The organism is Ruminococcus sp. AM42-11 (assembly GCF_003480145.1).
GTDB lineage: Bacteria > Bacillota > Clostridia > Lachnospirales > Lachnospiraceae > Blautia_A > Blautia_A faecis.
Genome location: NZ_QUIO01000012.1, coordinates 1 through 57671, shown reverse-complemented (window position 1 = coordinate 57671; position 57671 = coordinate 1). Strand labels below are relative to the sequence as shown.

At 43.1% G+C, this 57671-nt stretch carries 43 protein-coding genes and 7 pseudogenes (1 of these 50 running past the window's edge); 5 read left to right on the top strand and 45 right to left on the bottom strand.

The window, feature by feature from the left end:
- Both DW904_RS08980 and DW904_RS08975 read left to right on the top strand, forming a co-directional pair.
- Positions 1-515, top strand: a pseudogene (locus DW904_RS08980) (heavy metal translocating P-type ATPase); it begins 2169 nt to the left of the window's first position.
- Between the two features lie 341 nt (positions 516-856).
- Positions 857-2440 carry a glucose-6-phosphate isomerase gene (locus tag DW904_RS08975; RefSeq protein ID WP_118579504.1) on the top strand — a complete coding sequence of 528 codons (1584 nt, stop codon included), beginning with the start codon at positions 857-859 and terminating at the stop codon, positions 2438-2440.
- A 192-nt stretch (positions 2441-2632) separates the two neighbouring features.
- Here DW904_RS08975 and DW904_RS08970 read toward each other — a convergent pair whose 3' ends face one another.
- From DW904_RS08970 to DW904_RS25285, 22 genes and pseudogenes are all read right to left on the bottom strand, one after another.
- Complete coding sequence (locus DW904_RS08970) at positions 2633-3007, bottom strand: hypothetical protein (RefSeq protein WP_118579501.1); 375 nt, start codon at positions 3005-3007, stop codon at positions 2633-2635.
- A gap of 274 nt (positions 3008-3281) precedes the next feature.
- Positions 3282-3473 (bottom strand): bacteriocin, encoded by a 192-nt coding sequence (locus DW904_RS08965; protein ID WP_118579498.1) that lies wholly within the window; start codon positions 3471-3473, stop codon positions 3282-3284.
- A 27-nt stretch (positions 3474-3500) separates the two neighbouring features.
- Positions 3501-3839 (bottom strand): hypothetical protein, encoded by a 339-nt coding sequence (locus DW904_RS08960; RefSeq protein ID WP_118579495.1) that lies wholly within the window; start codon positions 3837-3839, stop codon positions 3501-3503.
- A 442-nt stretch (positions 3840-4281) separates the two neighbouring features.
- Positions 4282-6135 carry a hypothetical protein gene (locus tag DW904_RS08955; protein WP_243110355.1) on the bottom strand — a complete coding sequence of 618 codons (1854 nt, stop codon included), beginning with the start codon at positions 6133-6135 and terminating at the stop codon, positions 4282-4284.
- A gap of 5 nt (positions 6136-6140) precedes the next feature.
- On the bottom strand, positions 6141-6632 hold the full coding sequence (locus DW904_RS08950) for a sigma-70 family RNA polymerase sigma factor (RefSeq protein WP_118579492.1): 492 nt from the start codon (positions 6630-6632) through the stop codon (positions 6141-6143).
- Positions 6633-6809: 177 nt separating this feature from the next.
- Positions 6810-7112, bottom strand: a complete 303-nt coding sequence (locus DW904_RS08945) for a type II toxin-antitoxin system RelE/ParE family toxin (RefSeq protein ID WP_118579489.1) — start codon at positions 7110-7112, stop codon at positions 6810-6812.
- Positions 7105-7368: a type II toxin-antitoxin system prevent-host-death family antitoxin gene (locus DW904_RS08940; RefSeq protein ID WP_118579486.1), complete on the bottom strand. Its 264-nt coding sequence runs from the start codon at positions 7366-7368 to the stop codon at positions 7105-7107. The genes DW904_RS08945 and DW904_RS08940 overlap by 8 nt, the downstream gene beginning before the upstream one ends.
- A 363-nt stretch (positions 7369-7731) precedes the next feature.
- The gene (locus DW904_RS08930; RefSeq protein ID WP_118579480.1) at positions 7732-8661 is read right to left on the bottom strand and encodes a hypothetical protein; all 930 of its coding nucleotides are present in this window, start codon (positions 8659-8661) and stop codon (positions 7732-7734) included.
- Between the two features lie 94 nt (positions 8662-8755).
- Positions 8756-10315, bottom strand: a complete 1560-nt coding sequence (locus tag DW904_RS08925) for a HAMP domain-containing sensor histidine kinase (protein WP_118579477.1) — start codon at positions 10313-10315, stop codon at positions 8756-8758.
- The gene (locus DW904_RS08920; RefSeq protein WP_118579474.1) at positions 10299-10982 is read right to left on the bottom strand and encodes a response regulator transcription factor; all 684 of its coding nucleotides are present in this window, start codon (positions 10980-10982) and stop codon (positions 10299-10301) included. Before DW904_RS08920 ends, DW904_RS08925 begins: the two co-directional genes overlap by 17 nt.
- 117 nt (positions 10983-11099) lie before the next feature.
- On the bottom strand, positions 11100-11450 hold the full coding sequence (locus tag DW904_RS08915) for a DUF6075 family protein (protein ID WP_118579471.1): 351 nt from the start codon (positions 11448-11450) through the stop codon (positions 11100-11102).
- A gap of 339 nt (positions 11451-11789) precedes the next feature.
- Positions 11790-12726, bottom strand: a pseudogene (gene tsf / locus DW904_RS08910) (translation elongation factor Ts).
- A 108-nt stretch (positions 12727-12834) separates the two neighbouring features.
- Positions 12835-13575 carry a 30S ribosomal protein S2 gene (gene rpsB, locus DW904_RS08905; RefSeq protein WP_118579468.1) on the bottom strand — a complete coding sequence of 247 codons (741 nt, stop codon included), beginning with the start codon at positions 13573-13575 and terminating at the stop codon, positions 12835-12837.
- Positions 13576-13817: 242 nt separating this feature from the next.
- A complete protein-coding gene (locus tag DW904_RS08900; protein ID WP_118579465.1) occupies positions 13818-14642 on the bottom strand; it encodes a pseudouridine synthase in 825 nt (274 codons plus the stop codon).
- 22 nt (positions 14643-14664) lie between these two features.
- The gene (locus DW904_RS08895; RefSeq protein ID WP_118579462.1) at positions 14665-16839 is read right to left on the bottom strand and encodes a DUF6449 domain-containing protein; all 2175 of its coding nucleotides are present in this window, start codon (positions 16837-16839) and stop codon (positions 14665-14667) included.
- The gene (locus DW904_RS08890; RefSeq protein WP_118579459.1) at positions 16817-17716 is read right to left on the bottom strand and encodes an ABC transporter ATP-binding protein; all 900 of its coding nucleotides are present in this window, start codon (positions 17714-17716) and stop codon (positions 16817-16819) included. The genes DW904_RS08895 and DW904_RS08890 overlap by 23 nt, the downstream gene beginning before the upstream one ends.
- Positions 17713-18084 carry a GntR family transcriptional regulator gene (locus DW904_RS08885; protein ID WP_118579456.1) on the bottom strand — a complete coding sequence of 124 codons (372 nt, stop codon included), beginning with the start codon at positions 18082-18084 and terminating at the stop codon, positions 17713-17715. Before DW904_RS08885 ends, DW904_RS08890 begins: the two co-directional genes overlap by 4 nt.
- Positions 18085-18287: 203 nt before the next feature.
- The gene (locus DW904_RS08880) at positions 18288-19103 is read right to left on the bottom strand and encodes a CPBP family intramembrane glutamic endopeptidase (RefSeq protein ID WP_118579453.1); all 816 of its coding nucleotides are present in this window, start codon (positions 19101-19103) and stop codon (positions 18288-18290) included.
- 20 nt (positions 19104-19123) lie between these two features.
- A complete protein-coding gene (locus DW904_RS08875; RefSeq protein WP_118579450.1) occupies positions 19124-19771 on the bottom strand; it encodes an HAD-IA family hydrolase in 648 nt (215 codons plus the stop codon).
- Positions 19772-20089: 318 nt separating this feature from the next.
- Positions 20090-21364: a hypothetical protein gene (locus DW904_RS08870; RefSeq protein ID WP_118579447.1), complete on the bottom strand. Its 1275-nt coding sequence runs from the start codon at positions 21362-21364 to the stop codon at positions 20090-20092.
- Positions 21361-22659, bottom strand: coding sequence for a serine/threonine-protein kinase (locus DW904_RS08865; protein WP_147422305.1), 1299 nt, complete (start codon positions 22657-22659; stop codon positions 21361-21363). The genes DW904_RS08870 and DW904_RS08865 overlap by 4 nt, the downstream gene beginning before the upstream one ends.
- Before the next feature lie 58 nt (positions 22660-22717).
- Positions 22718-22837, bottom strand: a pseudogene (locus tag DW904_RS25285) (DUF6783 domain-containing protein); the annotation flags it as partial.
- Between DW904_RS25285 and DW904_RS25280 the strand changes: the two are divergent.
- Positions 22787-22924 (top strand): annotated as a pseudogene (locus tag DW904_RS25280) (DUF6783 domain-containing protein). The pseudogenes DW904_RS25285 and DW904_RS25280 sit on opposite strands and share 51 nt — an antisense overlap.
- Positions 22925-23131: 207 nt before the next feature.
- Here the strand turns inward: DW904_RS25280 and DW904_RS25275 are convergent.
- From DW904_RS25275 to DW904_RS08820, 8 genes and pseudogenes are all read right to left on the bottom strand, one after another.
- Positions 23132-26476: an ABC transporter ATP-binding protein gene (locus DW904_RS25275; RefSeq protein WP_347562074.1), complete on the bottom strand. Its 3345-nt coding sequence runs from the start codon at positions 26474-26476 to the stop codon at positions 23132-23134.
- Complete coding sequence (locus DW904_RS25270) at positions 26473-26853, bottom strand: hypothetical protein (protein ID WP_347562073.1); 381 nt, start codon at positions 26851-26853, stop codon at positions 26473-26475. Before DW904_RS25270 ends, DW904_RS25275 begins: the two co-directional genes overlap by 4 nt.
- 224 nt (positions 26854-27077) lie before the next feature.
- Positions 27078-28844, bottom strand: coding sequence for an arginine--tRNA ligase (argS, locus tag DW904_RS08845; RefSeq protein WP_118579438.1), 1767 nt, complete (start codon positions 28842-28844; stop codon positions 27078-27080).
- A gap of 172 nt (positions 28845-29016) precedes the next feature.
- Positions 29017-29885, bottom strand: a pseudogene (locus DW904_RS08840) (DegV family protein).
- A gap of 366 nt (positions 29886-30251) precedes the next feature.
- Positions 30252-31172, bottom strand: coding sequence for an ABC transporter permease (locus tag DW904_RS08835; RefSeq protein ID WP_147422304.1), 921 nt, complete (start codon positions 31170-31172; stop codon positions 30252-30254).
- Between the two features lie 49 nt (positions 31173-31221).
- Positions 31222-32628, bottom strand: a complete 1407-nt coding sequence (locus DW904_RS08830; protein WP_118579432.1) for a biotin/lipoyl-binding protein — start codon at positions 32626-32628, stop codon at positions 31222-31224.
- Between the two features lie 132 nt (positions 32629-32760).
- Positions 32761-33516, bottom strand: coding sequence for a carbohydrate ABC transporter permease (locus tag DW904_RS08825; RefSeq protein ID WP_243110354.1), 756 nt, complete (start codon positions 33514-33516; stop codon positions 32761-32763).
- A gap of 86 nt (positions 33517-33602) precedes the next feature.
- A complete protein-coding gene (locus DW904_RS08820) occupies positions 33603-34448 on the bottom strand; it encodes a sugar ABC transporter permease (RefSeq protein WP_118579426.1) in 846 nt (281 codons plus the stop codon).
- 219 nt (positions 34449-34667) lie between these two features.
- Here DW904_RS08820 and DW904_RS08815 point away from each other — a divergent pair, with 219 nt between their 5' ends.
- Complete coding sequence (locus DW904_RS08815) at positions 34668-35345, top strand: response regulator transcription factor (RefSeq protein WP_118579423.1); 678 nt, start codon at positions 34668-34670, stop codon at positions 35343-35345.
- Between the two features lie 14 nt (positions 35346-35359).
- Here the strand turns inward: DW904_RS08815 and DW904_RS08810 are convergent, their stop codons facing one another.
- From DW904_RS08810 to DW904_RS08785, 6 genes and pseudogenes are all read right to left on the bottom strand, one after another.
- Complete coding sequence (locus tag DW904_RS08810) at positions 35360-36661, bottom strand: HAMP domain-containing sensor histidine kinase (protein ID WP_118579420.1); 1302 nt, start codon at positions 36659-36661, stop codon at positions 35360-35362.
- A gap of 12 nt (positions 36662-36673) precedes the next feature.
- A complete protein-coding gene (locus tag DW904_RS08805; protein ID WP_118579417.1) occupies positions 36674-39016 on the bottom strand; it encodes an ABC transporter substrate-binding protein in 2343 nt (780 codons plus the stop codon).
- A 311-nt stretch (positions 39017-39327) separates the two neighbouring features.
- Complete coding sequence (locus tag DW904_RS08800; RefSeq protein WP_118579414.1) at positions 39328-40599, bottom strand: ABC transporter permease; 1272 nt, start codon at positions 40597-40599, stop codon at positions 39328-39330.
- A gap of 11 nt (positions 40600-40610) precedes the next feature.
- A complete protein-coding gene (locus DW904_RS08795; RefSeq protein ID WP_118579411.1) occupies positions 40611-42707 on the bottom strand; it encodes an efflux RND transporter periplasmic adaptor subunit in 2097 nt (698 codons plus the stop codon).
- A gap of 4 nt (positions 42708-42711) precedes the next feature.
- Positions 42712-43382 (bottom strand): annotated as a pseudogene (locus DW904_RS08790) (ABC transporter ATP-binding protein).
- Positions 43379-44893, bottom strand: coding sequence for an efflux RND transporter periplasmic adaptor subunit (locus DW904_RS08785; protein ID WP_118579408.1), 1515 nt, complete (start codon positions 44891-44893; stop codon positions 43379-43381). The pseudogene DW904_RS08790 and the gene DW904_RS08785 overlap by 4 nt, the downstream one beginning before the upstream one ends.
- 282 nt (positions 44894-45175) lie before the next feature.
- On the opposite strand from DW904_RS08785, the gene DW904_RS08780 reads away from it, so the two are divergent.
- Positions 45176-46306, top strand: coding sequence for a hypothetical protein (locus DW904_RS08780; protein WP_118579405.1), 1131 nt, complete (start codon positions 45176-45178; stop codon positions 46304-46306).
- A gap of 197 nt (positions 46307-46503) precedes the next feature.
- Here DW904_RS08780 and aspS read toward each other — a convergent pair whose 3' ends face one another.
- The 9 genes and pseudogenes from aspS to recJ all read right to left on the bottom strand — a co-directional run bounded on the left by aspS (position 46504) and on the right by recJ (position 57421).
- A complete protein-coding gene (gene aspS, locus DW904_RS08775; protein WP_118579402.1) occupies positions 46504-48309 on the bottom strand; it encodes an aspartate--tRNA ligase in 1806 nt (601 codons plus the stop codon).
- A 135-nt stretch (positions 48310-48444) separates the two neighbouring features.
- On the bottom strand, positions 48445-49695 hold the full coding sequence (hisS, locus tag DW904_RS08770; RefSeq protein WP_118579399.1) for a histidine--tRNA ligase: 1251 nt from the start codon (positions 49693-49695) through the stop codon (positions 48445-48447).
- A 9-nt stretch (positions 49696-49704) separates the two neighbouring features.
- Positions 49705-50280, bottom strand: a complete 576-nt coding sequence (locus DW904_RS08765) for an HD domain-containing phosphohydrolase (RefSeq protein WP_118579396.1) — start codon at positions 50278-50280, stop codon at positions 49705-49707.
- Positions 50281-50296: 16 nt separating this feature from the next.
- Complete coding sequence (gene hemZ, locus DW904_RS08760) at positions 50297-51478, bottom strand: coproporphyrinogen dehydrogenase HemZ (RefSeq protein WP_243110353.1); 1182 nt, start codon at positions 51476-51478, stop codon at positions 50297-50299.
- Positions 51475-51804 carry a hypothetical protein gene (locus DW904_RS23785; protein WP_243110352.1) on the bottom strand — a complete coding sequence of 110 codons (330 nt, stop codon included), beginning with the start codon at positions 51802-51804 and terminating at the stop codon, positions 51475-51477. Before DW904_RS23785 ends, hemZ begins: the two co-directional genes overlap by 4 nt.
- A pseudogene (locus DW904_RS08755) lies at positions 51797-52401 on the bottom strand (MBL fold metallo-hydrolase). Before DW904_RS08755 ends, DW904_RS23785 begins: the two are co-directional and overlap by 8 nt.
- Before the next feature lie 157 nt (positions 52402-52558).
- Entirely contained in the window at positions 52559-54838 is a 2280-nt protein-coding gene (locus tag DW904_RS08750) for a bifunctional (p)ppGpp synthetase/guanosine-3',5'-bis(diphosphate) 3'-pyrophosphohydrolase (protein WP_334285091.1), read from the bottom strand.
- Positions 54839-54979: 141 nt separating this feature from the next.
- Positions 54980-55504 (bottom strand): adenine phosphoribosyltransferase, encoded by a 525-nt coding sequence (locus DW904_RS08745; RefSeq protein ID WP_118579390.1) that lies wholly within the window; start codon positions 55502-55504, stop codon positions 54980-54982.
- Between the two features lie 204 nt (positions 55505-55708).
- Positions 55709-57421: a single-stranded-DNA-specific exonuclease RecJ gene (gene recJ / locus DW904_RS08740; protein WP_118579387.1), complete on the bottom strand. Its 1713-nt coding sequence runs from the start codon at positions 57419-57421 to the stop codon at positions 55709-55711.
- Between the last annotated feature and the right edge of the window lie 250 nt (positions 57422-57671).

Genomic DNA, 57671 nt, shown 5'->3' with positions numbered 1-57671 from the left:
TGTTCGGCGCTGCTGCCATGAGCCTTTCCAGCTTCTGTGTAGTTACCAACGCGTTGAGGCTAAACCTGTTTAAAATTCATGACGCAGTTAAAGATAAAAAAGTCAAGAATCCGGTTTCCATAGAATCCAATTCTGGAAATATTGCTGATTTCTCTGAAGCATCATCTGCTGTTTTCTCAAAATCATTCAATGCAGATAAAACTTCAGATGCAGAACAAACGATTAATAACAGCTGCAAGCTTTTGAACGAATGCAGCGATATTAATAACAATACTAACAAAAAGGAGAATAATACCATGGTAAAAGTGACAGTTAATGTAACAGGAATGATGTGCGGACATTGCGAAGCACACGTAAACAAAGCAATCCAGGAAGCATTTGGGGTACAGGATGTTGTATCCTCCCATGATGCCGGAACTACTATTTTCTCAGCACCAGAGAAAGTGGACGAGGACAAAATCCGCCAGGTAATCAAAGACGCTGGCTATGAAGTAACCGGAATTACACAGGAGTAATCCATCCCTCACATTCAACTTGACCAATGCAGAAACCTATTGCAAAGGTCCGTTCAAACAGCCGACAGAAACATTTTTCAGCTTCTGTCGGCTGTTTTTTTACTTCTATCCCCTCTTTTTCTCCAGCTTTTATGTTCTTTTTTTCATATCAGCCCCATTCTTTCTTATATTAATGTTAATTTTTCAAGAATCTTCATCCTTGCATTGAAATTCTATAAATTTTTCAGTATAATGATTTCGATACGGGTCTCACAGTGAGACTCCTTTGAGAGCATAATCCGTTGCTGAACAAGCTTTGAACAGCAACTATAGTCTCAACCATTTAAAGGAGGAATTATATTATGGCAACATGGAAAAATCTTGACACACTTGATTCTTTTGGCAAACTGAAAGAGCTTAAGAATCACGTAGACATTGCGGCAGCTCTGTCTGGTGAAGAAGGTGGCAAGCGTGTAGCTGATTATAGTACACCAATGGCAGCTGGTCTTTCTTACAACTATGCAGCCAAAGAAGTAGACGAAACCGTTTTATCCGCACTTGCGAAACTGGCTGACGAGGCACAGCTGATCGACAAATTTCAGGAATTATATAATGGTGCAGTGATCAACACCGGAGAGAACCGTATGGTTCTTCATCACCTTGCACGTAAGCAGCTTGGTAACCCGGTTGTTGTAGATGGTGTAGACAAACGTGAATTCTACGTTGCCCAGCAGAAAAAAGCTGCTGATTTTGCAAATAAGGTTCATGCTGGTGAGATCACCAACGAAGCTGGTGAGAAATTCACCACAGTCGTTCAGATTGGTATCGGCGGAAGTGACCTTGGTCCCCGTGCTCTTTACATCGCACTGGAGAACTGGGCGAAGGCCAATAACACATTCAAGATGGAAGCGAAGTTCATCAGCAACGTTGACCCGGATGATGCAGCTGCAGTACTTGCTTCTGTAGACCTTGCACACTCCTTATTCATCGTTGTATCCAAATCCGGTACAACCCTTGAGACACTGACCAACGAAGCATTTGTAAAGGATGCCCTGACAAAAGCAGGTCTGAATCCTTCCAAACACATGCTTGCCGTTACAAGTGAGACTTCCCCTCTTGCAAAGAGTGAAGATTATCTTACCGCCATCTTCATGGATGACTACATCGGAGGCCGTTACTCTTCTGTTTCCGGCGTAGGCGGAGCAATCCTTTCCCTGGCATTCGGACCGGAAGTATTTGCTCAGCTCCTTGAAGGTGCTGCAGCTGAGGATCAGCTTGCAACAAACCGTGACCTTATGAAGAACCCAGATATGCTGGATGCCCTGATCGGTATCTATGAGAGAAATGTGCAGGGATATCCTTCCACAGCTGTTCTTCCATATTCACAGGCATTAAGCCGCTTCCCGGCACACCTTCAGCAGTGTGACATGGAGTCCAATGGTAAAACCGTAAACCGTTTCGGCGAGCCGGTTAACTACGTAACAGGTCCGGTTATCTTCGGAGAGCCAGGAACCAACGGTCAGCATTCCTTCTATCAGTTATTGCATCAGGGCTCTGACATTGTCCCGCTTCAGTTCATCGGCTTTAAGAACAGCCAGCTTGGCGTAGATGTTGACATTGAGAACAGCACCAGCCAGCAGAAGCTCTGCGCTAACGTGGCAGCTCAGATTGTTGCATTTGCCTGCGGTAAAGAGGATGAGAACCTGAACAAGAACTTCAAGGGTAAACGTCCGTCCAGCATTATCATCGGTCAGCAGCTTACCCCTGCTTCCCTTGGTGCATTGCTTGCTCACTTTGAGAACAAGATCATGTTCCAGGGCTTCGTATGGAATCTGAACAGCTTCGACCAGGAAGGCGTTCAGCTTGGTAAAGTTCTTGCGAAACGTGTACTTGCACACAATACAGACGGTGCTCTTAAGGTATTCAGCGATCTTCTGAACATCTGATCTTTCAAACAGGATCTAAAGCGTGTCTAAAAAATTTACGGCAGCCCGGAAAGTACCGGGCTGCCGTTTTTTTTGCCACATACTATAAAAACAGACCGCAGAAATCCTGTATTTTCATAATCCTCTGCGATCTGATTTCCATATTGACTTGTCTTGCAAAGAACCTTTTTCAAACCATTAATATACTGACACTCAGGCAACCTGCACGCCCCAGATTTTCTTTGTTTCCAGGCCTCTGCCAGGCTTTCCTGTTACACAGATGCTCTTATTTCTCCAGTTTCCAACACCATTATCCGAGAAACAGATTCCAGCACCATCTGCAGTCTTTTTCACCTGAATCTTCATTTCCAGATTCCGTACCTTGCCATACATCAAACTGGTCTTTACAAGCTCATCCAGATCTTTTTCCAGCTGTGCTTTATCCATATACACGCTAATCTTTTCCTCCGCCAGCTCTTCTTCCAGCCATTCCTGACCTGGTGTAAAGTATTTCTGTCTTGCCTTTACAAATTCATCTATAAAACTGTTAAGCTCCACTTTCTCATTTCTCTGTAATATCTTTCTCATAAAAGAAGCCTCCTTGCCTTAAAAAGCGTTACTGTTCGGTTACTTCGCAGCAACTCAAAAATATCATTCTTTTTTCCTTTTCTGAAAGATATTATAGCTGTCTATGTTAAATTCTGTGTATTGCCAATGTTAAACATATTTAAAATAATTATAACGATTGTAAAGAGCAATATTAAAGTATCTTTTTTATAAAAAATCCGCAGTCCGTTATCATCAATACGAACTGCGGATTTTTCACCAAAAGGCTGCGAGCCAGGGACTTTGGGGATGCGCTTTAAATTTTCCAGTACCCTGTACCACAAACAGCGCATTCAACCAGAGAACCGTCTTCTCTACTGAAAATTGTTTTCGCTTCTGTACTCCCACATTGTGGACAGCAGTTTCGCGCATTCTCCTCGCATCCTCCACCGGACACATTGTCCAACTCATCATCTGAAAGCTCTCTTTTTGTTATTTCGTCTTCCATCAAAAATATCCCTCCATCCAAAATCAATTAATTCTGTGTTTTGGTGGAAGTAGGATCCCAATAGGTTGCACCGCAGCAGGCGCAGGTTACATAAGTGCAGCCATAAAGCGGCTCTCTGGAAGAAGCCTCCGTACTTCCGCATTTCGGGCAGCTGTATCCTACGTCGCAGGAATCACCGCCTGTTACATTGTCCAGCTCATCATCTGAAAGTTCCTGGGTTACCGGATGTAATCTGGCATACATTTCTTCTGCCTGTGCAGCATCAAGCTCCATGCCGTTTTCCTTCGCCAGTTTCTGAAGTTCTTCCACAGATCCGGTTCCCTTTGCAGCTTTTAAAACTTCCTTTGTCATTTTGTTCTCTGCCATAGTCAAATCCTCCTTAAAATTATATTAGATTTACAGCCACCTTTTCCCCGGCAGGTCCACTCCATATGTATCTGCGGTCTGCATCATGCCTGAAAAAATGTGCTCTAAATTTCCATTAAATATCAGTACCCGGATTATAAGCAATTTCCGTATAATTCTCATATTCCTGCAATGCACTGACAGTTTTCTCATAATATCCCTGTCCGAAAAACACACATTTGGAGGGATCTGCCCCCAGTTTGTCCCCGGTCAGCACAATAAAACTTAAGTTAATGGATTATTTACCCATCTGCTTTGCAAAGTATTTGTGAACAGGCTTTATTTATATGGATTTGCGCGGTTCTGCTCATAAAGCTTACGCAAATTTGACGCAACTTACTGAATAAACTGGGGGTTCTGAACTTATTCTAATTCGGAATGGATCCGGCTCTTTTTTTCATACCTACCAGCCAAACGCATCACGAATCAGTGCCCCCGTTTCCCCGTCTATGTAAAACAGTTCCTGTTCGTCCGGGGAATCTTTCCACTGGTAAGGGCAGCGAAAGCTCCAGACAGGTCTGTATGTGATTCCGTCTGCGGTTTCATCAATATAGTATTCCAAACATATTTTTGTAACTGGAATCGTGGTGGATTCTGTTTCCTCCGCAGTGTCCTGTTCCGTGAAGAGACCAATTTTGCCTTCTTTTACATATTGTTCCACTGACTTCATAATTTCTTCCATTGGAAGCATAGTAACTGTTTCTTCCACTTTCAACTGAAGCGGAATCGGTATGTTGAAATAACAGTCTTCAGGCGCAGGGCCAAAGCCTGCAGTTCCCAGATAACCATGCTGAGAAAGCCCGCCCACCGGGATCCCATTCAACAGAATCTCTGTATCGTAATAATCATATCCCTCCGTCATGTTGCTGATTGATTTTCTTACAGAAGTTCCCGTTAAATTAGCTTTGGAAAGCAGCTGATTTATAATATTTAATTCCCCTTCCGTATTGTTTTCTAAAGCTCCCAGGTCTTTTTCACTTAATCCGTCACACTGTATTCTTCCGTCTGAAATGAATAACTGCAATCCTTTCTCTTTATTTTCCCAGCCCGTTTCATCTGTCTCAGATTTTTCCCAGCCATCTTCCCCGCCAAACCAGGAGCAGATTTCTTCCTCTGATACGCTGCGTTTTTCCAGAATTCCTTTCGAAACATCGGTGGTACTTCCGGTAATATCAGCCTCTATCGTAAGAGTTCCGGATTTTCCCGGCAAAGAAGCTGTTACATGGCTTTCCTTTACCTGTAATACTGCTGTTTCTGGATCATATTTCTCATTTGCTTCCGTAGCATCTGAAGGATTTTTTGAATCTGTTGTTTCCTGTGTACTCTCTTCCATGGAATCCGAAATGGGTTCTACGCCAGTATCTTCCGCCTGCAGCTTTCCTTCTTTTCTGTATTTTTCTATAATATCCCGTACTTCATCATTTAACGGAAGGGTTACTGTAAGGGTCTGCGGCGTATATCCTCTGTAAGCATCCTCCGCAGGCAGTGCATAAGCCAACATTCCTTCTGAATCTGTAAAAGAACCAGTTTTAAAAATCTTTCTGAAAGCTTCATCATCTTTCCAGGTGTAATAGATCCTGCCGTTATAATCCGGATATGCCTGAATGGTCATGGAAACCTCTACCTGGGAATCTTCATTTAATATTTTCTCTGTCAAAGCATCATCATACAGGGTAATATGTCCATAATAGAGATCTTCCCCGTCTATCTTATTCAAAGTTGCAAGTGCATCTTCTCCATTCACTGTCGCATGGTCACGGCAGCTGAGCGTATAATTCTCCACCGCCCCGGAAGGATCTCCAAGAAAGCTGAAACCGCTGCCATCAAAATACGCTTCTGTAACAGACAGCATAGACTGGTTCCAATCCCTCTCCTTTGGCGTTATATGATAAGAAGTCACATCTTCCACATTTTCTGCAGTTGAATCAGGTTCTGTGACAACCATTTGAACAGCTTCCTGTTCTATAACCCCCTGCTGCTCCAGTTCTTTGTGAAGCCATCCAAGTTTTGTTGCAAGTACGCCGGTACTGACGCCTAATACAGCAGCCACAGGAAGAAGAATCCGGATTATTTTTTTCTTATTCCCTGAATTTTTTGATCTTCCTTTATCTGATTTTACAATTAGATTCTTCGTGCTGCTCATTCTCTCATCTGGAGAATCCAAAATTCCCTTCAGAACATCTTCCATAGCTTTATCAATATTGTCCGGTATCACAGTTTCTTCTTTTAAAATTTTTCTGATTTCTTTTTCATCCATAGTCTTCACCTCCTGATCACCTTTTTTAATTTTGCTCTTGCCCGGGAAAGTTTGGTTGATACGGTGTTGCTGTTCATTTCAAGAAGATTACCAATTTCCTTTACGGAAAATTCATCAAAATAATAGAGTTCCACGATTTTCCGGCTTTCTTCATCCAGACATAAAAGCAATTGTTTCCATTCGCAAAGGTCCAGATTTTCACAATGTACACCTTCTGAGAAATTATCCAGTTCCGTGTCATGGTTCTTTTGACGGAGAATGTCTTTGCATTCATTTATCAGAATCCGCATCAGCCAGGTTTTAAAATATTTCACTTCCCTTAATCCCTGTATCTTTTCATAACAGGACAGGATCGTATTTTGCAGTGCATCTGCAATGTCCTGTTCGTTCCGAAGATAAACCCAGGCAGCTTTATACATGCTCTGCTTATTTATCCGGATCAGCTGAACGAACGCTTCTTTATCTCCATTTTTAGCAGCTGTTACAAAAGCCTCCATTTTATTCCCCCTTTTTGTTTTTATAACTATTAGACTTAAAATATGGGAATTTGCTTTCAAAAATTTTTTATTTTTACAAAACAAGACACAGGCAATCGAAACTCGACTGTCTGTGTCCTTTTTATATCTGACTATCATTCTGAAATGTTATTTTGTACAGCAGTTCAACCCTTTCGTTTACATCTGCCTTCCCTGATATTGCACTGTCAATACAAATACTTTTTTCTTGTTTTCATCAACTTTAAAAATAGCAATATAATTGTCAATGATCAGCTGTTTATATTCTTTTCCGGCATAGCGGCCTACCAGACGGTCCTGGTGCGATTTTGGAAACAGTTCCAGCTTTTTTATTGCCTGCCAAATCCGATCCGTCTGTTCTTTTGCAGTTTCAGGTGACAATCTTTCAAGTGCAATATAAGCATAAATATCATGAATATCCCGGTACGCTCTTGGATACAGCATTACCTCATATTTATCCATAATATTTCTTGTTGAGCTGTTCCATTGCACTTTCTAATGAAATCGGCTCTGCTCCTTCTGTGACTTCCTGTTCTGCTTCATAAATTGCCTGATCGATCTTGTTTGTCTGGGCAAAACGTTCATACAGCTCTGAACTCATTACAACTAAGTCACTATATCCATTTTTCGTAATAAATATTGGTTCCTGCTTTTTATGTGCCAGTTCCGATATTTCACTGGTTTTTCTTAAATCTCTAATCGGCATAATTGTTGGCATAATGAACACCTCGCTTTCTGGTGCTATAATTGTATCATAATTATGAGTCGGTGTAAATTCTTATTCTAGAATTTTTGAAAATTATGTATGAACTTCCAGAAATTTTCCGCCTAAAACTCGCACCACAGCCGCAGCTGTGGTGCATTCTTGTCTATTATTTTTTATAACCTTACGACAACTAAAATCTATTCTTAGATCTCGAAATTTTAAATTTTCCGTTTTAGTATTCTGAATCTGAAAAGACTTTACACCTATGCCTAAACATGACACAATCCAGTCAATCATGTTCTCTTCATGATCCTCAAATGTCAAAATCAACATTTTCCCAATATGCTTCACCTCGCAAACGTTTATATCTAATTTCTAATTCAAATGCGCTATACGTGCCATAACTTCTTCCATTGTAATCTGTCTCACAGTTTTAATCCTGCCATCATCTTCCCGTTTCACTATCAGATATATCTTATTATCTTTTGCCTCCTTGCTTCCATTCTGGTAAAAACTTCCATCCTCGTCCATTAGTAAATGAACTTCTTTTCCATGCCACATCCAGCTACCTGTCGCAGAATCGAGGTCTATGCCATTCTGCTTATATTCCTGAATCTTTATTTCTGAATTAAGATTATCTCCTACTACACAGGTACCCTCTGCTGTTTCCACTGCATTTTCAACTGTATCCTTCTGTTCCGCATAATTTGACACCACATCTTCTGTCACTACTGCTGTTTCCGTCGCTGACCCATCATTGGCTTCCGTTACTGTTTCCTCATCGTAAGCAAACATATGAATACTACTTCCCGTTTCTGTATCCACAGCTTCTTGTACATAAGATGATTCTTTTCCAGCCGCTGCTTCCAACGCTTCCATTTCCTTTGTCCGCTGGTCATATTCTTCCTGTGTAGCAATCCGAACGCCCGTTAATCTGTAATCGTCTTCCCTTACCGTATAGACATCAATTTCACCTTCCGGCATCTGGATCGACTTATAAGTATCCTCAAGCTGTCGGTCAATCAGCCATCTTACGGTTTTCCCCTGATAATACAGTGTATCACTGTCTGCATCATAAGTAACACCGTAGCATTCAAGATAAGCAAGTTCATTACGCATTTCTTCCTTATGCCAGTCGGATAATTTTTCCTTTTCTTCCTCTGTCAGATTGGAAGATGAAGAATCTTCGGAGATAAATACCTTTCCTCCCATATCATATCCGTAAGTCATTGCCTGCACACTGTAACCGCATACTGCCACAGATAAGGTAGTTCCCATTAATAAAGCTGCAATTTTTCTTTTCATTGTACATCCAACTCCTTTACATTTTTTATTATGTCCATACCATACCATTGAATTTTGTAATGTAATTGGAGTTTATATGTGATTCGTGTGTGATTTATAGAGAAAAGGAAAAACAAACCCCATCACATGTATTACCCATACGATAGCTTGCTCCATGCTGGTCCAAGATCATTTTTACAATATAAAGACCCAATCCGCTTCCACCGGTCTGGCGGTTACGGGACTGTTCCACACGATAAAATGCTTCAAACAAATGGACTAATGCTTCTTCCGGAATAAACACCCCGGTATTTTCAATCTGGCAATATACCGTCTCGGTATCTGTTCCCGGTTTCAGCAAAACTCTGATATGATTTTCTTTTTCTTCCGGCGTATAACGGATGGCATTAAGCAGAAGGTTAGAAAAAACTTTGTCCATCATCACCGGATTCACATCTGCATACAAATGTTCTGGAATCTCCACTTGCAGTTCCAGTTTTTTATTTTCTATCAGTTCAGCCATATCAGCAATCTGCAAGCGGAGCTGTTCTGCTATATCGGTCTTTTGTGTAATAAATTTGTTATTCTCGATCCGTGAAACAGTCAGAAGTTCCTTTACCATGTCTTCCATTTTTTCTGTGGTTTCCAGTGACCGCTGCAAATAGTAATTTCTGTCCCTGTATTCCCCTACTCCCTGCAGCATTCCGGACAAGTGCCCTTTCAATATTGTAATCGGTGTTTTCAGTTCATGGGACACTGCTGAAAAAAATGCAATTCTCTTTTTCTCTATCTTGCGTTCCATTTCGATATCTGACTTAAGCTTTTCATTTGCACTCTTCAGTTCTTCCAATGCTCGTGAGAGGTTTTTGGAAAGCTCATTCAGGCTTTCCCCTAATACTCCTACTTCATCTGTTCTTTTCCCCTGATAGGAACTGTCAAAATCAAGCGCAGCCATATTTTGAGCCAGTTGACTTAACCTAACGATCGGAAATGTCAAATAAAGGGATGCCCCCAGTGCAAACAATATGGAAACTACAATAGCGATTCCAAGGATATACGGCAGTATCTGATATAATATTTCAAGAGCCTGATTGACTGGCTGCATTCCCCCAGAAACAATCATTGTATATGTTTCTCCACCCACTGTAACGCTGTACCGTTTCACTGCTGAATTATCTCCGACTTCTGCAATTCCATCAGCCTGTTGGACGACATCCTCTGTTACGACGTCCGCCTGGCCGATTACTCCCTCTTCATAGGCCGCATTTTCTTCCTGTACGATAGTGGTTTGCTCTGCGCTATTTTCGTGTGTCAATATCATATCACCCATATAACCCTGCTCTACCACACCATTATCCAATACATCTTCTGTCACGGCTGTACTCTCAGCCGGCCATATCCTATTTCCCTGTTCATCCAAAATCACGACTGAAACTTTCGAACCTGCTTCAAACAATTCAATGGCATAAGAAGCTTCATTAATCGTTTCATAAGAATGAATGGTTTCAATCATTTCCTGTGAAACCGAATCAACATCCTTCTGTAGCTGTTTACTATAATAGGTTGGAAGGAATCCTACAATTACCGCATATGTAATTCCACTGGATACTGCCAGTAAGACAGCAATCAGTGTGCAAATTTTTATGGTCAGACTGTTTTTAATTCTCTTTATCAATCCGGTATCCCACCCCTCTTATTGTACTAATCAGATTTACTCCCAGCTTTTTGCGGATGTTCTTAATATGTGTATCCACAATTCGCTCTTCCCCATAATAATCTTCTCCCCATACCATATTTAGAAGTTTCTGGCGTGTCAAAACGATTCCTTTGTTAATCAGCAGAACATATAGCATTTCAAATTCTTTCTGTGTTAATTCAACCTCTATCTGTTCTCCCTTTTCTGCTTTACAAATATAAACATGATGCCCCTTCACATCCACGCTTAACGTTTTATAAGAAATCACCTGCAATTCATCTTCTCTTTGTGTCCTTCTCAAGATTGCTGCAATTTTTCTCAATAAAATGGGTATAGAAAACGGCTTGGTGACATAATCATCTGCATTCATATCAAAGCCTTTGATCTGATACGCTTCTTCATCTAATGCCGTAAGCATGATAATTGGTACATTCGATTCTCTACGGATTAATTCACATACTCCAAAACCGTCTATCTTTGGCATCATAACATCCAACAGCACAAGATCAAACTCGCCATTGTGAAATTTTGCAATCCCATCCACACCATCATACGCCAGTGTAACTGCATATCCTTGATCCATCAAATAGTTTTCTAATATTTTCTGAATGTCATCCTCATCTTCAACAACCAATATTCGATACATAAAATCACTCCCCACAATTTCTTTTTAATATTTCCTGTAATTATACATTAGATATATGGAGTTACGATGGAGTTAATAAAAAATATAGAATTATTTTCACACATAAAATCTATATCATTATAATAAAACCATTTTCTTTTCATGGCAATGCGTTTTAATCATTCCGATGTTACAACATAATTGGCTAAGTAATCGGAACACTACTCCAAGATTGATAGTGGTAGTGGTCTTTCCTCCACCTTCCTGCAGACATTCTGGCTTCACACTGCCATTTTTAAAATCATAAATTTTGTTAACGTGTTTTCGTGTATCTCTGTCAATTCCAAGACAATATACCAATGCTTCATGATATACGTCTTTCCATCTGCATTTAGGCAGATATTCCAAATAGAATTCCTTATGTTCTTTGCTCATAAAAGTTATTGTGCGAGCATCCTCGCCAGCTGCGCCTATCGCTGTACTTGCCATATTGATTTCCTCCTTATGCAATTAGTTTTTAAGTTTATAATTTGATTTTTGAAAATTATGGCGATCTGATGAAACCGCTGATAATTTGAGTAACTTCGCTGAAGATTGCAAGCCTTTGCTTTTACTCAGTTTTTCCTTACTCAATACTCAATTTTTGGAGATTCTTGGTGATTTCCAGCGATGCTTGGCGGTATTTAGGACTTTTTTAGAAAAATATAGAAAAAAGCCCCGAAAACCTTATAATCACTGTGAAACGTAGTGTTTATAAGGCTTTCAGGGCCTTTAAATACTTAAATTCAGACTTATTAAAATAATAGAAAGAAAACTTAAGTTAATGGATTATTTACCCATCTGCTTTGCAACTTCCTCAGCAAAGTTCTCTTCTTTCTTCTCGATTCCGTCTCCGGTCTCGTAACGAACGAAGCCTTTGATTGTGATCTTAGCGCCGTTCTCTTTAGCAACCTGTGCTACGTAGTTCCAACGGACTGTTTTCCATCTTCTGCTTTTACGTAAATTTGGTCAAGAAGGCAGATCTCTTTAAGCTCTTTCTTGATACGTCCTGTGATCATTCCCTGAATAACCTTCTCCGGTTTCTGGGATTCCTTAGGATCGTTCTGAATCTGAGCCATAAGGATTTCTTTCTCATGCTCGATATACTCAGCGCTTACTTCGCTGTCGCTTGTGTAAAGAGGTTTCAGAGCTGCTACCTGCATTGCAACGTTCTTAGCCATTTCTTTAACAGCGTCGTTTACAACGTCTGTCTCAACGTCAACAAGAACGCCGATTTTTCCACCCATATGTGTGTAGGAAGCAACGAAACCGTTCTCCTCTTTCATCTGAGCGAATCTACGGATGTTCATGTTCTCGCCGATAACTGCGATCTGAGCTGCAAGAGCTTCTTTTACAGTCTTAGTGGTATCAAGTGCCCATGCCTCTGCAAGAAAAGCATCGATATCAGCTGCTGTAGTTGTCAGAGCCTGAGCTGCAACATCTGCAACATACTGCTGGAATTTCTCGTTCTTAGCAACGAAGTCTGTCTCGGAGTTAACCTCAACAACAACTGCGTTCTTAGCGTCGTCAGCAACAAGTGTCTTGCAAAGACCCTCTGCTGCAACACGGTTTGCTTTCTTCTGAGCGGTAGCAAGACCTTTCTCACGAGGAACTCTACTGCTTTATCCATATCGCCTTCTGTAGCTGTAAGAGCTTTCTTACAGTCCATCATACCAGCGCCGGTCATCTCTCTTAACTCTTTTACCTGTGCTGCTGTAATAGCCATTTTCATTTCCTCCTGATTGATAGTGTGTTGTAAGGACCTGTCCGTCAGCTGTGGATATGCCTATGCAGGCATAGCTCATTCACAGCTGCCGTCCAGAATTTTCACAAATTATTCCTCTGTAGCGAACTCTTCAGACTCAGCCTGGATTTCTCCCTCAGCGTCTGTCTGTCCCTGGTTTGCTTCGATAACTGCGTCAGCCATCTTGGAAACGATCAGTTTTACAGCACGGATAGCGTCATCGTTACCCGGGATTACGTAATCCAGTTCTTCTGGGTCACAGTTAGTATCACAGATTCCGATAAGCGGAATTCCCAGTGTATGAGCTTCCTGAATACAGATCTTTTCCTTCTTAGGATCTACTACGAAGATAGCATCTGGAAGTCTCTTCATTTCTTTGATACCGCCAAGGTTCTTCTGAAGTTTATCTAATTCTTTTCTTAAAGCGATAACTTCTTTCTTAGGCAGAACATCGAATGTTCCATCAGACTCCATGGTCTCGATTTCTTTCAGTTTCGCAATACGGCTCTGGATAGTCTTGAAGTTGGTAAGCATACCGCCTAACCATCTCTCATTTACATAGAACTGTCCGCAACGCTCAGCCTCTGTCTTGATAGCGTCCTGAGCCTGTTTCTTAGTACCAACGAAAAGGATATTTCCGCCGTTAGCAACGATATCAGCGATTGCATTATAAGCATCGTCAACCATTCCTACAGACTGCTGTAAGTCGATGATGTAGATACCATTTCTCTCTGTGTAGATGTATGGAGCCATTTTAGGGTTCCATCTTCTTGTCTGATGTCCGAAATGAACACCTGCCTCTAAAAGCTGTTTCATTGAAATAACGCTCATGTCTTTTTCTCCTTTTGGTTAAATTCTTCCGCATGGTCCTTTTCCTCTCGGACCCAGCCTCACACCGCAGGGCACCATCCTGGGAATCTCCATGCGTGTTTGATGGTTTGCAACTTTTGCATTATAACATGACAAAACCCTCCGTGTAAAGAGGTTTTTGCAAATTTCTCCGCTATTTTAGGGATTTTTTATTCTTTTAACAAGGATTCTCAGATTTCTGTAAAATAGCCATTCTGTACAGGTTATCTGCCATCTTTCAGTGCAGCCAGCTCTTCCTCCGTCAGTTCCCGGGCCTGTCCTTTCGCCAGATTTTCCGGCAAAGTCAGAGAACCCATGGAAATTCTTTTCAGATAAATTACCTTCTTTCCAACAGCTTCCATCATTCGCTTCACCTGATGAAAACGACCTTCGTGGATGGTAAGAAGGATTTCGGAACGCCAGATGCTGCCCTCCGGATCTGCCTTATGTCCTGCAGCATTTGAATTGGCCATCACTGCTCCTGATTCACCTTCGACATTTTTACGGTCAGCATCCTCTTTCCATGTTCTGAGAATCTCCAGCTTCCCCGGCAAGGTCGGCTCCTCATCTCCAATATCCACACCTAGCCGGATCTTCTCTATATCCTCCGGCACCACTTTTCCTTCCGTCACCGCGAAATACGTCTTATCCACATGTTTCTTCGGGGAAAGCAGTCTGTGGGCAAGCTGTCCATCATCTGTAATAAGAAGCAAGCCTTCCGTATCCTTATCAAGACGTCCTACCGGAAAAAGATTCCGTCTGCCATCCTTTGGCACCAGATCCAGAACTGTCTTTTCCCTGGTATCTTCTGTGGCACTTACATATCCGGCAGGCTTGTGCAAAAGATAGTACACAAACTCTGCCCTTGCTCCAATATGCTCTCCGTCAAATTCTACCACATCCGTCTCCGGATCTATTTTCAGTTCCGGCTTTTTCGCCTTCTCACCATTTACCTGAACCAATCCCTTCTGGATCAGCTTCTTCACTTCCGTTCTCGTACCTGCTCCTGAATCCGCCAGAAATCTGTCCAGTCTCACTGCTTTTCCCATTCTTTATAGTAGCTCTCCTTCTTTATTCCTTTTCAAAAACCTCAAAGGATAATGCCCGCTGTGAATCCTCTTTCATAAATTCCGGAACATCCTTCGCCATTATGGACCACGCTGCCTCTGATTCCACTCCGTCAATCACAACCTTCAGTCTGGCCCATTTATCAGCTTCCCTTTTTTCCCAGAATGGCACCATCTGGTAACATCTCAGAACCTTTTTCAGTTCTTCCAGCTGTTCCGGCTGATCGTAAACCACAGGAGAAGAATATTCATTGTGCTCCTCATTCATATAATATTCCACTTCCACAGCGCTCAGCTTCACATCCTCCATAGAGACAGGATACCCTGTTTCCTTCAAAATTTCAACTGTCCTTTTGAACTGCGGGAATACATAAAAGCATGCGGAAAAATAATAGTCTCCGGTTCTGCCAGGCACCATGGCATCAACAGATTCTGCAGATGGTACTCCGGAATACTCAATGTTCAGGCTTGCACATGGCTCTCCGGTCAGCACTTCCGGATCCGCCTCCTCTACATCCTGACGAAATGCATCCACCAACAGCTGTCTCTTTGCCTTATTGTCCTGGAAAAGGGAAATAGATTCTCCTGTAATAAAATCACAGCGCACCTCATCCACATATTTATCATCCAGCTTTAAAATGGAATAGCGCTCAGACTTTAAGGTTCCCTCCGCATATCCCTCTTTATACAAGTTCTTCTGATTCTCTGTGCTGACCATATAAGAGCGATAAACAGTTTTTCCGGATTTCAGGTCATAACGCATCTGAAGTCTTGATGTATCGTTAGAAGAATCCCATATATCGCCGTTCCACAGCGCTCTGTTGTCACTATCTTCTGAAAGGGATCGGCATATAACCTTGTTTTCCTTCACAATCTGCTCCACACATGCATAAATATCAGGACTAATGCCCAGATTATTGCCCAGAAGATCTCCATTCCTATAATATCCGGAATCCTGTGTGGAAATCTTGCCATCTTCATTTATTTCAACGCTATAAGTATTCTCCCATCCACCGCCATCCGTAAATTCAGCTGCAATATTTTCGATTTTATCATAAGAAGGGATATAGTTGTCGTATCCAGTCAGGTCAAATAAGAACATACAGGCCCCAAATGCTACACAGGCCCCGCTTACCACAAACTGTATTTTATTGGAGAAAAATTTTCGGAAATCCCTGTAATAAATAATTCCCATGATTCCACCTGAAAGAAGGGTTCCAAAAATCAATCCGAAAATCCACCATACAATTCTGGAATTGTCACTTGGAAGCATATAGAAAATAAGTCCGATTCCAAGTCCTCCGGGAACCACAATCATAAATCTTATGATTGTGCCAACCCATGGAAAAACAAAGGCCATACCGGTTCTTTCGGATTTTCTGTTTACAAATGCATAATATCCAAGAACGCCAAAAGCGATTGTCACCAGAAGCACAATTCCCAGAATGCCACCATAATTTCCTTCTGCATATTTTCCCACAAAGGTGTAGGCAAGGATGACTGGTGACGCCATTTCTCTCAAGCCTTTTATAAAGCCATAGACACCTACACTGCTGGTATAATAAAAGACTTTTTCGTAAAACTGCAGAGTAACAGAAAGCACCGGTCCATAAGCAGCCACTGCAATAAGCAGAAGAGCTCCCATAAGCAGATGGCCGGTAATGCAGATTACAAACACAACCGAAAAATACAAAAGCAGATATAAAAGCAAATGAAATACCATCATCAAAAATGCCAGTTTCATAAGATGAAGGCTGAAAAATCCCCTCATTGCCCCGATGCAGACGGAGAAAAATTCCATTGCCAGATATGGAAGCAAATAATACAAAAGGGACTGCAAAGTCTTATGCCAGAACATTCTGCTTCGTTTCACCGGAAGACTGTGATAGAAATCAATTTTCCGCGGTGAATAAAGATACCAGAACTGGCTGATTCCGTTAAACAATGCTGCAGTTGCCGCAACTGCAAGTCCGGTGAGCATAAATCCATCCTGCCACAGATTTGCATAAAGTGCATTGATCTCACTGGTGGTGTATCCCATTCCAAACCAGTTTCCCAGCATGATCAGCTCTGCCACCGGAAATGCCAGAAGAAATCCGATGGTCACAAAAGCCGGAATCCACATCATGCCTTTTGATGACACCTTCATATATCTGCTAGAATAAATTTTTGATTTCATAGCCTGCCACCTCCGTTTCACTGATAAAAATTTCCTCCAGGGTCAGAGGAAGCACCTCCATAAAGAGAGGATTTTTGGCCTGGATCTTCTCTATGATCTCACTTCTGGTTCCCCGGGCTGTTATCATAAGAAGAGACCCCTGATGCTGCACCTTCAAAACCTGAAGTTCCTTTTCCAGTTCTTTTTCCTGCTGTCTTCCGCTAAGCACACACTGTATCTTGTGAATGTGAAATTTCATGTCTTCCAGATCTTTGGAAAGAAGAATCCCCCCTTTATGCAAAAGCCCGACATGGTCGCAGATATCTTCCAGTTCGCGCAGATTGTGAGACGCGATCACAGGAGTAAATTCCCGGTTCATAATCTCCGACGCAAACAAGCTCTTTACTGCCTGACGCATTACCGGATCAAGTCCATCAAAGGTCTCATCGCAAAACAGATATTTCGTTGCCGCGCACACACCGATGATTACCAGAATCTGTTTTTTCATACCTTTGGAAAAAGTTGCAATTCTGCGATTTTCTTCCAGATGGAATTGTTCCATCAGTTCATGAAAAAACCTGGTTCGAAACTGAGGATAGAAGTTCCGGTAAAAGCGCACCAGATCCATTGCTGTATAATTTGCCGGAAAATAACTGTCATCTGAGATATAGAAAAACAGTTTCTTTGCTTCTTCATTTTCATACACTGGCATACTGTCAATCTGGATTTCCCCTTCATCTGGCCTTATAATTCCAGCCATCATCCGAAGCAGGGTGCTTTTCCCGGCGCCGTTACTGCCCACAAGACCAAACACTTCCCGCACTCCAACATCCAGAGTTGCTTTATTGACCGCTTTGACAGTGCCAAACGCCTTACTGCATTCTTTGACTTCTATCATGGCTTCTCCTCCTTGTAACACTCCCCGATAATATAGATCAGCTCTTCCTCATTCATTCCCATAGCCTTTCCCTTCTGAATCATGGCTTTTAGTTCTTTTGTATAGGAAGCTTTGCTAAGCTTACGCACTTCTTCACTGTCTGCGATAAAATTTCCTGTTCCTTTAACCGGGTAGATCAGTCCCTCCTGTTCCAGCTGCATGTAGGCTCGCTGGATGGTGTTGGGGTTGATCGATAATTCCATGGCCAGCTGCCGCACAGAGGGCATTCTGGAGCCTGGCTCCAGTACTCCCTTCAGGATCAGGTTCCGGAATTTCTCCTCCACCTGCTCGTACAGTGGCCTTCTGTCCTGATAATCTAAAACGATCATAGACAGGCCTCCTCCTTTCTAAGTGTATTAATACGTTTAATACACTTAAGATAGCATATGTGTACTTTAAATTCAAGACGGGAAATTCTTAAATGTTTATAAAGTGGAATGCGCCAACAAAAAACCTTCTCACAATCTCCCCTGTTTTTCCAGGATTTTGTAAGAAGGTCTTCTATTTTTCTTAATATATTTCTGATTATGCTTTATATCAGCCTCGTACATCCTCGTTTCTGATAATTCTTATAGCATCTCCAGATACCATAAGTTCCTGCAAAAACAAGAAACAGATTCAGTGCAATTACGGATGTGGCTCCTGTATGATCCAGCATGTACAGCATCACATCACTGACCAGCAGGCTCCAGATATTTGCCCCCATATGAAGAAATACACTGGCAAACAGATTTCCTCTCCATTCCAGGATCAATGCGAAAAGCAATCCCATAATAGTTGCATACACTCCCTGGAGCAGATTCATATGGTAAATTCCAAATGTCAGTCCTGAAAACAGTGCAGCTGTGATCACGCGCATATTATCTCTCATACGAAGAAATACCAGCCAGCGGAAAATAACCTCTTCTGCAAAAGGTGCTGCAATCCCCATCCAGAAAATCAGACTCCAGATACTTTTCCCCTCGGAAATCAAGGACTGAGTTTCCTGATAAGCTTCCGGATTCAAATATTGCTGAAAAAGCCCTACCAGAATGTTTCCATATTGACCAAGAAATGCGCCAATTATAAGAAACCCCAGAATTTCAGGAACAGGAAGGTGACGATCAGCTGCAGGATATAATATCCCGGTTTCTTTTCTTCTTGAAAAATCGCCCCGATACAACAATATGCAGGGAACTGCAGCCAAAATCCCTGTCAGACCAGTCAGCATAAGCACATGCTGGTAATATGCACTCATATCTGCGCCAGTCCGCTGCACCAGAAAATACAGTCCCAGATAGGAGACAAGCTGGGAAAGCACAAAATGGATTCCCACCGGATACAGACACTTCCATGCCAAAACCGGCATTTTCTGTTTTCTTCTGGGGCTCAGGCGAAAAAATCCAGTATTTCCTCTGCCGAATTCACAATTTTAAAGGGATGGGCATTTTTCAGTTCTTCTTCGGTTCCGTAACCATAAGAAACTGCAATGCATTCCAATCCGGCGCGTCTTGCCCCAAATACATCATGCTCTTTATCCCCCACCATGATCACCTGGTCACGGTGTTCCGAAAGTCCCAGCCGCTTCAGAGTTTCCTCGATCACCTCTGTCTTATTGGTTCGTCTACCCTCAGGCTCACTTCCAACCATCTCGTCAAAATAAGAATCAATATGGAAATATTCCGCAACGATCTTCACGAAATTCTCTGGTTTGGAAGACGCAATGGCAAGCTTGTATCCTCTTTGTTTCAGTCCAGATAACATTTCCGGAATGCCAGGATACAGTTCATTCTCATAAATCCCCACTGGTGCGTATCGTTCTCTGTAAATCTCAACTGCCTTTCTTGCTGTTTCTTCGTCAATTCCCGCATATTCCTGAAACTGCTCCAAAAGGGGCGGTCCCACAAAAATGCGCAGCTTCTGAAGATCTGGTTCTGGTTTTCCTACCTTCTCCAGAGCATATTGTACGGATTTGGTGATTCCCTCCCCGGAATCGGTGAGAGTTCCGTCCAGATCAAATAAAATAGCTTTGTACATCTGTGTTTTGCCTCCTGTACCGTCATGTAATTTTTGTCGTTGATTTTTCAAGTCTTTCGCTATATGGGTGTTAATTATAACATCATTTCTTTATAACGTCCAGATGGCAAAATCTTAGTTGAGGGTTACCATTCACTCCGTGTTACTGTTCACTCCGTTCACAGTAATGCGCTTCGCGATGCACAGAAATCATGCATTCGCATGATTTCGCGCCGCAATTCTCGGGTTTTCTGTGAACTTTGTTCACAAAAAACGCCTCGCGGAACGTTACCAGTGAACAGTAACCACTCCGTGACCAGTAACAGTTGATGCACACTTTCAAAACTCCCATATAGGCATATGCACAATTCTTCTCCCATCTATTACAGCAATCACCTTCACAGTATTTTCCTTCGCTGTAATCGGCTGGTCAAATATAAGGATATCCCCCTCCTGGTGCCAGAAAATCTCATCACCATTTAAGTTCAAAGACAGAATTGTAACATCCTGCTCACCGGTAGTTCTTATAACTTGTATTTCAGGATATTCATTTACAGGGACTGTTTCTTCGTGTACAAAACGTATTGTGCTATTTTTATTATCATTTATGTTATTGTTTTTATTTGTGTTTTCATTTTTTTCTCTATTTTCATCATTTTTGTTATAGAATCCAAGTCCATGAGATGTCTTTGCCATTCCTACTGCTGTAAAAACCGTGCCGGCTCCTGTGAGCTTCAAGTACTCACTGGTATTTTCTTTTTTGGAACATTCCGTAATTTTTGCTTTGGCCCTATTCTCTTTTTTCCGATCAGTATTCTTTGTTTCTCTGGCAGTAATCCTGCTTTCACTTATATTTTCATCTGCTGCGGTATCTTCTGACTTTTCTTCTTTGCTTTTTGAGCTATCCTTCTTTACACGGGGAGTGTTTTTTGTAGTATTGCTTTTAGACTCAGTTCCATTGGCACTGTTGTCTGCATTTATATTCGTTTTCTTATTCTCTGCGTTTTTGTTTGCCGGTGAGGCTGCCGTGACACTGTTTTCTTTCTTTATTTCTTTCCTATTTTCTTTTGGTCTTCTCTCAGAACCCGCAGCTTGAGGTTTTTCCCAGCCCTCCTTATCACCTGTGTTGTCACCGTTCTCTGTTTTCGACAAGCCAGCTCCTGCGTTGCTATTATTGCTATTATTGTTGTTACTGTTATTATTCCCGCTGTTGTTATCGTTACTGCTGCCGCTATTATGACTGTTATTATTACCGTCATTTTCTATGTCATTACTGCTAATACCGCCATTCGCGCTGTCATTATTGCTGTTGTTATTACTCGCATTACCATTACTGCTCCCATTTTCTTTCTGCTCTGGCTCCGTAGTTTCCTGATTTCCTTCAGCCTCCTCCCAATTATCAAATATACCTTCATCAGCACCAATATCGATATCAAATCCTCCAAATTCCCCACCATAAGTGTAAAGTATACCAACTTTGGTAATAAGTAAAATCACTGTCACCATCAGATAAATTCCAGGTTTCCGAAAGTTATTCCAGATGCTGTGCGAATATATACCTTTTCGATTTGAATTTTTCGCAATTTTTCTCCTTATGCTTCTCCATCTTTTCATTTTCCCTCACCTGTTTCACTTTCCATCTGTTTTTCCCAGATTTCAACGCTCTTACAATCCGTCCCATCTGCCTTACTGCTTCTGTATAAAACATAAAGTCTCCTGCTGGAATTCTTCTGACCTCTTCGCAAAAGGAACAGTCCATATTTCCCATACCCTTCTGCAAATTCCGGCGCATACAAAAGCAGCTGCTCATAATACACGGCGGCCCGTTCCCACTCTTTCTGAAGTTCCGCATTTACCGCCAATAATAAAAGCAATTTTCTCTGCTCTTCATCTTTCGTATATTCTTTTTGCAGTTTTTGCAAAGCACTTTCTGCATGCTCGCATTTTTTAAGAAGAAATTTATCTGCTTCTTTGTCTGTACTTTTTTTATCCGCTTCTGCTGCAAATTTCTTTGACAACGAAAAAGACTCATTTTCCTCTATCTCGTAATATCCTTTCGTTACTTCTGCCAATGCACTTTCGAAAGCTGCCTGCTGCTCTGATTCTGCAAGAAATACACCTGCAGCCAGCAAAATCCCCGTAGTTCCAATCACCACCGCTGCATTTTTTCTGGCAAGCCCTTTTCTTTTTCCTATACCAGAAAGCATTTTTCTTGCCTGTGCCGCATTTTCAAATCGTCTTTTCCCCTGAGGCCGGGTACATTTATAGAGAAACAAAGCAAACCCAGGAACTTTCCACAAAACAGATAACCAGTTTTTTCCTGCCAGCGCCTGTAATGTTTTTCCCAAAGCATAAAGATCACTGGAGCTGTTTACTTTTCCCTCATATTGTTCTGGAGCTGCAAAGCCTTCTGTTCCCATACAGATCCGCTGATTTTCTCCAAATCCAAACACCGCGCTCCCAAAATCCACCAGATACAATTTGCCCGAATCTGAAAGCATAAGATTATCCGGTTTCAAGTCCCCATAATATACCGGCGGCTTTTGCCCATGAAGATATTCCAGAACTGCAAGCACAGTGTCTCCGTGGGAAAGAAGCTCATCCACTGCAAAAACATGTCCCTCCTTTAACATCTGTCCAAGGGACTTTCCACGAATATATTCCATGATCAGATAACAATGATCCCCATTTTCCACATAATCTACCATCCGTGGAATGGATGGATGTTCCAGAAGCCGCAGCAGTCTGGCTTCACGCTTTTTCTCAAGGGGAAGTTCTTTTACTGCCCAGTAATTTCCAAGCTCCATATCCCTGGCAAGGTACAAATGCCCTTCCCCGCCTGCGCCCACCTGCTCCAGGATACAGTAACGCATTTTCAAGATCATACCTGTAAGATTGATGATAATCACCTCTTTTTCATAAAAACATGTAACTATTTTCAATAACAAAAATGAGACAAAACACGCTTCAAGGTCTGACGCAAGCACAGGCTTTAGAGCGTGTTTGAAAAAGGCTTTCTGCAAGATGTGCGTCACAATTTGTGGGAGATTTCGCCCGGATGAGGGCGCCGTAGTGGGCTACGGCAACTGAATTCGGGTGAAATCTCCCGCAAAGTGGGGCGTGCAGATTGCGGGAATGATTTTTCAAACAGGCTCTAGCTCGTTGTCTGCATAAATTAAGTGAATACTGTCGGCGATCTCCGGCAAATGATAAATATAAATAAGATAAAAAATTAGTGATTATGAAATGTCCGCTATTCCGAAGCGCGATTGAAAAAGCTTCGAATCAGACATTTAAGAATGTAATTAGAATTATAACATTTAAAGTCCACTGTGAAAAGCACTTTATAAAAATTTTATAAGTGCTTTTCACAATCTCAGATTAAATCTGAATCGTCCTTCCCAGTTCTGCGGACGTTCTGTGTGAAATGGAAATAACGGTACGATCCTTTGCCACACGTTTCAATGCGGCCAGAACAGCCTTCTCTGTCTCCGCATCCAGGTTTGCAGTGATCTCATCCAGAAGAAGCAGTTTGGGCTCTGCCACTGCTGCCCTGGCAATGGATAGCAGCTGCCACTGTCCCTGGGAAAAAATCTCCGGGGTGCAATAAGTATCGTAACCATTTTCCAGACTCTCAATCGCCTCTTTTAAACCTGTAAGCTCTGCAACAGCCTTTACCTGACGCTCAGAGATCCGGTCATCATATAATGTAATCTGGTCGCGTACGGTTCCCGGCACCATGTGAAAAGTCTGCTCTACGTATCCAAAGAGTTTCCGTCGTTCTCCAGCCCTCACAGCCGTTGCCGGAATGCCGTGGAGCAGTACCTGTCCCTGATCCGGCTCATAAAGTCCAAGAAGCAGCTTCAATATCGTACTCTTTCCTGCACCAGTTCGTCCGAGTAGAGTCACCTGATCGGTATCCATCACCTTGAAATTCAGATGTTCCAGCACCACATGCTCATCATAGCCGAAGGTTACATTCCGGAATTCTACAAACGGAAAACTATTACTGCCAGAAGCTCCCAGTCTGTGCCTTTCTTCCATATCAGCCATCGCTTCCTTTCGGCTAATCTTTTCATTTCTGTTTTCTTCTATTTTTGTTGCCGGATTATTCCAGGTTTTCTCGGTATCTCCATTCTCCTGTGCGCCATTTTCTTTCTCCTCCAGCCCAAAGAATTCATTAATCCTATGGATTCCAGCTACCGCGGACTGGATGGTCTGAATCTCCATTCCAAGACTTTCCACCGGCGAAAAAATCTGTGAAATATAGTTGATCACAGCCACTGCAGTTCCCGCAGACATTCCAAAAAACGTGAGCACCATCTTATTTCCAGATGCTGAAAGCAGCATCACAGCTGCAACCACGACTGCATTTAAAATCAAGATCACCGGTGAATATACTGCATCATAAAAATTGGTTCTCTCCATTGCCTGGTAACTTTCACCGATGTAAGTGTCGTAACGCTCTTCCATATATTTTTCCCTGCCAAGGCAATGGATGGTACGGATATTATGAAGGGTTTCCGGCACATGTCCAGAGGCTCTTCCCACAGCCTTACGGTTTTCGATCTGGGCTGCCAGCATGTTTTTCTGCACATGTCTGGTAAACCAGAAAAGAAATGGCAGTATTACAAGAAGCACCACAGCGAGACCCTTATTTTCAAACCAGATCACCACCAGAATACTGATAATCTTGCAGGCGTCAGCAAACATACTGATGATCCCTGAGGTAAAAAGATTTTCCACAGTATCTACATCACCAACAAAGCGTGAAGCCAGAGTTCCAGGTTCCAGCCCTGTCAGTTTGTCAGAAGTAAGGCATATGAATTTTTCCATAAGGCTGCTTCTAAGTGCATGTGTGATTTTCTGCCCAAATACGGTAAGCAGACCTTCCCTGGCAGATTCCATGAATCCGGTAAGTGCAAGCATTGCAAAATAAAGGAAAATCACCCAGAATGTCACGGCTTTTCCCGCTGTGACTGTATCTACGATTTTTGCCAGGATCAGCGGCGGGATAAGAGCCGTTACCACTGCGCCTGCTACAGCAAAGACAATACCCATAGACAGCCATTTCTGCTGCAGAACTGTTTTCCAGATCACACCTTTTACCTGTCTTTTTTTCGCTTTTGCAATTTTCCCTTTTCCCTTGTTTTCTACCGGAAAAACATTTGCATCTGACCTTCTGCTCTTTTCCAAAATCATATTTTCTTCTGATTTCACGTTGTTCTTATTTCTGTCTTCACTCTCTGCACCTCCTTCCTCAGTAAATAATTTCTTATACTCCGGTACCTTCACAAGTAATTCTTCATGCGTACCCACCACTGTTTTTCCATCTTCCATCCAGATGATCTGATTCATCTGCGGAAACAGATACAGACGGTGGGAAATCAGCAGCACAATATTCTCTTTCGCCTGTGCTTTCAAATTGGCAAAAATCTGTCTCTCGGTGCTCTTATCCAAAGCCGAAAAAGGATCATCCAGAACCAGAACTGGCTTTTTGTGGCAAAGAGTTCTTGCAAGAGCCAGACGTTTTCCCTGTCCGCCCGAAAGACGTACGCCACCATTTCCTACCAGAGTCTGTAAACCATCATCCATCTCATTTACTTCTTCTGCCATGCAAACCATTTTCAGGAAATCCTCTGTCTTTTTCTGTTCACCCATAAGCACATTGTTTTCCACGCTGTCGTTAAACAGCTCCGGATCATGACCAAGATAGCCTATGATATCCGTCTGCCAGGATGGGGGCATATTCTGAAGTTCTTTGCCATCCACAAGAATCTGACCTTCATATGGATACTCGCACAAAAATACTTTTCCCAAAGTAGACTTTCCGCAGGCCACTGGTCCGGTGATTCCGATCATCTGCCCTTTTTCAGCCTTGAAGGAAATATCCTTCAGAATCTGTTTCCCGTCCGGATAAGCAAAATTCAGATGACGGACCTGTAATTGTTTTACGCTCCTGCAGCGGATTTCTGACTGGGCTATCTCTAGCTGAGATAGCTCTTTCTGCGACAAGGTTTCTTCTGCCTGTTTAGCAGACATATTTTCCTGCCTTTCCACTTTCCCATTTTCCAGAATTCCAGACACATTTTTCTCACTCTTTGGGATTTCTTCCTGCTTTGTCAAAAGCGGCTTAATACGCTTCCAGGAAACCTGCGCCTTATGCACTGCATTAAACAGCTTCGCTGCACTGGATGACTTCACAGACAGCTTCACAAAACATGCCAGGAAAGTAGTAAAAGATGCAATCGTCCATGTGCTCCAGCCTGTTCCCAGAACATTTTTCTGTCCAAAATACAGGATAAACAGTACCCCGGTCATGGAAATGATCCGGTACAAAGGCGGCATGATGGAATTCCAGATATTCGCTTTTACTGCTGACTTTTCATAAGCGGTAAGATTTTCTTCATATGCCTTGCGGCGATCCTCTTCACATCCAAAAACACGGTATGTAACAGCATTTTCCGCCCGATCCAGAGTCGCTGTACTTAAATGTCCAGACTGCTCTTTGTATGCAGTTCCGGTTATCTGGATCATTTTTTTCATTTTTTCCGCCGTCATATAAGAAACCGGCGGGAAAATCATGCAAAGCAAGGCAAGCCTGAAATCATACCACAAAAGCATTCCTGCATAAGCAGCCAGGGCAACTCCTGTATCAAAAATCTCCGTAGTGAATTTGCGCATTCCCTCTACGCAGTCATCCACATCCAGTATTGCCTTGGTCATAATGCTTCCCTCCCCCTCTTCCCGAGGCTTGCACGACTTTTCCGCACCAGACTGGCATACAGGATTTCTTTCATTCTGCGATTTACATTGTTGGCAAAACGCCGCACATAAAACCTCTTGATATATCTGGCAGTCTGGACAATTGCAATGGCGGTCACATAGCCCAGCACCAGAACCAGCATATCTGAAAACTGGTCAGCCCCTTTCAGGATATCCACCAGGCAGCCGGTCATTTTCCCCTCAAACCAGGGACCTGCCAGAAGGCCGATATTATAGATCAAACCGGATATAGTCACTGCCAGAAGCACTTTCCATTCTTTCTGAAAATAGGAAAACACCCTGTCCGGCAGAAAATTTGTATGATGTTTCGCTTTCATCTGACATTTCCTTTCTGCCTTAAAGCATAACGATACAAAAATGAGACAAAACACACTATGTAAGCTTTACCTCTTATCGCAGCAGCCGTCAGCGTCTCATGCAGGCATGAACCTGGTCACGTCGCTTGCGTAAAGAAAAAAGGAGCCGCTCACTTCCAGCTTTTCCAGAAAGTGCCGCAGCTCCATACCACAGACCATGCCCTCATAATCTGCTTATTATTTTATTACATCTTATCCGGTGCCTCGAATCCAAGAAGATCAATACTTGTCTCAAGCACTCTCTTGGTCAGCTGCAGAAGACGGATATAGGATTCCTTCTGCGCCTGATTCTCTTCGCTGAGGATCTTGGTCTCATGATAAAAGCTGTTGAATGCATTGGAAACCTCATAAATATATGCACAGATTTTATGCGGAGCTTTTTCCTCAAATGCACTCTCGATCATACTTCCAAATCCACTGAGCTGAAGCATCAGGTTCTTCTCGCTGCCGTTAGATGCCGGAAGGATCTCACCTGCTTCAAGATTTCCGCCTGCTTCCACATAACGGTTCAGGATGGATTTGATACGAACGATTGTATAAAGGATGTACGGACCTGTATTTCCCTCGAAAGAGGTGAAGCGGTCTACATCAAAAATATAATCCTTGGTAGCCTGATTGGAAAGATCGCCATATTTAATTGCTGCCAGACCTACAATCTTAGCAGTATCTCTTGCATCTTTATCACGGACACTTCTGTTCTCTACGATCTTTGTGAACATTTCCTCATCAATATCGGCAATCAGGTTCTCAAGGCGCATAACACCGCCCTCTCTTGTTTTGAACGGTTTGCCATCTTTTCCATTCATAGTACCGAAGCCAAGGAAGGAAAGCCTTGTGTCTTCTTTCACAAGACCGGTCTTTCTTGCGCAGCGGAAGACCTGAATAAAATGAAGCTCCTGACGTTTGTCAACAACGTAAAGGATCTCATCTGGCTGGAACAGCTTCATACGCTCTACAATTGTGGCAAGGTCTGTAGTAGTATAAAGAGATGCTCCATCTGATTTCAGAAGCATACATGGCGGGATTTCCTTGGTATCGGTCTCCTCTTTAACGTCTACAACAAGCGCTCCCTGATCCTCATATGCAAAGCCTTTTTCCTTCATCATCTCTACCATGTCCGGAATGTAAGGCTGCGCATCAGACTCTTTTTTCCACAGATCAAAGGATACGTTCAGATTCGCATAGTTTCTCTTAAGGTCTGTAACAGAAACACTCATAATGTGGTTCCAGAGAGCCATGTACCCCGGCTTACCCTGCTGAAGAAGATGAGTTGCCTCCAGTGCTTCCTGACGGTATGCCTCATCCTCCTTGGATTTGCCGCTTGCACATGGATAAATCTCCTCAAGCTCACTGATAGTAAAAGGTGCCTCTGCAGGATATTCACCTGTATAGCTGTCATCAAAATATACAAGCTCCGGCTGTCTGTGCTTCAGCTCTGTAATGATCAGTCCCATCTGAAGTCCCCAGTCACCAAGATGAACATCACCGATCACCTTATGGCCTACGAAACGACCGATTCTCTTAATACTTTCACCAATAATTGCAGAACGGAGATGACCTACATGAAGAGGTTTGGCAACATTCGGTCCGCCGTAATCGATTACGATGGTCTTCGGCTCTTTGGCTGTGTCTGCACCAAGCTTCTCATCCTTCTCCATCTCTTTCAGATAATCTGCAAGAAACTCTTCGCTGACTTTCAGGTTGATAAATCCGGGCTTTACCATTTCTTTCATGGAAAATACTTTGGAATCTGCCAGATTGCCCACTACGTCATCTGCGATCATAAATGGTGCTTTCTTATAAGCCTTAGCTCCCGCCATAGCACCATTGCACTGGTATTCGCAAAGGTCAGGACGGTTGGAAACGCCTACTTTACCGTAGGATGAATCGTATCCTGCTTTTTCAAATGCTGCAGAAAGCTCTTCTGCCATGTAGTCTGTAAGTTTTTTCATAAATCCTCCTAAATTTTCTTCTCAGAGAGAATACTTCTGTTTTCTTCTGAATTCGTTCCGAAAATATATATTCTATTTCGGAATCTTTTCTAAAAAAATCAATTCTTTTCAATTACTATCTATAGGTGACATCCAAAACTAATGTTTATAAACTATAGCCATTTCTTAGCTTCTATGCAGTCACTTTCTTAGAACATGCGATTGCAAGAGAACCATATCCAATATGGCATGCCACACTAAGTGACAGCGGATCCATATGGATTTCCATACCAGGAAAGGTTTCCTGCATCTCCTGCTTCCACTCTTCTGCCTCTTCCGGATTACCTGTGTAAGCAGCCTGAAGACACATTTCTCCATTCTGGACAAACGGTGCAAAGCGTCCCTCAAAATCTGCCTTCATAGCCTTCAGCATAGTACGTCTGGCCTGCTTCTTGCCTCTTACCTTGGCAAAAGCATCCAGCTTCTCACCCTGGAGCTGCAGCACCGGCTTCAGATTCAAAACGGTACCTATTGCAGCTGCAGCAGGTGTGATCCTGCCGCCCTTTTTCAGATATTTCAGGGTTTCCAAGGTAATATAAATACTGGAATTAAATTTCTCTTCTTCCAGGATCTTCTTAATTTCAGCTCCGCTTTTACCTGCATCCCGAAGGGCAATCGCGTCCACCACAGATTGACGCTGGGTTACGGAAATTCTCTGATTATCTACACGTGCACTCTGCCCTCATACTCCTGGGCAAGTCCCATTGCAGTAGCACAGGTAGCGCTGAGACCACTTGACATGGGGATCTGTACAATCTCATCATACTCTTTCAGAAGGTTGTCCCATAATCCCATAGTCTCTCCCGGGCTTGGCTGGGAAGTGGAAATAGAAGCATCCGATTTCAGCCACTGATAAAATTCATCCTGGCTCAGGGTAATTCCCTCCAGGTACATTTTCTCATTAATAAAAAAAGGCATAGGAATAACAGACACTCCAAGTCTGCGTCCTTCCTCCTGTGTAATGCCGCTGTTACTGTCCGTTACAATGGCAATCTTACTCATTCAATCTCTCCTTATCTCATAAAAACTCATGTTCCTGTTCACTTCGTTCACAGCAACAGGCTTCGCGAACCTTACCAATGAACAGTAACAAACTCGCCGCCGTCCTGCCTTTTCTTCTGGCAGCTGGTTCTTTTTTCCCAGAAAACAGCGACTGTAAATCTTCTTTCCCTATTCAGGGTCTTGAAGTCTATTATAATACCTGCGCTCCAGTCTGGCAAACACTTTAAAGAAAAGTCTCGCAAAAAATGTACCAAAATATTTCTTCATCTATAAAATTCTTTTGGCAAAAAAGAAAAAAGACAGCCTACACCGCCCCTATAAGCAGTGCTGCTGCCCCACATTTTATAATACAGCCAATTCCGCTCATCAGCCGCTCCGCCTGCGCCATAGTTTTCGGGAACATGATGTACCAGCGGAAAGCTCCATTGTTTTCCGGAGCTTCGCAGGCCAGAAAGAGAAATCTGACCATTTGTCCGGCAGCCAGCTCTGGGGAATATGGGATAAGAGCCTTACGCAAAAAAAGAGGCCGATTCCCCACAGTAAAATTCTAATAACAAAGCAGCTACATTTTCTAAAATCAATTTTCTTTTCTCTACTTCTTTGAATTCCATTTTCCCAGGTTCCGCGCTCCATCTCATACAGCCACCTGGAAACAGTTCTTATAAGCATTACAAGAAAAGTCACTGGAAACCAGGGCAAAATCACTTCCAGCCAGCTGTCATCCACTAATATTCCGGATAGTCCGTTTCCCACGAGAAAATCAGATGCAGCACCCTCCAGTTCCTGACCTTTTTTACCTCGGATCAAAACCTGAGTGCAAACCAGATTTTTTTGTGGCGGACGGATAAGGATCATATGCTGATTCCAGGATACCACACCTCGCACTTCGTAAATCTGCTCTCCCACAGTCAACTGACTTCCCGCACAATTTTCACTGCCGAAAAGCTCCAGGGCTGTGTCTTTATCGATCACGCATCCGGTTTCATCATTCTCTTCTAATAAAGCAGCCTGTCGGTCGTACAAAGCAGCCATTCCCACAACGCCTGTCACCCGGGCATTTGCCTGTCTGAAATCCTCTGGATTCGTAACCACCTGAACGCCTCCATTCCACGCAAAACAGAAATCTGCAATCTCATCATCACTTTGATAATTTTCCCAGATCTGCTTTGCCAGGTTTACTGCAGGATAATCTTCATACAGTTCAACCACCGCTGTGTCTGTTTTTCCCACCTTCACATAATCTTTCATTCCAGAATAAAATAAAAAGGAGGCCAGCAATGCTGTCATAATTATTCTCATATATTTTAAAAAATAATTCTTCTTTTTACTTTCCATGCTAATTTTCATAAATCCTCACCCTGCTTCCATCCTTCAGTTCCCTGTCTGCCTGGACGATCACAGCCTGATCCGTAGAAAGGCTTCCCTCACCCAATGCAGCAGTTGTCTGGTTTTTATCCTGCACAGTAACTTCCACTTTTCTTGCAACCATTACCGTTCCAAGCACTGTATTTTCTGTGTCTGTAACATACACATAGACCTTCCCATTCTCCTGGTACAGCGCTGAAAGCGGAACGCAGCAGGAATAAGGCCCAGCATCTTTTGATATGGAAAAATCTCCGCTCTGACCGATGGACAGACTGTCCTCCAGCATTATGATGGACAGGTCACGAATATCATTCTCCTCCTTATTTTCTGTTATATTTTCCACTGTTGCGCCAGAAATATCATTATTGTTATTGTCTGTGATTTTCACGTCTGCACCGGCAGACACATATTTTATATCTTCTTTTGAGATGGTACCAGTCATTCGAAGAGCACCATCGGCTGAATATAAAACTACTGCTGCGGTCTGTCCTGTAAGGTCTCCGGTTTGCACAGACAGACTTTTGATCACACCGTCAGAAGGAGACGAAATCACTCCCTCTGTGCTTTGAAGCACTGTAATCTTTTCCATATCTGCTCTGGCATTTTCCAGTTCTCTTTGTACGTTCTCCAAGGTACTGTCTGAAGACTCCGGCGCACTGGCATCGGACAGAGCTTTTCCGGCACTTGCCAGAGTCTGGTTTCTTCCCGCGATCACTTCATTTAATGCTTCCTGTCTGGCTCGCAGATCATCCTGAAGGGCAGTTTCTGTGGCGGAATCATCCTCCTGTGTTACAGTGGTCTCACCATCATTAAACCCTTCCTCTCCATCTGTGAAGCCACTTAAATCATCCCCGGAAGTCTTTGCTTCCTTTTCCCTGTAAAATTCGTCAAGCCGCTGTTGGGCTATCTGAACTTCCGCCCTTGCATTATCCACGGAAACATTTCCGCTTTGCACAGCCAGATCATAAGAATTTCCAGCCCATGTCTGCTCCGCTGCACGCTTCTGGCTGTTCACCTTTTTCTGGCTTTCCAGATCCTTTGCCTGCCCTTCCAGAGTTTTTACTTTATCATCCAGATTTTTCAAAGCCGCCTGAATGCTGTTCTGGGATAGCTTCAATAAAATATCCCCTTTTTTCACAGTCTGCCCTGCATGTACCATCACCTGCTCCACCTGCAGATTTTCCAGTACAAACACCGCCACTTCCTGACTACCCTCCACTTTTCCAGAGCCTTTCACCTCATGAGTGATCATCTGATTTGCCGGGTTCTTAGTCTGGATCTGTATCACATTTACAGAATCCGAAACTCTTGACAATATGGTAAAAATCAGCATCATTACAAAAAACAGGCAAGTTGCCTGAATTAATTTTTTCTTCATGTCAAACTCCCATTCTGTTCCTGAACATATTTGTAAAACACTCTACATTCTAACTATTTCTTTTAAATTCCATTGACAATATATTTTATCAAACTGTCGTTTTTTATCGTCACTTTCCAGTTGTTTCTCTTTTTATTCTTTTACCGCCGTAGAGACAATTCCCTGCTCCAGGTAGTCCTGTCCGGACAAAAATACCAGAACTGCCGGGGCCAGCGCCACCACAGAGGCCGCAAATGCAAACCCTGCCTGCTCCAACTCAATATTAGGCAGGTACAAAGACAACGGCCACAATTCTTTTGTTTTCAAAAATGCCATCGGCTGTTCGATCAGATTCCAGTATTCCAGAAAGCCCAGAACAATGGCAGAAATGACGCCAGGTGAGCCCAAGGGGATGGCAACTATAAAAAACAGTTTAAGCTCACCTGCACCGTCAAGTCTTGCCGCTTCCAGAAACGCCAGAGGAATCCCTTTGAAAAAGCGGTACATAATAAATATGGGGAATGTAGAAAAAACCGCCGGGAAAATAATCCCCAAAAGCGAGTCAAGAAGCCCAAGTTTATCCAACACCAGATAATTGCCAAGAAGCATAACCTGAAACGGCATCATCATCAATGCAATATACAACGTAAACAATATATTTTTCCCGGGAAAATCAAATTTGGCAAATCCCCATGCGGCAGGCATTCCAACCAGAAGCCCGCCAGCGAGGGCACCAGCCGTAATCTTCACCGAGTTCCAGAACATCACGAAAAATTCCGGTGAATCCAGCAGTACTTCCACATAATGTTTCAGAGTCGGATATTCTGGAAACAGCTTCCAGGAAGCATATCCTTTCGTCCCCTCCTGCAGCACTGGAAACAGCAGATCTGTAAGCTCATTTTTTCCCATAAGAGAACCAACTGCCAGAAATAAAATGGGAAATATAAAATCAAAGCTAAAAGTGCAAGAAAAAAACAAGTTATCTTTTTCACTTCTTAATCCTCTCTTTCCCATGCTTTTTGCAGTAAAAGCACCAGAACCATGATCGCAATTCCGGTAACCACTGCTGCAGCCGCCATCTTATCCATAGCCAGGTCTCTGTACCAGTTATTGAGCAGATGCTGTAGAAGATACATGTTCTCCTGTGGATAATCTCCAGCGACCAGATAAGCCTCCCGGAATACTTTGAATCCGTTCAGCAGCGACAGAACCACAATGGTAAAAAGAGAGGGAAAAAGATTGGGACAGGTAATCCTGGTAAAGCATTTCCAAGCACCTGCTCCATCCACCATTGCTGCCTCATAAAGAGATTCCGGAATTGTAGAAAGGCCTGCCAGCCACAGTACAATGTCATACCCTAAATTTCTCCAAATATAACTGATCACCAGCACCCAGAAGGAAGCCTTTGTATTCAGCCAGTCTATATTTTTCAATGACAACATTTCCAGAAAATGGTTCAAAAGTCCCTGTCCATTAAAGAGTACTTTCCATAAAATTGCCACAGAAGCAACTGGAATGGCCATTGGAAGCAGAAATGCTGTTTTCATCAACTGCTTCTGATTTTTTCCAAGCCCATTTATCAGGACAGCAGCTGTCAGTGACAAAACCACCAGTAACGGAATACAGATTCCGAAGAACCGCAAGGTATTTTTCCCTGCAAGAAGAAATGCCTGATTGGAAAATATCATCTGATAATTCATAAGTCCAATAAACACTCCATTTACGGCTCCCAAAAAAGATCTGCGGATCACATCCACATAAGGAAGCAGCCAGAATACACAGACTCCTGCAAAGCTAGGGAGAATAAATAAAATCCCTTTCAGGGCATGTTTTCTTTTCAAAAAATTTCCTCTTTTCTATCTTTCATTCAGCATTATAAAAATAGCAAAGAAATCTCTATTCTTTCTCTAAAGCGTGTTTGAAAAAGGCTTTCTGCAAGATGTGCGCCACAATTTGTGGGAGATTTTGTCCGGTTTTCAAACAGGCTTTAAAATTAATTAGAGAAATTTTAGAGATTTGCGTATATAATGGATAACAGATTATAAGAAGAGGAGTTTCCTATGAGAATCTTAATAATAGAAGATGACAAAGATCTGGCGCAGCTTACAAAGCTTGCACTTGAAAAAGAAAATTTCACGGTAGATATATGTCTGGATGGTGCGGAAGGTCTTTACTATATGCAGGAAAATATGTATGATCTGGTACTTCTGGACCGCATGCTTCCTTCCATGGATGGAACCCAGGTTTTGAAAGAAGCCAGACAGTCCAACATCTCAACCCCTGTTATTTTCCTTACGGCACTTGGCGAATTACAGGACAAAGTCAACGGATTGAACTGCGGAGCAGATGATTACATGGTAAAGCCCTTCGCTTTTGAAGAGCTTCTTGCAAGAATCCACAGCATTATGCGCCGTCCCGGAAAATGGGGTGACTTAAATCTTCTGAAGCTGGGAGATATTGCTTTTGATCCTGAATGCGGGCGCCTTACCAAGGGTGCAAAAGAATGCACTCTTTCCGGCCGCGAAAGTGCCCTTCTGGAAGTATTTCTCCGAAATCCCGGTCAGGTTCTTCCCAGAAACCTTCTTCTCTCCCGCGTATGGGGCATGGAATCCGACGTAGAAGAAGGAAATCTTGACAACTACATACATTTTCTCCGTCGCCGCCTGAAATCTGTGGAAAGCACACTGGTTCTCAAAACCATACGCGGGATAGGTTATCAGTTGGAAGTCTGTCAGTAAACAGCATTCTCGTTTTATTTCGGTAATCTTATCACAAATGTACTTCCGCCACCCGGAGTATCCAGAATACGGATACTCCCTTTATGTAACGTCACAATTTCCCTGGCAATGCAAAGTCCAAGTCCAAAATGCTGTTTCTCCTTTCTGGCCGGATCAGCCCTGTAAAATCTTCGGAATACAGCCTCCTTATTCTCATCCGAAATTCCCGGACCATTATCCTGTACATAAAGCTGAAAATATTTTTCATTTTCTTTTACTCCCATTTCCATCCTGCCACCGACCGACACATAGCTTGCCCCGTTATCCAAAAGTATTCCCAGTACCTGACTGATTCTGGCACTGTCACACTTACAGATAGAAAGAGGCTCCTCTGGCAGAACTACTTTCAAGGAAATCTTTTTCCCATGCAGAATAGGCTGGTATTTCTCATATGTATCCAGAAGCAAGGTATCAAGCTCACAATCTGTCTTCATAATGCTCCAGGATTTATTGTCAGCATTTGCAAGAGAAAGCATATCCCCGATAAGCCGGGACATCCTGTCTCCCTCACTTTTTATGGTTTTCAAAAATCTGCCGGCATTTTCCCAGTCAGATTCCATTGCCTGTACACTTGACAATATCACAGCCAGCGGAGATCTCAGTTCATGGGATGCCGAAGCAATAAACTGGGTTTGTTTCCTTTGATTCTCTTCCAAAGGGCGAAGCATTTTTCCTGTAAAAAACCAGGAAAATGTAACCAAAGCCAGAACTGCAAACAGCACCATACCTCCAAACCAGACTCTTTGATGAAAGATCTGTGTTTTCAACCCATCAAGAGGATATACCATCACCAGGCTTAACACGCCGCTTCCCTTAGGAATCAAGGCTGTACAGGCATAAAAATCTGAAGTTTCAAAATAAACCGTTTTGGAAAGAGAGAGGCTTCCCATATAGTCCACATCAAGCCCCTGCTCTTCCCGGGAAATTCTGGCAGCCTCTGTCAGCATATTTTCTACAGAGCTCAGATCCTCTTCCTTTTTATCCTGATTTTGGCTTTCTGTATCCAGCTTATCAAAATACAGCTTTTTTCCGTTATTCCGAATGCGAAATTCCACTTTGTATTCCTGCTTTGCTTCCAGTATCCACTTGTGAGAAAGCACAGTCTGATTTTCCAGATAAGCCACACAGGAATTTCCATTATTTAAAAATCTCTCGTATGTATTATAGGTAAGTCCCCTCTCGGAGATCACAAGACAGGAAGCTGCCATCAGGATCAGTATTCCGCTTGTGATCAGTGATGCAAATATGGTCATTTGCCTGTGAAGCTTTTTAAACATCTCTTACTCCTTCTATTCTGCCAGATATAGGTTCACCTGCTGCATGACTGCATTCGCAGCCTTATCAAGGCTGATTTCCCCGTTCAGGTAACGCACTCCGTTTTCACAGACAGCACTGGTAATGATTGTATTATCCAAAACCGGAGTTGTAAGCATTTTTCCAAGCTGTTTTAATTCATTCACCTTATCAGCGGACGGAACTTTTATACTGTATACCAATTCCTGACCGTTCTCGCTGTTACTGCTGCCGCCAGTAACTAACACGTTTCCAGCCTCTCCCTGATTCCAGTAGTCCTCTCCATTGTAAACAGCTTCCACTACAGGGAACCCATCTTCTCTGGAAAGCATCTGTCCTTCCTCAGAAAATAAATATTCCACGAATTTCTCAGCAGCAGCTTTCTGGGAAGCTCTGGAGCTGATTCCGATTCGGCTGACCGGAATGAAACAATTTGCCATCTGCCCATTCCAAAGTGCATAGGACAAGGAAGTATCTATCTCTTCCATAGAATTTACAAATGCAAAATCCAAAGGCGAAAAAATATCACCCAACGCAAATATACAGTTATGGGAAAGCAGCACAGCAGTTTCTCCAGAAATACTGCCTGCTCTTTCATATACTGGCTGTCCACTGTCATCAAAAGCCTGTGGATACGCAGCCTTTAATTCATCCATAGCATCCTTTCCAGCCTGATAAATCCTTTCGGACTGTTCCAGAAATACCTTTATCTTTTCTTCATCCAGAGTTCCATCCTTTTTCATCCATGCTGCGGAACTGTTGTCTGCCAGTTTTTCCAGAAGTGCCTGTGGATACATGGAATAAAGTAAGGGCAGCTTATAGATGTTTTCCGAAGTCAGTCCATATTCATCCTTGTGCTTCGTGAGCACATCAGCAAGAGAAGCCAGATCTGTCACTGCCTGCACATCCTCCTTGTTTCCCTCTATCATAGGAATTCCAAATTTCACTGGCATCTCATAGATACTTCCATCCTCTTTTGTATAAGCACTTTCTATGTTGTCCAGTAATCCTGCCTCTTTCAGAATTCCACTTAAATCCTCCAGCATTCCCTGTTCTGCATAGGTTTCGGAAGAAATTCCGTCCAGAATCAAAATATCCGGTCCTTTTCCTGCCATAATTTCCGTATTCAGTGTTTTTAACGCATCTGTACGTGTTACACCATCGTTTCCAGACATTCCGGTTTCCAGTGTGAGATAAATATCCGGATATTTCTTCTGAAACATAACAACAGCCTGTCGAATACCGGAATTCTCTTCCAGGGAATATATGGTGAGCTCTGTATCCGGTACAGTTGGAGTATCTGCAGAATACTTATAAGAAACCAGCCTTCCGCAATTTAAACCGGAGCTGTAATCAATTTCCCCAATGTAAAACACGCCTTCCTGATCCATTGCCATACAGTTAAATGCCTTATTTGAAGAGCTTATGGAATTCAGGCTTCCATCAATTACCTGCTCAATTACATTGCCGCCAAATGCATAGCGGTATAAACCAGTCTGATCCACATAGAATATGGTGTTTTTCTCATCGCCATCCAAAAACAGCAAAGCAGTACCGGAGGAATTTCCAAATTCCAGATTTGCAGGAGTCTTTTTCAGCTGTGCAGTCAGTGCATCGCCTCCACTTGCCGGCTTACCGGAAGCCACATCATAATAATGCACATCTCCATCTGCAATCACGATCAGATACTCTGAAGTCACGCACATATAATCTGTGGATTTTCCTTTCTCATACTCATGAACCACAGCCCCGTCAACAGGATTAATTTCCCTGATTCCATTTCCCGAAATCTGCAAAAACAGGTTGCCATTTTCCCCAATATCTATACTCCAGGCCATGGTTTCATCCAAAGCTTCTCCGATTTCTACCTTCTTTCCTTCACCGTCAGCGGGACAATAATAATATTCCATACTTCCCATGCTGTTCTCATCTTCAGATTCTATATACACGCCAATCAGAATACTTCCGTCTCTTCCAAGCGCTGCTTTATAAATGGATTCCCCTTCCACACCGAAAAAACCGGCAACCTTCTTCCCTTCTTCCCAGGTCTTGCCCTTGTCAGAGGACTGGTAGAGCATCAATTCGTAGTCACTGTTTCTTGCAAGCATTTTCAGGCTTCCCTCTTTCATAACCTGCAAATCCACAATCTCCATACATCCTTCCGGCACAGACAGTTCATTCTCCAGATACCGTCCCATTGCTTTGGATTCCACGGAATCTGCCTTGTCCTTCCCTCTGTCAGTACTGCCGCAGCCCATCAGGCTTCCCGCTCCCGCAATGCTCAGACATACTGCTGTAGAAACAGACAGAACTTGTTTCCATTTTTTATATTTTTGCATATTAAAAATCTCCTTCCAGTGGTATGCAATAATCCTACCAAAGGAATCTCTATGTAATCTCTAAACAAGTATATCATGTTTCCCCTTATATTTTGCAAAATTATAACCGACGAAACATAACATTGTCTATAGCCTGTCCTAAAAGCATTTCCACAATCTGCACACTCCACTTTACCCAAATAACAAAAAAACATACTTGGACACATGAATTGACTCATAAAAAGAACGGCCGTTAGCACAAATCATCTAATTTATGCTTTCAGCCGTTCGTTTTTATAACAATATTAACATTTATTGCAAAATATTAACCATTACTCACTTCTAAGTGCATCAATCGGATTCAGGTTGGCCGCCTTAACAGAAGGAAGCAGACCAAAGATGATACCGATCAGCATAGAGAATACTACAGAGCCTATAATCGCCGGAACGCTGATGGCTGTAGGTGAGCCTGCCACCTTGGATACTACTTTTGAAAGTCCGATTCCAAGAACAACTCCGATAATACCTCCAACACTGGTAAGTACTGCTGCCTCCGTCAGGAACTGTCCCAGAATCACCTTCTTTCTGGCACCAATTGCCTTCTTCAGACCAATCTCCTTGGTACGCTCGGTTACAGATACCAGCATGATATTCATAACACCAATACCTCCAACCAGAAGAGAAATACTTGCGATCCAGATCAGCTGGGAGTTGGTGCTCTCACTTAAATCCTGAAGATCCTTTACCCGCTGCATAACATCATCTGCTTTATACTTGAAGCCGCTGCTTCCACTGCCAGTGCTGCTGATAGATTTATTCAGGATTTTCGCCACAGCTGAACCTGTTTCACTCATGTTGTCCGTGCTGTCTACTTTGACGATCGCATTCTCAGGCTCATCAAATTTGTAAGAAATCGGCCAGCATTTATTTGGAATCATTACGGTTCCAATTACATTTTCATAATAGCTGTTGAAATCACTCGGTGTATCCATGTTGGGCAGGCTGTCAGCCGACTGGCGTACAACTCCTACAACTGTATAGGGTTCAGAACCGATCTCAATGATTTTTCCCACCGGATTCGCTCCCGGAAACATGGTATCAGCAGCATAGCTGTCCACCAGTGCCACCTTGCGGAAATTATCATAGTCAGCCTGTACAAATCCCCTTCCGGAACGAACCTGATAACCGCAGGTATTCAGATAATTGGTATCAATGCCATAGACCTTACCACCGGAAAAACTGCTGTTCTCATAGTAAACACTGCTGTTGTAGTCTGTTCTGCTGTAAAAAAATGTTGCATTCTCCACATGGTCTGTTTTTAACACTTCATCCTTCAGGCTCTGACTGAGGATCGGTGTAGAGCCGGAAGAACTGCCATCATAATAATCCACACTGTAAGCACTGTCACCCTGTGACAAAGTTACATTTACCGTGTTATTTCCAGAACCGATCAGGTTATCCTTAATCTGCTCACTCGTTCCCTTAATCGTGGAAACAATGGCAATAATAGATGCAATACCGATAATAATACCCAGCATTGTAAGGAAAGATCTCATCTTGTGTGACCAGATTCCCTGGAATGCCAGACGTATATTTTCAAACATGAAATCCCTCCTTAACCAAGACCGCCATATGATGTGGAATCATATCCCATAAACGTATCCAGCGATCCTTCCTTTGTCTTCATACCTTCTTTAATGGATTTCGAATAAGGGAATGCAATCTTGTCATCCATGGACAAGCCGCCGCTTACCAATACATAAGCACCACCGTTTACATTCTCTTTTACCTTAACGATCTGTTTCTTCAGCACACCATTGTCATCCTTGTACACATAGCTTACGCCGTCTTCCGTACGGACAAAAGCCTTGGAAAGAACAATGCCGTCAGTACTCTGCGCCTGCTGTTCCAGCTGGATATCCACCCAGTCTCCAACACTTACCTGCACGGTGTCATCTGTGATCTTGGCAGTAAAATTATAAGAAGAAACATTTGGATTGCTGTCTCCATAGTAATAATAGGAGCTGTCTCCATCAACTGCATAATCAGAAACCTGGATCACCTCAGCCTCAAAATTCATATATCCATTCTCACCATAAGAATTACAGTTCAAAATTGTGCCTTCCTTCACCTGGTCAAGCATAAGTTCCCCTACAGTTCCCTGTACGTAATAGCCGTCTTTGCTCTTAACGATCATAAAGGAATCAGATTCTGAATTGGTACCTGTAGCTGCATCTCCCACAGTGGTTACAATACCATCCAGCTTACTGGTGATCAGCTGTCTGGCAGCTTTCTTCTGAAGCTTACTGATACTGATCTCACTCTCCTGCACATCCAGTTCCAGACTGGCAATCCGGTTCTTCTGGATCTTAATGGCCTCAGAACGGGACAGGGAAGAGCTTCCGCCACCACTGCCTCCATCACCAGGAATATCCGGCTCGTCATCTCCATTATCATACTGCATAGCCCCGTCAAGGGTAAAATCCATTTCTGCAAAACGGTCAACCGGATTGCTGAGCATATTTCCATCGACCAGATAGTATCCGGTACAGGATCCTTTTCTGTTGGTATAATCAGCAATGGTATCCTTCTTATGGAATTCCAGCAGATACCAGTATCCGCCCGGATGAAGAAGAATGGTTCCGTCAGCATTATAGCCAGCCATCTTATTCAGAAAAGCCCCGGTTACATTAACCTTGCCTTTTGCACTGGAACAAAGATACAGATAAGGATCTTCTTCGGTTCCTGTTCCCTGATAAGGTTCTGTATCATAATCCAGAGTCAGGTAAAAAGGTTCCTCTCCATCTACAAATCCGTCATTTCCAACGGTAGCATTATTCTGTGCGGAACCAGAATTGCTTCCATCTGAAAATCCTCCCTGATTCGTGTCTGAAATATCACTGCTAAAACCATCACTGGAAGGTTCATCATAAAATCCGGAAGCAGTACCCGGATCGCCGGTACTATCCTCTGAATCATCTTCAGAATCATCTCCGGAATCAGCTTCTGTATCAACAGAAATATCTCCTGTGTCACCGCTTGTCATTTCATCTGCAGAACCAATATCTCCGCTTCCCGTTTCCTGGGTATCTGCAGAAGTAATTTCCCCATTTCCAACTGCCTGAGCGTCTGCAAATCCATCTGTCACAGCAGCCAGAAGCATTGGCTGCAAAACAGCTGCCAGATAATGATCAGAAGCAGTTACTGCGGAAGACAGTTCATCATCTCCCATAGAATCTGAGCTGTCATCTTCTGTAGAATCCTTTCCTGAATCAATCAGATTGTCTGCGGAGGAAGAATCGGAATCAAGAATCGGTCCGCCATTTTGCAGGCTGGCAAGTCTTTTCTTTGCAGCAGCAAGATCCTGCTGCTGCTTCTGAAGCTTCAGCTTGGCAATATTCAGTTCCATTTCCACAAGAGTCATATCAAAGGATATCAGCTTGTCTCCCGGCTTTACCTCATCCCCTTTGCTCACATAAACTTCCTGGATGATCATGTCTTTCTCTACGGAAATCCTCTGTGTTGCATTGGCATATACAGTTCCACTCAATGTAGCATCGGAATCATATCTCTCACCTGCCAGATCACTGACGCTTGCCACTAGCACTTCCTTCTGGCTTCCTTTCCGTACATACAGCAGTCCGCCGCCAATACCGGTTCCTACAAGGGCTGTGACTACCACACCTATTATAATTTTCTTCGCTTTTCCCATAGGATCACCTCTTTTCCTGAAGCTCACCGTCACGGATCATAACTACCCGCTTGGCATGTGCTGCAATATCCGGATCATGAGTGATCATAAGAACAGAAACACCTTCATCATTCAGCTTCTGGAAAAGCTCCATAACCTGTCTGCCAGACTTACTGTCCAGTGCACCAGTAGCTCATCAGCCAAAAGAAGTCTTGGATTATTTACAATGGCACGGGCGATGGCAACTCGCTGCATCTGTCCCCCTGAGAGCTGATTGGGTCTGAAATCCACACGGTCTGCAAGCCCCACCCGGTCAAGTGCTGCAAAAGCGCGCTCGCGTCGCTCCTTCTTCGGCACATGAGCATAGTTCAGCGGCATTTCCACATTGGAAATAGCAGACTGCCTCGGAAGAAGATGAAAACTCTGAAATACAAATCCAATCTTGTTCAGACGGATATCTGACATCTCATTCTCAGAACATTTGCTGATGTCCTGCCCATCCAGGAAAAAAGTTCCCTTGGTTGCCTGATCCAGACAACCGATTATATTCATCAATGTAGATTTACCAGAACCAGAAGGGCCCATGATGGCTACATATTCGCCCTCTTCCATGGAAAAGTTTACGTCCTTCAATACGGGGACAATCATTTTTCCCTGCTGGTAATCTTTATAAATCCCCTTCAGTTCAAGTATCATCCTGCGGCCTCCGTATCATCAGAACCATACTGTCCAGGCTCATCAATGCTCTCATCAGTAAAATCTTCTGAATCATCCTCTGTAAAATCTTCATCTGAGAAATCTTCTGAAAAGTCTGTATAATCACCATCAATGGCTGCATCCATGCTTTCATCAGAAACACCTGTCTCAAAGTCCGCACTGGAATAGTCTCCATCCATAGGCTCCATGGTATCCCCGTCTGAGTACTCACTGCCATCCAGATTACTTTCCATATCAACAGCCTCCAGCTCCTCATCTGTCATCTCAGATACGTCCTTTGTCCGCATTCCCTCTGCCAGGCTGTCTGATGGGAACGCAATACTGTCATCTTCTGTAAGGCCATCTGCGATCTCATATTCTGAAAGATCATCATCATGCTGTCCAAGAACAACGGAGCGCTTCTCCAGCCTTCCCTTGGAATCTACAGCCCACACATATGGGTTTTCTGTATCCGCATCCACAATATAATAATCTCCCAGCCAGATACCCTTCTTCTGCTCTTCCTGTCCCTCATCCATTTCTATGTATACATGCTGTCCTAACATAAGTCCCTCTGATGAATCCAGAGTTACATAGAAAGGATAGGTACTCGAACTTGTAGTATCATCACCGCTGGACATTCCAAAATAGGAATTACTGCTACTGCTGTTCGTAGAATTCTGCTCGTCCACAGCCCCCATAGTTCCATGCCAGATCTGATTCTCATCAACTCTGGAACGCACAATAACTGCTGAGCCTGGAACAACCGTATTACGGTTCTGCTCATTTACCTGCCCCTTAATACGGTAAGCACCTGTACTGAGAATAGTGATAAAAGAATTATCAGAAGAATCACTTCCGGAATCAGCTCCCATGCTGTCATCCAGAGTATCTCCATCATCGCTTCCCAGCTTACTGGTATCAATTTTCTGGATGACTCCGTCGATTTCGCTTCGTACTTCTGTATTGGTGGTAGCTGCCTGCAGCTTATCAATCTCTGCCTGCTTGCTCACCTGGTCATATTCGTTCTTCTTCAGATTCATCTTATTCGTCTCAATCTCAATGGTATAAGAAAGCTGGCTGTTCTTATTGGCTTTCTTTTTCTCTTTCTCAAGAGTGGAAATTTGTTGATTAAGGCTGAGGGCTTCATTCTTCAACCGGTCAAGAGCCAGCTGCGCTTCCTTCAGGCTGTCCTGGATACTGCTCAGGTCGTATTCAAAAAGCAACTGTCCCTTCTTTACCTCATCTCCAACCTTCACCTTTACTTCGGTAACAGTCCGATTGTTCTCAATATTTACCTTTACCGTCTCCTGAGGTTCTACCACGCCTGCGAACCGGTTCAGCACTCCGGAATCTTCTCCAAGAAGAGTGCTGATCTTAGTCACATATGCAACTTCACCAGAAGCCGCTGCAGAATCCCCATAATTTTCTTTATAGTAATACCAGCCACCGGCACCAGCTGCTCCAGCAAGAATAATCAGCCCTCCGATGACAAAACCTTTTTTCTTCATGGTTACCTCCTATACGATAACTCAATGGTTTTTCAATATCTTTTGCAATTATAACAGATATATCTCCACATCTGTCATCTGCATTTACCCTGTTTATAATAACAGATTCAGCCTCAAAAGAAAAGCATTCTAAGCTGATAATGCATTTTTCACAATTTATTCACTCTTTTTTTAGAAATATCGTCTAAATTTTAGGCATTTTTGACTTTTATGAAAAAAAATGGTATAATAAAAAAGTTTTATAAACATTTTACGTAATAATTTGAAAGGAAAGAACTCTGTATGAAGTCAGTCAGATTTCTGCTTCCTCTTCTTTTGCTTCTCTACACTTTTTCACTATGCGGCTGTACCAGCAAGGAGGAGAAAAAAATCGAGGACGCAGTAAAACAGGAACTGGATCAGCTAAAGGATCTGGATTCCATTACCACACAGAAATACATCTCCTACCAGGAGCTTTTCCCCGGTGAACCCGAAGATATCACTATTTCTTCTGATATTGAAGAAGTCTTTTCTCTCTTTTTCCAGGATTTTGATTATAAAATTCTGGATGTTAACGTAGACAAGGACAAACAATCCGCACAGGCGAATCTCAGGCTGATCACTCTGGATGCCCATGCGCTTGCTGAAGATTTTTCCAAGGCGCAGCTGAAGCATGAAATTTCCCAGTCCGCTTCCTCTGAAGAAGCCACGGAACAGACCATTTCCCTTGAAGAGCGCTACACGCTTCTGAATGAATTGCTTAAGAGTAATGACTACCAGACTGTGGAGCGTAACTGCACCATCTCCTTAGACGCCTCAAATAAAGACGGCGAAACCAGTTGGGAGATCCGGCGCACCAATACACTGGAAAATGACCTTGTCGGCGGTCTTATGAACGATCTCACAGACCCGGATATTTTATCACCGGAAGACACAATCTTAGTTTATCTGAATACCCTAAAAAATATGACTGCAGAGGAACTGGGCAATTATTTAAATGCAGATTCCATTATCAGCACAGAAGATCCTGCAAAGATCAGCCTGGCAGAAGCACTGGTAAAACAGGTTCACTCCACCTTTGATTATTCTATTGGGGAAACCACTGTTTCCGGCTATACAGCCACAGTTACAGCCAATATTACCACCTTTGACAGCGATGCTATTCTGGAAAATTATCAGAAGGAGCTGGATACCTATCTTGCCTCTGTGGATGCTGTTATCGACGGTGCCCAAAAACGATATGAAAAGTCCTACAGTCTGCTTCTTGAATATATTGAAAAAAATACAGCTACTAAAACAGTGGAAACAACTTTCACACTGATCAACGACGGTGCTTCCTGGAAACTGGAAGACGCAGGAACGGTGTTTGGACAGGCATTGTTTGGAACTTTAAGTTCCAGCCCGGTAGAAGACAAGCAGGAAACCAACGGATGATATAGTTAAAATTTACGCCTCTGCAAACTTGTGCGGGGGCGTTTTTATTTGTGCTGACAGCGAACCCAAAGTCCATGCCTGCCAGAGCGTGACAACATTCTTCCATAAGAAAAATCCCACCCATTTTTGCAGGCAGGATTTTTCAGTCAGCTTATTCCAAGTTATAAGCTAAGTTATCTCTTGTTGTATTTCTTTTCTTATTCCTCAGTCTCTGGAGCAGCTTCTTTCTCAACTTCAAGTCCCAGCTCGTCCAGCTGTGCTTCGCTTACGCGCTGCGGTGCCTGAGTCATCAGACAGGATGCATCTTTTACCTTCGGGAATGCAATTACGTCACGAATACTGTCAACCTTGGCAATGAGCATAACCAGACGGTCAAGACCATAAGCCAGTCCGGCGTGAGGCGGAACTCCGTATTTGAATGCATCCAGAAGGAATCCGAACTGCTCATGGGCAGCTTCCGGAGTAAATCCAAGCTCTTTAAACATTCTCTCCTGAATATCATCCTGATGGATACGAACACTGCCGCCGCCGATCTCGTTACCATTCAGTACAATATCGTAAGCCTTCGCACGAACAGCGCCCGGATCTGTGTCGAGAAGCGGGATATCCTCATCCATCGGCATTGTAAATGGATGGTGCATAGCTGTGAAACGGTTTTCTTCCTCGCTCCACTCAAGAAGCGGGAACTCCGTTACCCATACGAAGCGGTAGTCGTTCTTGTCAAGAAGATCCATCTGTTTTGCAAGCTCCAGACGAAGTGCGCCAAGAACATCATAAACCAGTTTCTTCTTATCCGCTGCAAACAGAAGCAGGTCACCTGCTTTACCGTCCATAGCAGCTACAAGAGCATCCATCTCCTCATCTGTCATAAACTTGGCAAAGGAAGACTTTCTGGTGCCATCTTCTGCGATTGCAATGTATGCAAGACCTTTTGCACCATATCCCTTGGCAAACTCTACTAACTTGTCAATTTTCTTACGAGGCATGCTGCCCTGGCCTTCTGCGTTGATACCACGAACGCTTCCACCAGCTTCAAGAGCACCTGTGAATACGGAGAATCCACAGTTCTTCACAATATCGCTTACATCATGAAGCTCCATGCCAAATCTCATATCCGGTTTATCAGAACCGAAACGATCCATTGCTTCCTGCCATGTGATTCTCTCGATTGGAAGTTTCACATCGATACCAAGAACCTCTTTGAACAGGTAGGAAAGATATCTCTCATTTACATCGATTACATCATCTACATCTACGAAAGAAAGCTCCATATCGATCTGTGTGAACTCCGGCTGACGGTCAGCACGGAGATCCTCATCACGGAAGCATCTTGCAATCTGAATGTATCTGTCATATCCGGAACACATCAGAAGCTGTTTGTACAGCTGCGGTGACTGCGGCAGACCATAGAAGCAGCCAGGATGTACACGGGATGGCACCAGATAATCTCTTGCTCCTTCAGGAGTACTCTTTCCAAGCATAGGAGTCTCAATCTCCAGGAATCCCTCGTTTGTAAAGAAGGATCTTGTCAGCTGCATTACACGGCTCTTCAGGATCAGGTTTCTCTGGAGATCCGGACGTCTTAAGTCAAGGTAACGGTATTTCAGACGTACATCCTCTTTTGTTTTGCTGTTCTCCTCAACCGGGAATGGTGGAACTTCTGCCTCGGAAAGAACACGGAGAGATTTTGCTCTCACTTCGATCTCACCTGTTGCAAGATTCTCATTTACTGCACCACCACGTTTCTCAACGGTTCCGGTAACTGCGATCACAAACTCACTTCTCAGCTTGCCGGCTTTGGCAAAGCCTTCCTCATCAATGGAACCATTTTCAAAGATTAGCTGCATAATACCACTGCGGTCACGTAAATCTACGAAAATGATTCCTCCTTTATCTCTTGCTTTCTGAACCCATCCCATAAGTGTTACTTCGCTGCCTACCATCTGTGTGGTCACTTCTGCACATCGACAGGTTCTGTGCAGTCCCTGCATACTCTCAGCCATTTTAAGGCGCCTCCTTATTCTATGGGGTTTCCCCCAGCTTTCTCAGATTATGAACCATTCAGCTGTATTGCTTTAAATAATCCATAAAATATCATTGACGGCTGTTTTTCAAAAACAACACGTTAAATCTCTTTATCAGCGTTTAAAGAATTCCACAAATTCCGTATAGCCTTCAGCTGTCATCTGGTCTTTCTGGAATTTCTTATTCTTCTTCATAATAGAGATATTGACTTGAACTCCGGTCTTTCTCTCTTCTTCTGCCTGACGGAAAATCTCAATCAGCTTGTCTGACGGCATATTTTTCTCAATAAGATATGCCTTCTTAGTCTTTGCTGTAGGAATCTGATATCCTCTTTCAAGAAGGAGCATAACAATACGCTCAAATCCAATAGAAAATCCGCATGCACTTGTATTGTTTCCTGTAAACTTACCAATCATCTCATCATAACGTCCGCCGCCGCCAACGCTGCCGCCAAACTCATCCATGGAAATTTCGAAGATCGGACCGGTGTAATAAGACATGCCGCGAACCAGTGTAGGATCAAATGCCATCTTAAAGTCAGCAGTCTTCACAGCTTCCACAGTGGAAATGATTGTCTCAAGATCTGCTGCGATCTGTTCGTCAAGAACATCTGCCAGCTTCTCCTTGCAATATCTTACGCCCTGGATATCTGAGCTGATTTCTTTAAACATCGCAAGATAAGTATCAATGCTTTCTTTTGCAAAGCCTTCCTCTTCCAGTTCTTTCGCTACGCCCTCAAGACCAATCTTATCCATTTTGTCAAGAATGATAAATACAGTATCAAAGCTTTCCTTCGGAAATCCGCTATACTCAGCCATAGCCTTCAGAATACGGCGGTCATTGATACGGATAGTGAAATTATGGAAGTCAAGCTTGCCAAGAAGTGTAGTAGTCGCAAGTACCAGCTCGATTTCTGCCATATAAGTAGGCTCACCTAAAATGTCAATGTCACACTGCATAAACTGACGGAAACGTCCTCTCTGCGGACGATCAGCTCTCCATACATATCCCATCTGAAGTGCCTTAAATGGTCCAGGCAGTTCATTAGAGTTATTTGAATAATATCTGGAAAGAGGTACTGTCAGATCATAGCGAAGACCTGAATCCACAAGATCAGCTTCTTCTTTTGCCTGGTCAAGTTTCAGCTTCTCACCTCTTTTTAAGATTTTGAAAATCAGCTTCTCGTTATCACCGCCCTGTTTGCTGCACAGGTTCTCAATGTGCTCCACTCCCGGAGTCTCAATTGAAGTAAATCCAAAGGAACCATATGTCTCACGGATCAGTCCTGTAACGTAGTTACGGACTTCCATCTCCTTTGGTAAAATATCTTTCATGCCGGTAACCGGCTTCTTCTTTAATGCCATGTGTCCTCCTTATTTACCAGCCTGGCTGGCGTGTACTACTCTTTGAAATGCAAGAAATACTTCCAGATCAAAGTTTTTTATTTCATCTATCATCAATTCCATCACAGTATGCTTATCAAAAGCCTTGCGGTAAGACCGCTCCTGACTCAATGCACAGAATACATCGCATACACGAAGAATCCGGGCACCAATGGGAATCTCCTTCCCTGCCAGATTGGACGGATAACCGCTTCCATCGTAATTTTCATGATGATAAAGAATACTCTCAAGAACAAAATCCGAATAGCCCTGGTCTTTCAGTTCCTCATAGCCAAGTGTAGAATGCATGCGGACATATTTCAATTCCTCAATTACCATGGGATTACTTTCCTGCCCGTTGATATAGCTTCTCAGTTTCAGCTTTCCTATGTCGTGAAGCATTCCTGCAATTGCAAGATCGTAACACTGCTCATGAGGAAGTCCAAGCTCCTTACTTAACGCGTACGCCAGATTACTCACTGCGATTCCATGCCTTAACTCTGCTGATAAATCAAATTCCAGAACTCTGTCGGATGTTTCTGACTGTTCACTGGAAAGCTTTTCCAAGAATTTTCCCTCCCTCCTACAACCAGGTTCCAATTCCTGTTCGCTTTCTTTCAATCATCTCATCAATACGGGCAATATAGCTTGTGACATCTTTCACATTCTCCACCCGCTCAATACGTTTGCCATGGTCAAAGACCAGTTTGGAAGAACCGCCTGCTCCAAGAGCAATGATCGGTTGTTTTTCTTCCATAATCAGTATATTGTAAATCCCGGCTTTGTCAACCTTTGCATAGCCTACATTTTCAAAATTTCCTTTCATATTCTTCTGACGGTACAGATAGTAAGGTCCCATTTCCATGGAATATGCAGTCTGCTGTGTCAGATCCATGATCTCCTGGTTATTTTCAAATGTCATCTCCTGATATTTGTCCTTAAACATATTCAGGCGTGCTGCACGCTTCACAGCCAGAGAATGTACGGTAAGGCTGTCCGGGGAAAGCTCTTTTACTTTCTCCAATGTGTATTTCACCTTGGAAATATCCTCTCCAGGCAGTCCTACAATGAGATCCATGTTAATATTGTTATAATTCAGTTCTCTGGCAAGATGGAAAGTTTCTATGGTCTGTGCCACAGTATGACGTCTTCCAATGATTTCCAGAGTATCCTGATTCATGGTCTGGGGATTAACAGAAATTCTGGTCACAGGAAATTCTTTAATTGTCTCAAGCTTCTCCCTTGTAATACTGTCTGGTCTGCCAGCTTCAATGGTAAATTCTACAAGTCCATCAAAACCAAAGGACTCTCCCAGCTGTTCAAGAAGCCTTTTCAGCTGATACGGCTCTAACGTGGTAGGTGTGCCTCCGCCGATATAAATCGTATCCAGCTTGTAGTTCTTCATCATCCTGGCCGTTTCGCGAATTTCCAGACATAAAGCATCCAGATATTCATCTACTCTTTTTGCCCAGAGCTTCAAAGGGTAGGAGCTGAAGGAACAATACAAACAGATACTTGGACAAAAGGGAATACCTACATATAAGCTGTAACCATGCTCATAATCAATATCCTGAAGAAGTGCCCGCTCCCTGTTTGCTATGGTGATGGCAAGAGCAGTTTTCTTTGCGCTTACCAGGTAACGCTCCCGCATTTCCTGTGCAATCTCGGTATTTTTCATACCACTCTCGATCATCCCCATGGCAAGCTTGGCCGGACGGATTCCCGTAAGATTCCCCCATGGAAGGGTTCTGCCGGTAAGCTTCACCAGACATTGTACAGTGCATATTTCAGACTGTCCTTGTTGGCTTTACGAAGCTCATGGGCATCCATGAGTTTCTCATGAGTTTCCTGGCTGAAATCCCCGTCTGCCACCCGGATCACCTCTGCACTGGCAACACCTTTTTGATCCTTCGTCTCATATTTTATAACAAAATTGTCATTATCTTTTTTCACAGTAAAGAAGATATCGTATACCTCTTCGTCTTTTTCGTAGAGGCTGTGGGTATCTCCTTCCGGATAAAATGCTTTTATTAATTCATATATATCATGCTCGAAATCCCTGTCAAGCAGCAGGATTCCTATTTTACACAAATGGATTGTACCTCTTTTCGTAACCGATAGTTGTAGATGTATCATGCCCCGGATAAACATTTGTTTCATCTGGAAGGGCATTTAACAGCTTATGAAGGCTCTCCCGGATTTCACGGGAACTGCCGCCTGGAAAATCCGTTCTTCCAACAGAACCGCAGAATAATGTATCCCCGCTGAACAGAACCCTTTCGTCTTTCAGATAGTAGCAACAGCTCCTTTCGTGTGTCCTGGAGTGTGGAGCATCTGAATAGAAAATCCAGCAGCTTCAAATACTTGCAGGTCCTCCAGAAAAACATCAGGACGCACAGAACATGGTTTATGCATCCGGTCAGTCATATTCACAGAAGGCTCCCGAAGCATTTCTTCTTCCTGGCGGCAGGCATAAACCGGAATCTGATACTCAGCTTTCACAGCCTGTACTGCCATAATGTGGTCAAAATGGCCATGAGTCAGAAGGATTCCTACCGGCTTTGCACCCATATCTTCCACCTTCTGAAAAATTCTGTTCGGTGAATCTGCCGGATCAACGATCAGCGCTTCACCGGTTTCTTTATTTTTTAAAAAGTAGCAATTGGTATATACAGGGCCAAGAACCATCTGCTGTAATTCAAGTTTTCCCATAGATTATCCTTTCATGGCAGCTGATATGCCATTTATGTTATTATTCCGTTATTGTCCGTGTCCTGACCGGTAACATACCATCCAATGCTCAACGTACTGTATATCTCCAGCCAGTTCACATTTCCATTGTTTCTCAGCCTGTAGTTCTTTCTACATCCAAAACACTTTCCAGCTGACGTATCTTCTCGATAAGGGAATTCAGTTCATCCTTACAGCTGACGTTAAAGCTTACAGAAATAGTGGCCTTCTCCTGCTTGTTTGTTCGGCAGTTAATATTTCGGATGTCAATCTTACGCTCTGTAAAGATCTTGGAAATATCAACCAGAAGACCGGTACGATTATTAGCATATACATTGATCTCAGCCATGTAATGCTCATCCGGCTTGATCTCCGGATCCTGCCACTCTGCTTCCAGAAGACGTCTTCTGTCCATTTCAGACATATTCATCACATTTACACAGTCAGTTCGATGAATGGTAACACCACGGCCTCTTGTAACATATCCAACAATCTCATCACCGGGAATCGGATTACAGCATTTGGAGAAGCGTACTGCAACGTCATGAATGCCCCGTACTACAATGCCGCTCTTGCTCTTGATATGATGCTTCTTATCCTGATTCTCTGCGGCTGCTGCCTCCAGAACTTCTTCATCTGTGAGATTCTTTTTATTCTCTTTATCATAAGCTTCTACAAGCTTATTAAATACCTGTCCCTCTTTCAGTCCGCCATGTCCGATGGCGGCAAGTACAGAATCCCAGTCACGGAAACCATATTTACGAAGGACTGCGTCCAGATACTGAGTCTTGGTGTAATTAGCGAATTTAAAGCCCTTACTCTTGGCATATTGGGCAAGCATTTCCTTGCCCTTCAGAATATTATCTTCCTTCAGTTCTTTCTTGAACCACTGATTGATTTTATTTCTGGCCTGTGTGCTCTTGACCACCTTCAGCCAGTCACGGCTTGGTCCCTGAGAATTCTGGGAAGTAATGATTTCAATACGGTCACCATTCTGGATCCGGTATTCAATGGGCACCAGTTTGCCATTTACCCTGGCACCTACCATTTTGTTTCCTACAGCACTGTGCACGCTGTATGCAAAATCAATGGGGGTGGAGCCGTTAGGAAGGGTTTTCACATCTCCCTGTGGAGTAAAGCAGTATACACTGTCTGCAAACAGATCCAGATCATTTTTCAGAAGACTCATGAACTCTTTATTATCAGACATGTCTCTCTGCCATTCCAGGATCTGGCGCAGCCAGTTCAGCTTCTCCTCCTCACGATTGCCTGAGGAAGCCTTACCGTCAGAAGCCTCTTTATATTTCCAATGTGCAGCAATACCGTACTCGGCAGTCTTATGCATCTCAAAGGTTCTGATCTGGATTTCAAAAGGCTGTCCATTCGGTCCGATCAGCGTGGTATGCAAAGACTGGTACATGTTTGGTTTGGGCATTGCAATATAGTCCTTGAAACGTCCTGGAATTGGCTTATACATCTCATGGATCACACCAAGTGCCGCATAACAGTCCTTCACTGTATCTACCAGGATACGCACTGCAAACAGATCGTAAATCTGGTCAATCGTCTTGTTCTGATTTACCATCTTTTTATAGATACTGAAAAAATGTTTTACACGGCCGTCAACCTGCGCCTTAATTCCAGCTTCTACCATATGCTGATGTACAGTCTTGACAATATTCCCTACGAATTCCTCACGGACGCTTTTACGAAGTGCTACTTTCTCAACCAGATCATAATAAACATCTGGTTTCAGATATTTCAGGGAAAGGTCATCCAGCTCTACTTTGATCTTGGAAATACCAAGACGCTGTGCGATAGGCGCATAGATGTCCATCGTCTCTCTTGCCTTCTCCTTCTGTTTCTCAGGAGTCATGTACTGAAGAGTACGCATATTATGAAGACGGTCTGCAAGCTTGATCAGAATAACACGGATATCCTTTGCCATGGCAAGGAACATCTTGCGAAGGCTCTCTGCCTGCAGCTCTACTTTATCCTTGGAATAGGACAGCTGACCGATCTTAGTTACCCCATCTACCAGAAGCGCAACCTCAGGACCAAATTCTCTGGTGATCTCATCACAGGTCATCCAGGTATCTTCAACAGCATCGTGAAGAAGGCCTGCTACAATGGTCTCCTTATCCAGTTCCAGATCCGCCAGAATAATGGCAACACATAAAGGATGAATAATGTAGGGTTCCCCGGACTTTCTCTTCTGATCCTTGTGGGCTTCCCTTGCAGTCTCGTATGCCTTCTGGATCATGGTAATGTCCGTAGAAGGATGATATTTCTTTATGCTGGCAATCAGCTCATCATATAATACTTCAGGGCTTGTAAAGTCGTGCATGGATTTTACAGCTGCATCTGCTTTCTTCACAGACTCCAGCTTCTCCATATCCTCTTTTGATACTTCAGGCTCCTTGCCCTGCTCGTTAACAATATCAGCCATATTTCACACCTGCCTGTTTAAATACTATCTGCGTCAGCATCCGCCCACCTGTTTCCCCGGGGGAATCTGGCGAAACAGACACATCCTTTATTTACCTTCATAACGGATTACAGAAGCAACGTCATATTTCTCCAGTTTCTTACGTCCCTCAAGACCTGCAAGTTCCATCAGAAATACGATCTTCACTACCACTCCACCAAGCTGCTCTACCAGTTTCGCTGCAGCTTCAACTGTACCGCCTGTTGCGATCAGATCATCAATGATAACTACCTTCTGTCCTGGCTTAATGGCATCCTTGTGAATCTCAATCTCAGCTTTGCCATATTCCAGATCATAGCTTGCAGAAACGGTCTCACATGGGAGTTTTCCTTTCTTACGTACTGGTACAAAAGACTTATGAAGATTATAAGCAATTGGCATTCCAAAAATGAATCCACGGGATTCTGTTCCCACTATTACATCCACATCCACATCCTTCAGACAATCCTGCATGGAATCAATTGCAAGCTTCAGTCCGTCTGCGTCCTGAAGGATACTGGTAACATCTCTGAAAATAATGCCTGGTTCTGGAAAATCAGGTATACTTCTTATATATTCTTCTATTTTTTTCATAATAGCCTCCTCAGATTAATGGATGTTGTGGGGAAAGCCTCAGCCACCCCAGAGCGTGTTTAAAAAAAGAAAGCCTTTTTCACACATGCTCTAGCATCATAAATATTTTTTAGTATAACACTTTTTAAATCGGGAATCAACGCAAAACCGACAGGCTCACTGGAAATACTGCATTTTTCGTGGTTTTACATGATTATCCCCTTTTTAGCAATAATTTTGTATGACAATTTGCAAAGAGTCTCTTCCCATATAGGAGTTGATCTTCGGATAATAGGTTACAGAAATAGTTCCATGAGACCTTGCAAACTCTGCAAACTCCTTTGCCTCGCCCCAGTAAACCCCATCCATCACCGTGCCGGATTCGTCCATCAGCTGCAATTTCACTGTATTCTGAGTCTTTCCATATATTCCGGTTTTTAAAACGCGGAGATTTTTCTGGGCAAAAACAGGCTTTGCATTTCCTTTTCCAAAGGGTTCCAGAACAGAGAGCTGACGGATCAGATTCTCGTTTATGTAAGAAATGGGCATTGGTACATCGATCACGATTTTTGGGATCATATCTTCCTCTGTCAAGGTGCAGTTTTCATTGAGCTGACGGCGAAATGCTTCCACATTTGCTTCTTCTATAGAAAGACCTGCTGCCATAGGATGGCCACCATACTGGAGCAACAGACTGTCACATTTTACAAGCTCCTCATACATGGAATAATTTTCTGTAGATCTGCCGCTGCCTTTCACCGATTTTTCCCCTCTTGTAAGAACAAAAGCAGGCTTGTGATATTTTTCACGGATTCTTCCTGCTATGATTCCTGCAAGACTCTCATGACAATCCGGCAAAAATACAACCATTACTCTGTCATTTTTCAGATTGCTGCCCTCTATCAGCTTGTAGGCAGCTTCTGTACCCTGTTCCGTCAGTGCCTTACGGCTGTCATTCAATGCTTTCAGATCGTTTGCAAGCTTTGCAGCCTCTTCTTCATCTTCACACTGTAATAGGGACAGGGAGCGCATGGCTGTATCCAGTCTTCCGCTGGCATTAATGCACGGACCAAGGCGAAAACCAATATCGTAGGAACTGATTTTCTGATTTTCCAGACCAATTGCTCTTATCAAAGCTTTCAGTCCCTTATTTTTTGTATGAGGCAGACGTAAAAGTCCCTCTTTTACAAGAATACGGTTTTCTCCCTGAAGGTCCATAATATCTCCAACTGTAGCGATAGCCGCAGGTTCCAGATAATCTTCTTTCTCACTCTCCGGGATTCCATATTTCTCATACAATGCAAAAACCAGTTTCATTGCAACCACTGCGCCACAGATATTTTTATTTGGATACGTACAGTCAGACTGTTTTGGATTGATAATTGCATCTGCCAGAGGAAGCTTGTATTTTCGCCCTTCTTCTGTATCTTCAAAAGGGACCTCGTGGTGATCCGTCACTACCACTGTCATGCCCATTTTTTTTGCAAATGCAATCTGATCTGCAGCCGAAATTCCATTGTCACAGGTCACGATCGTATCTACTCCATCCTCTTTTGCTTTCTCTATAAGATGATTATGAATTCCATATCCATCTGCAATGCGGTCCGGAATATAGGTATCTACATTCGCCCCCAGGCGTTTAAATCCTTTTAACAGAATATAAGTTGCAGTTACACCGTCAATATCATAATCTCCTATAATTCTCATCCTGGTTCCCAGATCTATTTTTTGCGAAATAATTTCCACAGCTTTGTCAATATCCTTCAGACTTTTCCAGGATGGAATGTCATCCAGGGTTCCGTTCAGATACTGATTAATTTCTGCATCTTCTGTAATATCCCTGTTCCGAATAATCCTGGCGATCACCGGATCTATTCCATACTTCCGGCCAATCTCCTGAAAATCAGCTCTTTTCGCCGCTAATACCCATTTTTCCATGCTTTGTCTCCTGTTGTAAATTGTATTGCTATTTAATTGGTTGGTCGTTATCCCGGACGCGATTTCACAATGTATATTCACCGCCGCGCGTCGCAACGTTCCGGCAAGCTAATGACTAACTGCGACTAAGACGCTCAGGAGAGCCTTCGCGCCTAAGTCTCCGTAAGTCATGGATCTCGCCTCCACTAAAACCGCTCCTGAAATGCGCGGCTTGCGAATATACATTGCAAAATCGCTGGTTACTGGAAAG

Excerpts from the sequence above, each read along its gene's own strand:
- DW904_RS08800 (WP_118579414.1), bottom strand. The coding sequence starts at position 40,599 with ATGTTTGAAAATATACGTCTGGCATTCCAGGGAATCTGGTCACACAAG.
- argS (WP_118579438.1), bottom strand. The coding sequence starts at position 28,844 with ATGAAAAAACTTACAGACTACATGGCAGAAGAGCTTTCTGCAGCATTT.
- DW904_RS08870 (WP_118579447.1), bottom strand. The coding sequence starts at position 21,364 with ATGAAAAGATGGAGAAGCATAAGGAGAAAAATTGCGAAAAATTCAAAT.
- DW904_RS08950 (WP_118579492.1), bottom strand. The coding sequence starts at position 6,632 with ATGGAGGCTTTTGTAACAGCTGCTAAAAATGGAGATAAAGAAGCGTTC.
- DW904_RS08825 (WP_243110354.1), bottom strand. The coding sequence starts at position 33,516 with ATGGGAAAAAATGAGCTTACAGATCTGCTGTTTCCAGTGCTGCAGGAG.
- DW904_RS08890 (WP_118579459.1), bottom strand. The coding sequence starts at position 17,716 with ATGATAGAAGTCAAAGAATGCAGTAAGGCGTTTGGCACTGTCAAAGCG.
- DW904_RS08915 (WP_118579471.1), bottom strand. The coding sequence starts at position 11,450 with ATGGCAAGTACAGCGATAGGCGCAGCTGGCGAGGATGCTCGCACAATA.
- DW904_RS08750 (WP_334285091.1), bottom strand. The coding sequence starts at position 54,838 with ATGGAGAAGCTGGAGTCTGTGAAGAAAGCAGATGCAGCTGTAAAATCC.
- DW904_RS08745 (WP_118579390.1), bottom strand. The coding sequence starts at position 55,504 with ATGAAAAAAATAGAAGAATATATAAGAAGTATACCTGATTTTCCAGAA.
- DW904_RS08830 (WP_118579432.1), bottom strand. The coding sequence starts at position 32,628 with ATGAAGAAAAAATTAATTCAGGCAACTTGCCTGTTTTTTGTAATGATG.
- DW904_RS08785 (WP_118579408.1), bottom strand. The coding sequence starts at position 44,893 with ATGAAGAAAAAAGGTTTTGTCATCGGAGGGCTGATTATTCTTGCTGGA.
- DW904_RS08780 (WP_118579405.1), top strand. The coding sequence starts at position 45,176 with ATGAAGTCAGTCAGATTTCTGCTTCCTCTTCTTTTGCTTCTCTACACT.
- DW904_RS08900 (WP_118579465.1), bottom strand. The coding sequence starts at position 14,642 with ATGGGAAAAGCAGTGAGACTGGACAGATTTCTGGCGGATTCAGGAGCA.
- DW904_RS08815 (WP_118579423.1), top strand. The coding sequence starts at position 34,668 with ATGAGAATCTTAATAATAGAAGATGACAAAGATCTGGCGCAGCTTACA.
- DW904_RS08940 (WP_118579486.1), bottom strand. The coding sequence starts at position 7,368 with ATGCCAACAATTATGCCGATTAGAGATTTAAGAAAAACCAGTGAAATA.
- DW904_RS08810 (WP_118579420.1), bottom strand. The coding sequence starts at position 36,661 with ATGTTTAAAAAGCTTCACAGGCAAATGACCATATTTGCATCACTGATC.
- hisS (WP_118579399.1), bottom strand. The coding sequence starts at position 49,695 with ATGGCATTAAAGAAGAAGCCGGTTACCGGCATGAAAGATATTTTACCA.
- DW904_RS08965 (WP_118579498.1), bottom strand. The coding sequence starts at position 3,473 with ATGGAAGACGAAATAACAAAAAGAGAGCTTTCAGATGATGAGTTGGAC.
- DW904_RS08955 (WP_243110355.1), bottom strand. The coding sequence starts at position 6,135 with ATGGATGAAAAAGAAATCAGAAAAATTTTAAAAGAAGAAACTGTGATA.
- DW904_RS08920 (WP_118579474.1), bottom strand. The coding sequence starts at position 10,982 with ATGTATCGAATATTGGTTGTTGAAGATGAGGATGACATTCAGAAAATA.
- DW904_RS08930 (WP_118579480.1), bottom strand. The coding sequence starts at position 8,661 with ATGAAAAGAAAAATTGCAGCTTTATTAATGGGAACTACCTTATCTGTG.
- DW904_RS25275 (WP_347562074.1), bottom strand. The coding sequence starts at position 26,476 with ATGACCAAGGCAATACTGGATGTGGATGACTGCGTAGAGGGAATGCGC.
- DW904_RS08945 (WP_118579489.1), bottom strand. The coding sequence starts at position 7,112 with ATGGATAAATATGAGGTAATGCTGTATCCAAGAGCGTACCGGGATATT.
- DW904_RS08960 (WP_118579495.1), bottom strand. The coding sequence starts at position 3,839 with ATGGCAGAGAACAAAATGACAAAGGAAGTTTTAAAAGCTGCAAAGGGA.
- DW904_RS08885 (WP_118579456.1), bottom strand. The coding sequence starts at position 18,084 with ATGATCGTTTTAGATTATCAGGACAGAAGGCCACTGTACGAGCAGGTG.
- aspS (WP_118579402.1), bottom strand. The coding sequence starts at position 48,309 with ATGGCTGAGAGTATGCAGGGACTGCACAGAACCTGTCGATGTGCAGAA.
- DW904_RS08805 (WP_118579417.1), bottom strand. The coding sequence starts at position 39,016 with ATGCAAAAATATAAAAAATGGAAACAAGTTCTGTCTGTTTCTACAGCA.
- DW904_RS08835 (WP_147422304.1), bottom strand. The coding sequence starts at position 31,172 with ATGACAGCATTGCTGGCCTCCTTTTTATTTTATTCTGGAATGAAAGAT.
- DW904_RS08795 (WP_118579411.1), bottom strand. The coding sequence starts at position 42,707 with ATGGGAAAAGCGAAGAAAATTATAATAGGTGTGGTAGTCACAGCCCTT.
- DW904_RS08975 (WP_118579504.1), top strand. The coding sequence starts at position 857 with ATGGCAACATGGAAAAATCTTGACACACTTGATTCTTTTGGCAAACTG.
- DW904_RS25270 (WP_347562073.1), bottom strand. The coding sequence starts at position 26,853 with ATGAAAGCGAAACATCATACAAATTTTCTGCCGGACAGGGTGTTTTCC.
- DW904_RS08880 (WP_118579453.1), bottom strand. The coding sequence starts at position 19,103 with ATGCCGGTTTTGGCATGGAAGTGTCTGTATCCGGTGGGAATCCATTTT.
- recJ (WP_118579387.1), bottom strand. The coding sequence starts at position 57,421 with ATGGAAAAATGGGTATTAGCGGCGAAAAGAGCTGATTTTCAGGAGATT.
- DW904_RS08895 (WP_118579462.1), bottom strand. The coding sequence starts at position 16,839 with ATGAAATCAAAAATTTATTCTAGCAGATATATGAAGGTGTCATCAAAA.
- DW904_RS08970 (WP_118579501.1), bottom strand. The coding sequence starts at position 3,007 with ATGAGAAAGATATTACAGAGAAATGAGAAAGTGGAGCTTAACAGTTTT.
- DW904_RS08875 (WP_118579450.1), bottom strand. The coding sequence starts at position 19,771 with ATGTACAAAGCTATTTTATTTGATCTGGACGGAACTCTCACCGATTCC.
- rpsB (WP_118579468.1), bottom strand. The coding sequence starts at position 13,575 with ATGAGCGTTATTTCAATGAAACAGCTTTTAGAGGCAGGTGTTCATTTC.